At 60.8% G+C, this 56,370-nt stretch carries 54 protein-coding genes (2 of these 54 running past the window's edge); 19 read left to right on the top strand and 35 right to left on the bottom strand.

Annotated features, from left to right (window positions below):
- Both HX803_RS08450 and HX803_RS08445 read left to right on the top strand, forming a co-directional pair.
- Positions 1–871, top strand: partial view of a C-terminal binding protein gene (locus HX803_RS08450; RefSeq protein ID WP_178919994.1) — the 3' portion only. It extends 86 nt beyond the left edge of the window; the window shows 871 of its 957 coding nt (coding positions 87–957); its start codon lies beyond the left edge, outside the window; the stop codon is at positions 869–871.
- A gap of 483 nt (positions 872–1,354) precedes the next feature.
- Positions 1,355–2,116: an SDR family NAD(P)-dependent oxidoreductase gene (locus HX803_RS08445; RefSeq protein ID WP_178919993.1), complete on the top strand. Its 762-nt coding sequence runs from the start codon at positions 1,355–1,357 to the stop codon at positions 2,114–2,116.
- 3 nt (positions 2,117–2,119) lie between these two features.
- Here the strand turns inward: HX803_RS08445 and HX803_RS08440 are convergent, their stop codons facing one another.
- Together HX803_RS08440 and lgt are read right to left on the bottom strand one after the other, a co-directional pair.
- Positions 2,120–2,953, bottom strand: coding sequence for a thymidylate synthase (locus tag HX803_RS08440; protein WP_176996808.1), 834 nt, complete (start codon positions 2,951–2,953; stop codon positions 2,120–2,122).
- 51 nt (positions 2,954–3,004) lie between these two features.
- Complete coding sequence (gene lgt, locus HX803_RS08435) at positions 3,005–3,817, bottom strand: prolipoprotein diacylglyceryl transferase (RefSeq protein WP_176996809.1); 813 nt, start codon at positions 3,815–3,817, stop codon at positions 3,005–3,007.
- A 214-nt stretch (positions 3,818–4,031) separates the two neighbouring features.
- Between lgt and HX803_RS08430 the strand changes: the two genes are divergently transcribed.
- Positions 4,032–4,778: an NRDE family protein gene (locus tag HX803_RS08430; protein WP_178919992.1), complete on the top strand. Its 747-nt coding sequence runs from the start codon at positions 4,032–4,034 to the stop codon at positions 4,776–4,778.
- Between the two features lie 99 nt (positions 4,779–4,877).
- On the opposite strand, the gene ptsP is transcribed toward HX803_RS08430, so the two are convergent.
- Both ptsP and HX803_RS08420 read right to left on the bottom strand, forming a co-directional pair.
- Positions 4,878–7,157 carry a phosphoenolpyruvate--protein phosphotransferase gene (gene ptsP, locus HX803_RS08425; RefSeq protein WP_178919991.1) on the bottom strand — a complete coding sequence of 760 codons (2,280 nt, stop codon included), beginning with the start codon at positions 7,155–7,157 and terminating at the stop codon, positions 4,878–4,880.
- Positions 7,158–7,179: 22 nt separating this feature from the next.
- A complete protein-coding gene (locus tag HX803_RS08420; RefSeq protein WP_003176750.1) occupies positions 7,180–7,659 on the bottom strand; it encodes an RNA pyrophosphohydrolase in 480 nt (159 codons plus the stop codon).
- 143 nt (positions 7,660–7,802) lie between these two features.
- Here HX803_RS08420 and HX803_RS08415 point away from each other — a divergent pair, with 143 nt between their 5' ends.
- A complete protein-coding gene (locus HX803_RS08415; protein WP_178919990.1) occupies positions 7,803–8,459 on the top strand; it encodes an HAD family phosphatase in 657 nt (218 codons plus the stop codon).
- 113 nt (positions 8,460–8,572) lie between these two features.
- Here HX803_RS08415 and HX803_RS08410 read toward each other — a convergent pair whose 3' ends face one another.
- Together HX803_RS08410 and ilvA are read right to left on the bottom strand one after the other, a co-directional pair.
- Positions 8,573–8,986 carry a DUF2269 family protein gene (locus tag HX803_RS08410; protein ID WP_178919989.1) on the bottom strand — a complete coding sequence of 138 codons (414 nt, stop codon included), beginning with the start codon at positions 8,984–8,986 and terminating at the stop codon, positions 8,573–8,575.
- A gap of 41 nt (positions 8,987–9,027) precedes the next feature.
- Positions 9,028–10,572, bottom strand: coding sequence for a threonine ammonia-lyase, biosynthetic (gene ilvA, locus HX803_RS08405; protein ID WP_256732832.1), 1,545 nt, complete (start codon positions 10,570–10,572; stop codon positions 9,028–9,030).
- Between the two features lie 108 nt (positions 10,573–10,680).
- Here ilvA and rpiA point away from each other — a divergent pair, with 108 nt between their 5' ends.
- Positions 10,681–11,352: a ribose-5-phosphate isomerase RpiA gene (gene rpiA / locus HX803_RS08400; RefSeq protein WP_017253881.1), complete on the top strand. Its 672-nt coding sequence runs from the start codon at positions 10,681–10,683 to the stop codon at positions 11,350–11,352.
- 122 nt (positions 11,353–11,474) lie between these two features.
- On the opposite strand, the gene HX803_RS08395 is transcribed toward rpiA, so the two are convergent.
- From HX803_RS08395 to HX803_RS08380, 4 genes are all read right to left on the bottom strand, one after another.
- Positions 11,475–12,389: an SdiA-regulated domain-containing protein gene (locus HX803_RS08395; protein ID WP_178919987.1), complete on the bottom strand. Its 915-nt coding sequence runs from the start codon at positions 12,387–12,389 to the stop codon at positions 11,475–11,477.
- 120 nt (positions 12,390–12,509) lie between these two features.
- Positions 12,510–13,433, bottom strand: coding sequence for an SdiA-regulated domain-containing protein (locus tag HX803_RS08390; protein WP_178919986.1), 924 nt, complete (start codon positions 13,431–13,433; stop codon positions 12,510–12,512).
- 234 nt (positions 13,434–13,667) lie between these two features.
- On the bottom strand, positions 13,668–14,333 hold the full coding sequence (locus HX803_RS08385; protein WP_176996819.1) for a fumarylacetoacetate hydrolase family protein: 666 nt from the start codon (positions 14,331–14,333) through the stop codon (positions 13,668–13,670).
- Between the two features lie 22 nt (positions 14,334–14,355).
- Entirely contained in the window at positions 14,356–15,750 is a 1,395-nt protein-coding gene (locus HX803_RS08380) for an FAD-binding oxidoreductase (protein ID WP_176996820.1), read from the bottom strand.
- Between the two features lie 205 nt (positions 15,751–15,955).
- On the opposite strand from HX803_RS08380, the gene serA reads away from it, so the two are divergent.
- On the top strand, positions 15,956–17,185 hold the full coding sequence (gene serA, locus HX803_RS08375; RefSeq protein WP_003195214.1) for a phosphoglycerate dehydrogenase: 1,230 nt from the start codon (positions 15,956–15,958) through the stop codon (positions 17,183–17,185).
- 64 nt (positions 17,186–17,249) lie between these two features.
- On the opposite strand, the gene HX803_RS08370 is transcribed toward serA, so the two are convergent.
- Positions 17,250–17,690 (bottom strand): DUF4399 domain-containing protein, encoded by a 441-nt coding sequence (locus HX803_RS08370; protein WP_176996821.1) that lies wholly within the window; start codon positions 17,688–17,690, stop codon positions 17,250–17,252.
- Positions 17,691–17,826: 136 nt separating this feature from the next.
- On the opposite strand from HX803_RS08370, the gene HX803_RS08365 reads away from it, so the two are divergent.
- Positions 17,827–18,318 carry a transporter substrate-binding domain-containing protein gene (locus HX803_RS08365; protein ID WP_178919985.1) on the top strand — a complete coding sequence of 164 codons (492 nt, stop codon included), beginning with the start codon at positions 17,827–17,829 and terminating at the stop codon, positions 18,316–18,318.
- Between the two features lie 84 nt (positions 18,319–18,402).
- Here HX803_RS08365 and HX803_RS08360 read toward each other — a convergent pair whose 3' ends face one another.
- Complete coding sequence (locus HX803_RS08360) at positions 18,403–18,885, bottom strand: DUF523 domain-containing protein (protein WP_178919984.1); 483 nt, start codon at positions 18,883–18,885, stop codon at positions 18,403–18,405.
- Between the two features lie 2 nt (positions 18,886–18,887).
- Positions 18,888–19,520 carry a 2OG-Fe(II) oxygenase gene (locus HX803_RS08355; RefSeq protein ID WP_176996903.1) on the bottom strand — a complete coding sequence of 211 codons (633 nt, stop codon included), beginning with the start codon at positions 19,518–19,520 and terminating at the stop codon, positions 18,888–18,890.
- A 131-nt stretch (positions 19,521–19,651) separates the two neighbouring features.
- On the opposite strand from HX803_RS08355, the gene HX803_RS08350 reads away from it, so the two are divergent.
- The gene (locus HX803_RS08350; RefSeq protein WP_178919983.1) at positions 19,652–20,404 is read left to right on the top strand and encodes a DUF2059 domain-containing protein; all 753 of its coding nucleotides are present in this window, start codon (positions 19,652–19,654) and stop codon (positions 20,402–20,404) included.
- A 46-nt stretch (positions 20,405–20,450) separates the two neighbouring features.
- On the opposite strand, the gene HX803_RS08345 is transcribed toward HX803_RS08350, so the two are convergent.
- On the bottom strand, positions 20,451–21,392 hold the full coding sequence (locus tag HX803_RS08345) for an alpha/beta hydrolase (protein WP_178919982.1): 942 nt from the start codon (positions 21,390–21,392) through the stop codon (positions 20,451–20,453).
- A gap of 99 nt (positions 21,393–21,491) precedes the next feature.
- Between HX803_RS08345 and HX803_RS08340 the strand changes: the two genes are divergently transcribed.
- On the top strand, positions 21,492–22,067 hold the full coding sequence (locus tag HX803_RS08340) for a DUF6436 domain-containing protein (protein WP_178919981.1): 576 nt from the start codon (positions 21,492–21,494) through the stop codon (positions 22,065–22,067).
- 31 nt (positions 22,068–22,098) lie between these two features.
- Entirely contained in the window at positions 22,099–24,453 is a 2,355-nt protein-coding gene (locus tag HX803_RS08335) for a penicillin acylase family protein (RefSeq protein WP_178919980.1), read from the top strand.
- A gap of 131 nt (positions 24,454–24,584) precedes the next feature.
- Here HX803_RS08335 and HX803_RS08330 read toward each other — a convergent pair whose 3' ends face one another.
- Positions 24,585–25,487, bottom strand: coding sequence for an AraC family transcriptional regulator (locus tag HX803_RS08330; protein WP_178919979.1), 903 nt, complete (start codon positions 25,485–25,487; stop codon positions 24,585–24,587).
- Between the two features lie 99 nt (positions 25,488–25,586).
- Here HX803_RS08330 and HX803_RS08325 point away from each other — a divergent pair, with 99 nt between their 5' ends.
- Positions 25,587–25,940, top strand: coding sequence for a carboxymuconolactone decarboxylase family protein (locus tag HX803_RS08325; RefSeq protein WP_016973032.1), 354 nt, complete (start codon positions 25,587–25,589; stop codon positions 25,938–25,940).
- Here HX803_RS08325 and HX803_RS08320 read toward each other — a convergent pair.
- On the bottom strand, positions 25,918–26,883 hold the full coding sequence (locus tag HX803_RS08320) for a GlxA family transcriptional regulator (RefSeq protein WP_178919978.1): 966 nt from the start codon (positions 26,881–26,883) through the stop codon (positions 25,918–25,920). The genes HX803_RS08325 and HX803_RS08320 overlap by 23 nt on opposite strands.
- A 286-nt stretch (positions 26,884–27,169) precedes the next feature.
- Between HX803_RS08320 and HX803_RS08315 the strand changes: the two genes are divergently transcribed.
- Positions 27,170–27,811 (top strand): HD domain-containing protein, encoded by a 642-nt coding sequence (locus tag HX803_RS08315; protein WP_058426491.1) that lies wholly within the window; start codon positions 27,170–27,172, stop codon positions 27,809–27,811.
- A 139-nt stretch (positions 27,812–27,950) separates the two neighbouring features.
- Here HX803_RS08315 and HX803_RS08310 read toward each other — a convergent pair whose 3' ends face one another.
- From HX803_RS08310 to HX803_RS08275, 8 genes are all read right to left on the bottom strand, one after another.
- Entirely contained in the window at positions 27,951–28,835 is an 885-nt protein-coding gene (locus HX803_RS08310) for an ABC transporter permease subunit (protein WP_178919977.1), read from the bottom strand.
- Positions 28,832–29,752 (bottom strand): ABC transporter permease subunit, encoded by a 921-nt coding sequence (locus HX803_RS08305; RefSeq protein ID WP_176996832.1) that lies wholly within the window; start codon positions 29,750–29,752, stop codon positions 28,832–28,834. Before HX803_RS08305 ends, HX803_RS08310 begins: the two co-directional genes overlap by 4 nt.
- The gene (locus HX803_RS08300; protein WP_176996833.1) at positions 29,749–30,891 is read right to left on the bottom strand and encodes an ABC transporter ATP-binding protein; all 1,143 of its coding nucleotides are present in this window, start codon (positions 30,889–30,891) and stop codon (positions 29,749–29,751) included. The genes HX803_RS08305 and HX803_RS08300 overlap by 4 nt, the downstream gene beginning before the upstream one ends.
- Positions 30,892–30,955: 64 nt before the next feature.
- Positions 30,956–32,050, bottom strand: a complete 1,095-nt coding sequence (locus HX803_RS08295) for a polyamine ABC transporter substrate-binding protein (RefSeq protein WP_176996834.1) — start codon at positions 32,048–32,050, stop codon at positions 30,956–30,958.
- A gap of 151 nt (positions 32,051–32,201) precedes the next feature.
- The gene (locus HX803_RS08290; RefSeq protein ID WP_176996904.1) at positions 32,202–33,296 is read right to left on the bottom strand and encodes a polyamine ABC transporter substrate-binding protein; all 1,095 of its coding nucleotides are present in this window, start codon (positions 33,294–33,296) and stop codon (positions 32,202–32,204) included.
- Between the two features lie 194 nt (positions 33,297–33,490).
- Entirely contained in the window at positions 33,491–34,855 is a 1,365-nt protein-coding gene (locus HX803_RS08285; RefSeq protein ID WP_178919976.1) for an aspartate aminotransferase family protein, read from the bottom strand.
- 58 nt (positions 34,856–34,913) lie between these two features.
- On the bottom strand, positions 34,914–36,272 hold the full coding sequence (locus HX803_RS08280) for a glutamine synthetase family protein (protein ID WP_135310765.1): 1,359 nt from the start codon (positions 36,270–36,272) through the stop codon (positions 34,914–34,916).
- 39 nt (positions 36,273–36,311) lie between these two features.
- Entirely contained in the window at positions 36,312–37,091 is a 780-nt protein-coding gene (locus tag HX803_RS08275) for a gamma-glutamyl-gamma-aminobutyrate hydrolase family protein (protein WP_178919975.1), read from the bottom strand.
- A gap of 278 nt (positions 37,092–37,369) precedes the next feature.
- On the opposite strand from HX803_RS08275, the gene HX803_RS08270 reads away from it, so the two are divergent.
- A complete protein-coding gene (locus HX803_RS08270; protein ID WP_178919974.1) occupies positions 37,370–38,746 on the top strand; it encodes a glutamine synthetase family protein in 1,377 nt (458 codons plus the stop codon).
- Positions 38,747–38,997: 251 nt separating this feature from the next.
- Positions 38,998–39,627: a TetR/AcrR family transcriptional regulator gene (locus HX803_RS08265; protein WP_178919973.1), complete on the top strand. Its 630-nt coding sequence runs from the start codon at positions 38,998–39,000 to the stop codon at positions 39,625–39,627.
- A gap of 136 nt (positions 39,628–39,763) precedes the next feature.
- Here HX803_RS08265 and HX803_RS08260 read toward each other — a convergent pair whose 3' ends face one another.
- The 8 genes from HX803_RS08260 to HX803_RS08225 all read right to left on the bottom strand — a co-directional run bounded on the left by HX803_RS08260 (position 39,764) and on the right by HX803_RS08225 (position 47,085).
- On the bottom strand, positions 39,764–39,979 hold the full coding sequence (locus HX803_RS08260) for a molybdopterin-binding protein (protein WP_003213899.1): 216 nt from the start codon (positions 39,977–39,979) through the stop codon (positions 39,764–39,766).
- Positions 39,980–40,006: 27 nt separating this feature from the next.
- On the bottom strand, positions 40,007–40,813 hold the full coding sequence (gene ssuB / locus HX803_RS08255; protein ID WP_178919972.1) for an aliphatic sulfonates ABC transporter ATP-binding protein: 807 nt from the start codon (positions 40,811–40,813) through the stop codon (positions 40,007–40,009).
- Positions 40,810–41,598 carry an aliphatic sulfonate ABC transporter permease SsuC gene (gene ssuC / locus HX803_RS08250; RefSeq protein WP_176996840.1) on the bottom strand — a complete coding sequence of 263 codons (789 nt, stop codon included), beginning with the start codon at positions 41,596–41,598 and terminating at the stop codon, positions 40,810–40,812. The genes ssuB and ssuC overlap by 4 nt, the downstream gene beginning before the upstream one ends.
- Positions 41,599–41,607: 9 nt before the next feature.
- The gene (gene ssuD / locus HX803_RS08245; protein WP_071485087.1) at positions 41,608–42,756 is read right to left on the bottom strand and encodes an FMNH2-dependent alkanesulfonate monooxygenase; all 1,149 of its coding nucleotides are present in this window, start codon (positions 42,754–42,756) and stop codon (positions 41,608–41,610) included.
- Between the two features lie 25 nt (positions 42,757–42,781).
- Positions 42,782–43,750, bottom strand: a complete 969-nt coding sequence (locus HX803_RS08240) for a sulfonate ABC transporter substrate-binding protein (protein WP_178919971.1) — start codon at positions 43,748–43,750, stop codon at positions 42,782–42,784.
- Between the two features lie 94 nt (positions 43,751–43,844).
- The gene (ssuE, locus tag HX803_RS08235; protein ID WP_176996843.1) at positions 43,845–44,438 is read right to left on the bottom strand and encodes an NADPH-dependent FMN reductase; all 594 of its coding nucleotides are present in this window, start codon (positions 44,436–44,438) and stop codon (positions 43,845–43,847) included.
- Positions 44,439–44,754: 316 nt separating this feature from the next.
- Positions 44,755–45,393, bottom strand: coding sequence for a peroxiredoxin (locus HX803_RS08230; RefSeq protein WP_178919970.1), 639 nt, complete (start codon positions 45,391–45,393; stop codon positions 44,755–44,757).
- 291 nt (positions 45,394–45,684) lie between these two features.
- On the bottom strand, positions 45,685–47,085 hold the full coding sequence (locus HX803_RS08225; RefSeq protein ID WP_178919969.1) for an OprD family porin: 1,401 nt from the start codon (positions 47,083–47,085) through the stop codon (positions 45,685–45,687).
- Between the two features lie 370 nt (positions 47,086–47,455).
- Between HX803_RS08225 and tauA the strand changes: the two genes are divergently transcribed.
- A complete protein-coding gene (gene tauA / locus HX803_RS08220) occupies positions 47,456–48,442 on the top strand; it encodes a taurine ABC transporter substrate-binding protein (RefSeq protein ID WP_178919968.1) in 987 nt (328 codons plus the stop codon).
- A gap of 119 nt (positions 48,443–48,561) precedes the next feature.
- Here the strand turns inward: tauA and argA are convergent, their stop codons facing one another.
- Both argA and argE read right to left on the bottom strand, forming a co-directional pair.
- Positions 48,562–49,863: an amino-acid N-acetyltransferase gene (gene argA / locus HX803_RS08215; protein ID WP_178919967.1), complete on the bottom strand. Its 1,302-nt coding sequence runs from the start codon at positions 49,861–49,863 to the stop codon at positions 48,562–48,564.
- Between the two features lie 135 nt (positions 49,864–49,998).
- Positions 49,999–51,147 (bottom strand): acetylornithine deacetylase, encoded by a 1,149-nt coding sequence (argE, locus tag HX803_RS08210; protein ID WP_178919966.1) that lies wholly within the window; start codon positions 51,145–51,147, stop codon positions 49,999–50,001.
- A 158-nt stretch (positions 51,148–51,305) separates the two neighbouring features.
- Between argE and HX803_RS08205 the strand changes: the two genes are divergently transcribed.
- Positions 51,306–52,673 (top strand): inorganic triphosphatase, encoded by a 1,368-nt coding sequence (locus HX803_RS08205; protein WP_178919965.1) that lies wholly within the window; start codon positions 51,306–51,308, stop codon positions 52,671–52,673.
- Between the two features lie 101 nt (positions 52,674–52,774).
- Here HX803_RS08205 and HX803_RS08200 read toward each other — a convergent pair whose 3' ends face one another.
- On the bottom strand, positions 52,775–53,245 hold the full coding sequence (locus tag HX803_RS08200; RefSeq protein WP_007928270.1) for an Lrp/AsnC family transcriptional regulator: 471 nt from the start codon (positions 53,243–53,245) through the stop codon (positions 52,775–52,777).
- A gap of 127 nt (positions 53,246–53,372) precedes the next feature.
- On the opposite strand from HX803_RS08200, the gene HX803_RS08195 reads away from it, so the two are divergent.
- From HX803_RS08195 to HX803_RS08185, 3 genes are all read left to right on the top strand, one after another.
- Positions 53,373–53,711, top strand: coding sequence for a hypothetical protein (locus HX803_RS08195; protein WP_178919964.1), 339 nt, complete (start codon positions 53,373–53,375; stop codon positions 53,709–53,711).
- A gap of 85 nt (positions 53,712–53,796) precedes the next feature.
- Positions 53,797–55,482 carry a GspE/PulE family protein gene (locus HX803_RS08190; protein WP_178919963.1) on the top strand — a complete coding sequence of 562 codons (1,686 nt, stop codon included), beginning with the start codon at positions 53,797–53,799 and terminating at the stop codon, positions 55,480–55,482.
- A 77-nt stretch (positions 55,483–55,559) separates the two neighbouring features.
- On the top strand, positions 55,560–56,370 hold the 5' portion of the coding sequence (locus tag HX803_RS08185; RefSeq protein WP_065902324.1) for an SPFH domain-containing protein. Its footprint extends 110 nt past the window's final position; the window shows 811 of its 921 coding nt (coding positions 1–811); its start codon is at positions 55,560–55,562; its stop codon lies off the right edge, out of view.

Here is a 56,370-nt window from a genome sequence, read left to right as displayed (position 1 = left end):
TTCCGAGCACCAATGCCGCAGCGAAGACGAAACCCTGGAAGCGGTACGCGGCGCCCATGCGGTGATCAACAACTTCGCGCCGATGACCCATCGCGTGATGGCGGCCATGGCGCCGGGCGCGGTGGTGGTGCGCTACGGCGTCGGCGTGGATAACGTCGACCTCGCGGCGGCCAAGGAACTGGGGATTCGCGTGTGCAACGTGCCGGACTACGGCGTCGAAGAGGTGGCCGACCATGCTGCCGCGATGACCCTGGCCCTGGCGCGCAAGCTCGATCATTACGGCACCGGTATTCGCAACGGCGAGTGGAAGATCGCGCAGATGGTCGACGGTGTGCGCTCCCTGCGTGACACCACGGTTGGCCTTATTGGCTTGGGCCGCATTGCCCGCGCCTTTGCGTCACGCATGACGGCGTTTGGCTGCACGATTGTGGGTTATGACCCGTACGTGACCAACCAGCAGGCGCGGGAGTCGGGGATCGAGCCGATGTCGCGGGCCGAGGTGATTGCTTGCGCCAACGTGCTGTCGCTGCATGTGCCGCTGACGCCCGAGACGCGCCATGTGATCGATGCCGATGCCATCGCGCAGATGCCCAGGGGGGCTATTCTGATCAACTGCTCCCGGGGTGGTTTGATCGATGAAACAGCCCTGGCCCAGGCGCTGGTCAGCGGGCAGTTGTCGGGGGCGGGGTTGGATGTGTTCGAGAAGGAGCCGTTGCCGGCGGATTCGCCGTTGCGCAGTGCGCCGCATTTATTGGTGTCGCCGCATGCGGCGTTTTTTTCTGATGCGTCGGTGGATGCGTTGCAGCGGTTGGCCAGTGAGGAAGCCTTGCGCGGGTTACGCGGAGAAGCGTTGCGCTGTGCGTTGACTTGAGCTGAATCAGGGCAGGCAGCTGGCTCGGATTGGATTAGCTTGGCTCACCGCATTCTAAATGTGGGAGCTGGCTTGCCTGCGATGGCGGTTTGTCTGGGTACATATCCGTTATTGGGATTACGGCCTCTATTGGTTCCGCTCTTACAGCGGGTCACTTTTGAACAGCCGGAATGCCGGCCCAGCCAAAAGTAACCAAAAGGCTCTTGCCCCACCACTCGGCACCTCGCTTAAGCTCGGTGTGCCCGTAATCCGACAGTGATTTGGGGGGCCGCCGCCACGCGCCATCCATGGCGCGGGGCGGCTAAACCGGCATCCCTGCCGGTTTACCCCCCAAATCAATATCGAATTCCGGCCAGCGTGGTTAACGGGGCGCCTAGGATCAAGATCAAGATCAACAGCAGAACAAAAGCAGAGCAAAAGCAGAGCAAAAGCAGAGCAAAAGCGGGTGTTTGGCTGGCTTCCATTTGTGGTGAGGGACGCGGGATGAATTATTCGGAAAAACAGGCGCTGAACGGCAAGCTGGCGTTGGTGACGGGGGCCGGTCAAGGCATTGGGGCGGCGATCGCTGAAGCCTTGGCGGCGACGGGTGCGGAGGTGATTTGCACCGATATCCTGCAGGCTCGGGCCTTGGCGACGGCACAGCAGTTGATCGAAAAAGGCTACGCCGCGCGGGCGCAAGTGCTGGATGTGACGAACAGCGCCGCGATCAATGCGTTGGCGACGTCGCTGCCGCCGCTGGATGTGCTGGTGTGCAACGCTGGCATTGTCACCAACACGCCGGCCGAGGAGATGACTGACGAGGAGTGGGACAAGGTCATCACCGTCAACCTGACCGGCGTGTTTCGTACCTGTCGGGGTTTTGGCCGGCGCATGCTGGAGGCCGGGCGCGGCTCGGTGATCAATATCGGGTCGATGTCGGGGCAGGTGGTCAACGTGCCGCAGCCGCAATGCCACTACAACGCGTCAAAGGCGGGTGTGCATCAACTGACTAAGTCATTGGCGGTGGAGTGGGCAACGCGCGGGGTGCGGGTGAACGCGGTGGCGCCGACGTATATCGAAACACCGCTGCTGCATGGGCTGGAAAGCCAGCCGGGGTTGATCCAGCGCTGGCTGGACATGACCCCCGCCGGGCGCATGGGGCAGCCTCATGAGGTCGCGTCGCTGGTGCAGTTCCTGGCTTCCGATGCGTCGAGCCTGCTGACAGGCTCGATCATCAATGCGGATGCGGGCTACACCTGCATCTAGCCATCAGATAGCGACGTCGGCCTTGATGCTTGGGTCGGCGTCGTAGCCCACGATTTCAAAGTCTTCGAACTTGTAGTCGTAGATCGACGCCGGTTTGCGTTTGATCACCAGCTCCGGCAACTTCTTCGGCGTACGCGCCAGTTGGGTGCGGATCTGTTCCATGTGGTTGCTGTAGGCATGGGTGTCGCCGGTGGTGACGATGATCTCGTGAGGGATCAGGTCGCACTGCTGGGCCAGCATGTGGGTAAGCAACGCCAGGGCGGCGGTGTTGTACGGCAGGCCGAGGAAGACGTCAGAGCTGCGGATATACAACTGCATCGACAGGTGGCCGTCGTGCACAAACGCCTGGTACAGCAGGTGGCACGGCGGCAGGGCTTGTTTGCCGTCGAGCGCGTTTTGCTGCGGGCTCTTGGTTTCGTCGGGCAGGTACTCGACGTTCCAGCCGTGGAACAGGATGCGCCGGCTGTTGGGGTTGTTCTTCAACGTGTCGACCATGTAGTCGATCTGGTTGATCGTGCCGCCGTCCTTGGTCGGCCAGGCGGTCCACTGCTCGCCGTACACCGGGCCGAGGTCGCCATCTTCGGTGGCCCATTCGTCCCAGATACGCACACCGTTTTCGTTGAGCCACTTGATGTTGGTGTTGCCGCTCAACATCCAGATCAATTCGTTGGCGATGCTTTTGAAGTGAAGCTTCTTGGTGGTCAGCAGCGGGAAGCCGTCGGCCAAGTTATGCCGATACTGACGGGCAAACACGGCCTTGGTGCCGGTGCCGGTGCGATCGCCCTTGGTCAATCCATTGGTCACGACGTCGTTCAGTAGTTCGAGATATTGCTTCATGTGTGTACCTGTATCAAAGAAGCCGGGGCTCGCAAGCCCCGGCATTCGAATTTAAAGCGCGGCATTCTTCAACGGCTGCGGGCGATTGTACGCCCACCACAGCAGGCCCAGGCCACCCAGGATCATCGGCAGGCTGAGGATCTGCCCCATGGTCACCCAACCCCACGCCAGGTAGCCCAGCTGTGCATCCGGCACGCGGACGAACTCGACGATGAAGCGGAAGATCCCGTAGAACAGCGCGAACATGCCGGACACGGCCATGGTCGGACGCGGCTTGCGCGAGAAGATGTAGAGGATAAGGAACAGCGCCACGCCTTCCAACGCGAATTGGTAAAGCTGCGACGGGTGGCGCGGCAGTTGCGCCGGGTCGCTGAACGGCGGGAACACCATCGCCCACGGCACGTCGCTAGGCTTGCCCCACAGCTCGGCGTTGATGAAGTTGCCGATACGCCCGGCACCCAGGCCGATCGGCACGAACGGCGCGACGAAGTCCATCAGTTGGAAGAACGACTTGCCGTTGCGACGGCCGAACCACCAGGCGGCGATCATCACGCCGATAAACCCGCCGTGGAACGCCATGCCGCCCTTCCACACCTCGAAGATCAGCGTCGGGTTGGCGATGTAGGCCGACAAATCGTAAAACAGCACATACCCCAGGCGTCCGCCGACGATCACCCCCATCGACATCCAGAACACCATGTCGGAGAGTTTCTCCTTGGTCCAGGTCGGGTCGAAGCGGTTCAGGCGCCGGGAGGCCAGCACCCAGGCACCACCGATGCCGATCAGGTACATCAACCCGTACCAGTGGATTTTCAGCGGACCGATGGCCAAGGCCACCGGGTCGATCTGCGGGTAAGGCAGCATTGCGACTCCTCGTTAAATCATTTAGTCATGACGCACCGGACCATGCCGGTGTGCGATTAAGCCTGCGTTACAGCCGCTATTTCAAATTAAGAAGTTCACACGCACCGAATCGCTTGGCATGTTAACGGATGGAAGGCACGCGACCCAACTGGATACGATGGAACGCCTCCGCCCGAGTGGGTAGAGTGGCAAGAAACACAAAAGGGATCGCCTGATGTGCCTGATTGTTTTCGCCTGGCGGCCGGGCCACGCCCAGCCGCTGATCGTCGCGGCCAACCGTGATGAGTTCTACGCCCGCCCCAGCCTGCCCCTGGCCCAGTGGCCGGATGCGCCCGAGGTCTATGCCGGCCGCGACCAGGAAGCGGGCGGCACCTGGCTGGGGGTGAACGCCGACGGGCGTTTTGCTGCCCTGACCAACATCCGCAACCCGCACCAGCCGCCGGCACGCAAGTCCCGGGGGGAGCTGGTGGCGCGTTTTCTCAGCGGTTCGCTGCCCATTGATGAGTATTTGGCCGACGTTAACGGACGTTCCATTGAATATGCCGGGTTCAACCTGCTGGTGGGCACGCGGGATGAGCTGTGGCATTACAACGCCAATGACTCCGAGCCCACACGGTTGAAGGCCGGGGTTTATGGGCTGTCGAATGCGGGGCTGGATACGCCGTGGCCCAAGTTGCTCAAGGCCAAGGCGGCGTTGAACGCCGTGCTGGATGATCCGCAGCCGGAGGCTTTGCTGGATATTTTGAGTGACCCGCAGACGGCGCCGTTTGCTAACTTGCCGGATACCGGGGTGGGGTTGGCGACGGAAAGTCTGTTGTCGAGCGTGTTTATTGCCAGCCCCAGTTATGGGACGCGGGCCAGTACGGCGTTGATTGTGAATGCTGACGGGACGCGGCGGATGGTGGAGCACAGTTTCGGGCCGCATGGCGGGCGGCTTGGCGAGGTGGAACTGCATATTTGACAGCGCTTGGACCGGCCTCATCGCAGGCAAGCCAGCTCCCACAGTTCGAATGCATTTCAACTGTGGGAGCTGGCTTGCCTGCGATGGCCGCGCCTCGGTCTAAAGGGTTTTCGCAGAAGCCGGGTTGATCATGCGCGTCAGCCCCAGGTTTTTCAGCGCCAACTGCAGCGAGCTGTGGATAACTTGCGGGTTGTCGATGGTCATCAACTCCTCCAGCAGCTCCTTGGCCATGCCCAGTTCAACCTGGCGCAGCATCCACTTCACCTTCGGCAAGTTGGTGGCGTTCATCGACAGGCTGTCAAAGCCCATCGCCATCAACAGCACCGCCGCCGCCGGGTCACCGGCCATTTCACCGCAGATACTCACCGGCTTGCCTTCGGCATGGGCGTCGCGCACCACATGTTGCAGGGCTTGCAGCACCGCCGGGTGCAGGTAGTCATAGAGGTCGGCCACCCGTGGATTGTTGCGGTCCACGGCCAGCAGGTATTGGGTCAAGTCGTTGGAGCCCACCGACAGGAAGTCCACCTGCCGCGCCAGTTCCTTGGCCTGGTACACCGCTGCCGGGATTTCGATCATCACGCCAATCGGCGGCATCGGTACGTCGGCGCCTTCGTCGCGCACTTCGCCCCAGGCGCGGTGGATCAGGTGCAGCGCCTCTTCCAGCTCATGGGTGCCGGAGATCATCGGCAACAGGATGCGCAGGTTGTTCAGGCCTTCGCTGGCCTTGAGCATGGCGCGGGTCTGGACGAGGAAGATTTCAGGGTGGTCGAGGGTGACACGAATGCCGCGCCAGCCGAGGAAGGGGTTGTCTTCCTTGATCGGGAAATACGACAGTGACTTGTCGCCGCCGATGTCCAGGCTGCGCATGGTCACCGGCAACGGGTGGAAGGCCTGCAGTTGCTCGCGATAAATCGCCAGTTGCTCCTTCTCACTCGGGAAACGCTGGTTGATCATGAACGGCACTTCGGTGCGGTACAGGCCCACTCCTTCGGCGCCGCGCTGTTGCGCGCGAGCCACGTCGGCCAGCAGGCCGGTGTTGACCAACAGCGGCACACGGTGGCCGTCGAGGGTCACGCACGGCAGTTCGCGCAAGGAATCCAGGCCCAGGGCCAGTTGTTTCTCTTCCTCGACCACTTCGCCGTATTGCTTGCGCAGCACGTCGCTGGGGTTGGTGAACACTTCGCCGCGATGGCCATCGACGATCATGTCGATGCCGTCAACCTTGGCATACGGCAGGTCGACCAGGCCCATCACCGTCGGAATGCCCATGGCGCGTGCCAGGATCGCGACGTGGGAGTTGCCCGAACCGAGTACCGAGACCAGGCCTACCAGCTTGCCTTCCGGCACTTCGCCGAGCTGGGTGGCCGTCAGTTCTTCACTGACCAGAATGGTGTTGTCGGGGAACACCATGTTGGTGCTCCGGTCTTCCTGCAGGTAGGCCAGCAGTCGGCGACCCAGGTCGCGCACGTCCGAGGCCCGCTCGCGCAGGTAGTCGTCGTCCATCATTTCAAAGCGGTTGACGTGATCGGTGACCACCTGGCGCAGCGCGCCCTGGGCCCACTGGCCGGTCTTGATCACAGTCTTGACTTCATTCCCCAGGGACGCGTCGTCGAGCATCATCTGGTACACGTCGAACAGCGCGCGCTCTTCGGGGCGCAGTTGAGTGGCCAGCTTGTTCGACAGGTTGCGCATGTCGGCGCGCACACCTTCCAGGGCCGTCTTGAACAGTTTGATTTCGGCGTCGATGTCGGTGACGGTCTTGTCCGGCACCACGTCCAGGTCCGCGGGTGGCAACATGACCACCGCCGTACCGACAGCAGCGCCCGGCGATCCCGGCACGCCGACGAACTTGGCTTCCTGGATGCCCTTGCCTTCACGGCCCAGGCCGCGAATCGAGCCGGTAGCCTCGGCGTGGGCGATAACCCCGGCGAGTTGCGCGCTCATGGTCACGAGGAAGGCTTCTTCACCTTCGTCGAACTGGCGGCGTTCTTTCTGCTGGATGACCAACACGCCGACGACGCGGCGGTGGTGAATGATCGGTGCGCCGAGGAACGAGGCGTAGCGCTCTTCGCCGGTTTCGGCAAAGTAGCGATAACGCGGGTGATCAGCCGCGTTTTCAAGGTTCAGGGGTTCTTCACGCGTCCCCACCAGGCCCACCAGACCTTCATTGGGCGCCATGCTGACCTTGCCGATGGAGCGCTTGTTCAAGCCCTCGGTGGCCATCAGGACAAAACGGTTGGTCTCGGGGTCCAGCAGGTAAACCGAGCAGACCTGGCTGCCCATGGCTTCCTTGACGCGCAACACAATAATCCCCAACGCCGCCTTGAGATCCTTGGCGGAGTTAACTTCCTGGACGATCTTGCGCAGCGTATTGAGCATGGCTCGGGGTCGAACTCCGTCGTCAGTCGCGCGCTAAAAGGCGCGGGGCAAGCTCTTTGAGAGCGCGACGATAAACTTCGCGCTTGAATGTCACCACCTGGCCCAACGGGTACCAATAGCTGACCCAGCGCCAGCCATCGAACTCCGGTTTACCGGTCAAATCCATCCGCACCCGCTGCTCGTTGGAGATCAGGCGCAGGAGAAACCATTTCTGCTTCTGGCCGATGCACAGCGGCTGGCTGTGGGTACGCACCAGGCGTTGCGGCAAACGATAGCGCAACCAGCCTCGGGTGCAGGCCAGAATTTGCACATCTTCGCGCTCCAGGCCGACTTCTTCATTCAACTCACGGTACAAGGCGTCTTCAGGGGTTTCGTCGGGGTTGATTCCGCCTTGAGGAAACTGCCAGGCATCTTGGTTGATTCGGCGAGCCCATAGCACCTGTCCGGCATCATTCGTAAGAATAATCCCGACATTAGGACGGAAACCATCGGGGTCGATCACGGCAACAACCTCGCAAACGCATGTCGCCGCATTGTTCCACAAAGGTTGATCAAGCGGCAACGAGGCTTCTTACCTTATGTGCACTCTTGTGAAAAGACCGTATTCTGGACGCCTTTTTACAGACTTTTCAGCGAGTAACTGCAATGCGCCTGGCTTTATTCGACTTGGACAACACCCTCCTCGGCGGTGACAGCGATCACGCCTGGGGCGATTACCTCTGTGAACGCGGGATTCTCGACCCGGTGGCCTACAAGGCCCGCAACGACGAGTTCTACCAGGATTACCTGGCCGGCAAGCTGGACAATGCCGCCTACCTGAACTTCAGCCTGGAGATCCTCGGGCGCACCGAGATGGCCCAACTTGACGAGTGGCACAACGATTTCATGCGCGATTGCATCGACGCGCTGATGCTGCCCCTGGCTGCAGAGCTGCTGGCCAAGCACCGCGCCGCCGGCGACAAGCTGGTGATCATCACCGCCACCAACCGCTTCGTCACCGCACCGATTGCCGCACGCCTGGGCGTGGATACCCTGATCGCCACCGAGTGCGAGATGGAAAACGGCCGCTACACCGGGCGCAGCACCGACGTGCCGTGCTTCCGCGAAGGCAAGGTGACACGCCTGAACCGTTGGCTGGAAGAGACTGGGTATAGCCTGGAAGACAGCTACTTCTATAGCGATTCGATGAATGACCTGCCGTTGCTGGAGCAGGTGACCCATGCGGTGGCGGTGGATCCGGACCCGAATCTGCGGGCTGAGGCTGAAAAACGCGGGTGGCCGGTGATTACGCTGCGTAGCTGAGGGCCCCATCGCAGGCAAGCCAGCTCCCACATTTTGACCGCATGCTCATGTTGGTACTCGGTCGAGTGTGGGAGCGGGCTTGCTCGCGAATGCAGACGACTCGGTCTCAAGCCTTAAACCGGCTTGGCACCCATCAGCCCGGCAATCGCCACAAACCCCACCAGGCTGACCACCGCCAGCACCAGCGTGAAGTTCAGGCTACCGCCCTCGCCTTTACGCAGGCGGTTGAGCCGCGCCACCAGCCAGAACCAGGCCAGCGCCGCCACGGTATAGAGGATGCTGGAACCCAGGATCCAGGTCTGCCCCAACGGCCAGCCGATCAGGTGCACCAGCCACCAGCCGGTAAACGGCATGCTGACCACGCACACGCCCATCAACAGCCACACGAACGCCCACGGCCGCTGTACGGTCGCCGCCGCGCCGGCACTGCGTTTGCGCCAGGCCAGCAGCGCCAGGCCGAGGCCGCTGAGCAGCAGCAACGCCGTGGCCGCGATGTGAATAACTTTCAGGGTGGTCAGGGTTTCCATGTCTCGTCTTCCTTATAGGCCGCCCCAATCAGCGTAGTCGCTCAACCGAGGAACAGTGTGTAGGCCGGGTTATCGCTTTCATCCCAGTACGGGTAGCCGATGGCCTCCAGGGCTGCCGGTACTAGGTGACGCTCGTCCGCCGGCACTTGCAGGCCGGCGACCACACGGCCGTCGGCTGCGCCGTGGTTGCGATAGTGGAACATCGAGATGTTCCAGCGCCCGCCCAATTTGTTAAGAAAGTTGAACAAGGCGCCCGGGCGCTCGGGGAATTCGAAACGCAACACCACTTCATCGCTGACTTTGGCCGCGTGCCCACCGACCATATGACGAATGTGCAGCTTGGCCAGTTCGTTTTCGGTCAGGTCCAGCACCGGGAAACCCTGGCTGGTCAGGCTGGCGATCAGCGCGCTGCGCGGGTCGTTTTCCGGGTGGGTCTGCACGCCAACAAAGATGTGCGCCTCGCTGCCGGAGTGGTAGCGGTAGTTGAATTCGGTGATCTGGCGCTTGCCCACGGCTTCGCAGAACGCCTTGAAGCTGCCCGGCTTCTCGGGAATGGTCACGGCGATGATGGCTTCGCGGCCCTCACCCAGCTCGGCCCGCTCGGCCACGTGGCGCAGGCGGTCGAAATTGACGTTGGCGCCGGAGTCGATGGCCACCAGGGTTTGCCCGGTCACGCCGCGGGTTTCGACGTACTTCTTGATCCCGGCCACGCCCAGGGCGCCTGCAGGCTCGGTGATGGAGCGGGTGTCGTCGTAGATGTCCTTGATTGCCGCACAGATTTCATCGGTGCTCACGGTGATCACTTCATCGACATAGTCCTTGCAGATGTCGAAGGTGTGCTGGCCAATCTGCGCCACCGCCACGCCGTCGGCGAAAATGCCGACGGTCGGCAATACCACGCGCTCACCGGCTGCCATCGCAGCTTGCAGGCAGTTGGAGTCGTCGGGCTCGACGCCAATGATCTTGATGTCCGGGCGCAGGTATTTCACGTACGCCGCAATACCGGCGATCAGCCCGCCGCCGCCCACCGGTACGAAAATCGCGTCCAGCGGCCCCGGGTGCTGGCGCAGGATTTCCATCGCCACGGTGCCCTGCCCGGCAATGGTGTGCGGATCATCGTAGGGGTGAATGTAGACGTAGCCTTTTTCGTCGACCAGTTTCAGCGAGTAGGCCAGGGCTTCCGGGAAGGAATCACCGTGCAGCACCACTTTGCCGCCACGGGAGCGCACACCTTCGACCTTGATCTCCGGGGTGGTCTTGGGCATCACGATGGTGGCTTTGACCCCCAGTACCTTGGCCGCCAGGGCCAGGCCCTGGGCATGGTTGCCCGCCGAGGCCGTGACCACGCCGCGCGCGCGCTCTTCGCTGCTCAGTTGGGTCAGCTTGTTGTAGGCGCCGCGAATCTTGAACGAGAACACCGGCTGCAAGTCTTCGCGCTTGAGCCAGACCGTGTTGCCCAGCCGCTCGGAGAGCTGGCGAGCGGTCTGCAGCGGGGTTTCTACGGCAACGTCGTAGACGCGCGAGGTGAGGATCTTTTTGACGTACTGTTCAAGCATCGGCGGGCTTCTACTTTCACGGTTTGGCAGGGCCAAGGAGTCTAACCCGGCTTTTGGCCGGGCGACCACACGAATCCCGAGGTTTTGTTGGGTTATACTCGCCGCCCTCGATAACTCCCCGCCCGTTCCGGAGCCCGCATGACCCAGGATCAACTCAAACAGGCAGTGGCCCAGGCCGCCGTCGATTTAATCCTTCCTAAACTCGACGACAAGAGCATCGTCGGTGTCGGCACCGGCTCCACCGCCAACTGCTTCATCGATGCACTGGCCCAGCACAAGGGCGCCTTCGACGGCGCCGTGGCCAGCTCCGAAGCCACCGCTGCACGCCTCAAGGGTCACGGTATTCCGGTGTACGAGCTCAACACCGTGAGCGACCTGGAGTTCTACGTCGACGGCGCCGATGAAAGCGACGCGCACCTGAACCTGATCAAAGGCGGCGGCGCAGCCCTGACCCGCGAGAAGATCGTCGCGGCCGTGGCCAAGACGTTCATCTGCATCGCCGACGCCAGCAAGCTGGTGCCGGTACTCGGTGCATTCCCGCTGCCGGTGGAAGTGATCCCGATGGCCCGCAGCCACGTGGCCCGCGAACTGGTGAAACTGGGCGGCGACCCGGTGTACCGCGAAGGCGTGTTGACCGATAACGGCAACATTATCCTCGACGTGTTCAATATGCAGATCACCAACCCCGTGGAGCTGGAGACCCAGATCAACGCGATCGTGGGTGTGGTGACCAATGGCTTGTTCGCGGCGCGCCCTGCCGACGTGCTGCTGCTGGGGACTTCCGAAGGCGTAAAAACCCTCAAGGCCTAAGCAAATCCGCTGTGCTTTATGTGGGAGCTGGCTTGCCTGCGATAGCATCACCCCGGTGCTACTGAAAGACCGAGGTGCCTGCATCGCAGGCAAGCCAGCTCCCACAGTTGGCCGGCGGCGTTTCAGGGATTGGGTTTCTTGAAGACGTAGAACAGGTTCGGCTCACTGGTCAGGTACAGGGTGCCATCGTCGTCCATCGCGATCCCTTCCGCTTGCGGCACACGCTTTTTCAGGCCGTGGCGCCCAGCCAGCAAAGACAGGCTGCTCAACGGGCGACCGTCAATATCCAGTTCCAACACCAGGAACGACTCATCCGACAGCGCCAGCAAGTGGCCGCTGCGCTCGTCGTACTGCAGGCTCGACAGGTCCCGCACAAACAGCCCGGCGTCGCGCCTGGGGTTGTTGATCACGTGGACTGAGTAGGTTTTTTCCGGCTTGAAATGGGGAAACCCGTGCACCTCGTAGATCAGCATCGGGTCGCGCTCCTTGGCGACAAACAGCCGCTTGCCCACCGAGTCATACGCCAGGCCTTCAAAGCCCTTGTTGCCCCCAATATGCACACCCAGGGTCATTTGCTCTGCATCGGCGGCGTCGAGGAACTGGGTGTCGTCGTCCACATGCACCTTGATCAAGCGCTGCTGGCGCTCGTCGCTGATCACATAAATGTTGTCGCTGATGAACTCCACCGCCTCGGCATCGCCAAAACCCACCAACGCAATACGCCGCAGGATCTTGCCCTCCAGGGACAGCTCGATCAGCTCGGCATTTTTATTGGTGACGGTAAACAGGCTCTTGCGCACCGGGTCGTAGGTGAGCGCCGAGACATCATTATCGAGGCCCTCGATCACCCGCGCTTCGACCGCGACGCGGTAATCCGCCAGGCCGATGGAACGCTCATTGGCAGGCTGACGCCAGGCCTGCCAGTTGAACCATGCACGCTCGAACAAGCGAAAGTGCTGCGCAAAGGCCCCGGCGCTGATCAGGGCAATCAGCACCAGCATGAATAGAAGGGGTTTGGGGCGGGCAAATCGACGCATCGGACGGGCTCAAAGTCAAAAGTGGCGAAGGAATATCACGCCCGTCTGAATTTAAACTTAAACGCTGCGGAGTGTCTGGCGAATGCCGCTAATAGAGACTTATCCGACGTAATCGTCGGATTACTTCTGCTTTTCGAAGCGGTAGAACAAGTTGGGCTCACTGACCATGTACAGGGTGCCGTCTTCATCCATGGTCACGCCTTCGGCGCGGGGGATGGTGTTCTTGAGGCCGTTGAAACCGCCGAGCAAGGTCATGAAACTGACTTGCTCGCCCTTTTCATCCAGTTCCAGCAGCAAGTGGGAGTCGGCCGACAGTGCCAGCAAGTGGCCCGTGCGCGGGTCGACGGCCAGGGCAGAGAGATTGCGCATGTCCAGCTCGGTCGTGGCGACTTTTTGCTTGTCGCCGGTCAGCGTGCTGCCATCGCTTTTCCAGGTGAACAGCGCGGGCGGGCGCTCTTCACCGAGCACAATGTGCTGGTTACGCTTGTCCCAGGTGACGCCTTCAAAAGCTTTGTTCTGGTCCTTGGAAGGGCCCAGGTCGTAGCTTTTGAAGTCAGCGATGTTCAGTTGCTGGGTGCTGGCGTCGACCTTGACCACCGTCAGGGTGTGCATGCGCTCATCGACGATGGCCATCTGGCCGTTTTCCATCACCGTGACGCCTTCCGGGTTGTTCCAGCCATTGAGCGGCATCTTGCGCAGCACATCGCCTTGCAGGCTCAACTCAACAAGAAAAGGGTTCTTGCCCATGACGGAAAACAGGGTTTTGGTCTGCGGGTTATAGGACACATCCGAAGCTTCGTCCTTCTCCATGCCGGGCAGCAACTTGCCATCGATGACCGCGTGGTAGTCCGGCAGCCACACACTTTCCTGGCGCTCTGCCTGGGTTTCGAAGCGCTCCATCACCCACAACACGCCGCGATCGTCCCAATGCATCGCCCACGAAACGCCATAGACGATGGCCCCCGCCAGGAACAGCCAGGAATACCAACGCAGGGCAAAACGGGAGCGGGGCTGGGGTGTGGCGGAAGGCAGAGGCACGGCCATTGAGCGCTTTTCCAGAAAGTCAGCTTAAGGTGATAGCACAGGATCAACGGGCCCGCGTGCTGAAGGCTGAGGATTATCCGGATGACGTGTGAAAAAAATGCAAAGAACGATGCTTGGGGATGAACACAAACCCCTGTGGGAGCTGGCTTGCCTGCGATGCGGGCAGCTCGGTCTGTCAGTTACACCGAGGTGATGCTATCGCCGGCAAGCCGGCTCCTACGAAGGGAGAGGGGTTTAGCGAACGTGGCTTTCGAAGCGGCTGACGCCTGGCAGTTCCAGCACCAGCTCGTCGCCGACATTCAGCGGGCCCACGCCCACCGGGGTGCCGGTGAGGATCACGTCGCCGGCCTGCAGCGAGAAGCAACCGGCCATGTACTGGATCATCGGGATGATCGGGTTGAGCATGATCGCGCTGTTGCCGTCCTGGCGAACCTCACCGTTGATGGTCAGGCGGATGCCGATATCGGTCACGTCCGGGAAGGTGCTGCCCACCACGAAGGGTGCAATCACCGCCGCGCCGTCAAAGGACTTGGCGATTTCCCACGGCAGGCCCTTGGCTTTCAGCTCGGCCTGCTTGTCGCGCAGGGTCAGGTCCAGGGCCGGGGCGAAACCGGAGATGGCGTCCAGCACTTCTTCACGGCTCGGCTTGGTCGACAACGGCTTGCCGATCAATACCGCGATTTCCGCCTCGTAGTGCACCGAACCGCGCTCGGTCGGGATGGCGAAGCCACCTTCCAGCGCGACCACGCAACTGCCAGGCTTGATGAACAGCAGCGGCTCGGTCGGTACCGGGTTGTCCAGTTCCTTGGCATGTTCGGCGTAGTTACGCCCGATGCACACCACTTTACCCAGGGGAAAGTGGATGTTGGTGCCGTCGACATACTTGTGCTGGTAGCTCATGGAACGACTCCTTCAGGGGCGATTAAACAGCGAAGATCTTGCCAGGGTTCATGATCCCGTTCGGGTCGAACACGGCTTTCACAGCTTTCATGTACTCGATTTCCACCGGCGAACGGCTGTAGGTCAGGTAATCACGCTTGGTCATGCCCACGCCGTGCTCAGCGGAGATCGAGCCGTTGTACTTCTCGACGGTTTCGAACACCCACTTGTTCACGGTGGCGCACTTGGCGAAGAACTCATCCTTGCTCAGGTTTTCCGGCTTGAGGATGTTCAGGTGCAGGTTGCCGTCGCCAATGTGGCCGAACCAGACGATTTCGAAATCCGGGTAGTGTTCGCCGACGATCGCGTCGATTTCCTGCAAGAACGCCGGGACTTTGGAGACAGTGACCGAAATATCGTTCTTGTACGGGGTCCAGTGGGAAATGGTCTCGGAGATGTACTCGCGCAGTTTCCACAGGTTGTGCAGTTGGGTTTCGCTCTGGCTCATCACGCCGTCGAGCACCCAGCCTTGCTCCACGCAGTGTTCGAAGGTTTCCAGCGCGTGGTTGGCGACTTCTTCGGTAGTGGCTTCGAATTCCAGCAGGGCGTAGAACGGGCATTCGGTCTCGAACGGCGCTGGCACGTCACCACGGCCGAGGACCTTGGCCAGGGCCTTGTCGGAGAAGAATTCAAAAGCGGTCAGGTCCAGCTTGCTCTGGAACGCGTGCAATACCGGCATGATCGAGTCGAAGTCGGTGGTACCCAGCACCATGGCAGTGAGGTTTTTCGGTGCACGGTCCAGGCGCATGGTGGCTTCCACCACGAAGCCCAGGGTGCCTTCGGCGCCGATGAACAGCTGGCGCATGTCATAGCCGGTGGCGTTCTTGATCAGGTCGCGGTTCAGCTCCAGCACATCACCCTTGCCGGTGACGACCTTCATGCCAGCCACCCAGTTGCGGGTCATGCCGTAGCGAATAACCTTGATCCCGCCGGCATTGGTGCCGATATTGCCGCCAATCTGGCTCGAACCGGACGACGCGAAGTCCACCGGGTAGTACAAGCCTTTTTCTTCGGCGACGTTCTGCAACTGCTTGGTGACCACGCCCGGCTGGCACACGGCGGTGCGGTCGGTGAGGTTCACGTCGAGAATCTGGTTCATGTAGTCGAACGACACGACCACTTCGCCATTGGCCGCCACAGCGGCTGCCGACAGGCCGGTACGCCCACCAGATGGCACCAGCGCCACCTTGTGTTCATTGGCCCAACGGACGATGGCCTGCACCTGCTCGATGGTCTTGGGGAAGACGATGGCCGTGGGTGCGGGGGCGAAATGCTTGGTCCAATCCTTGCCGTAAGCCTCCAGGGAGTCTGCATCGGTCAGCACTTTGCCAGGCTCAACCAGGGTCTTTAGCTCATCAATCAGGGCAGGATGGGTCATCGACAGAACTCTCGAACAATTCATGGTCATCCTGAGAACGCTTCACGTCGCAGGAATGAGTGTTTAGCGGGGCGCGTATGCTAGCATACCGCCCCCGCAGGACAGAGCCCAAGGGCGTTTCTGCGGTGACGGCTTTCCTGCCGTCCGGGTCAGCTTAAGCGATCCGATTCCCTGCCATTTTTCTCCGGGATACAGGTTTACGCAGATGAGCAAGACTTCTCTCGATAAGAGCAAGATCAAGTTCCTTCTTCTGGAAGGCGTCCACCCATCGGCTGTCGACGTTCTGAAAGCCGCCGGGTACACCAGCATTGAGTACATCACCAGTTCTCTGCCGGAAGCCCAGTTAAAGGAAAAGATCGCCGACGCGCACTTTATCGGCATTCGCTCCCGCACTCAGCTGACCGAAGAGATCTTCGATCACGCCAAGAAACTCGTGGCGGTTGGCTGTTTCTGCATCGGCACCAACCAGGTCGACCTCAACGCAGCGCGCGAGCGCGGCATCGCGGTGTTCAACGCACCGTACTCCAACACCCGTTCCGTTGCGGAGCTGGTGCTGGCCGAGGCCATCCTGCTGCTGCGCGGCATCCCTGAGAAGAACGCTTCCTGCCACCGTGGCGGCTGGATCAAGAGCGCGGCCAACTCCTTTGAAATCCGTGGCAAGAAGCTGGGTATCGTCGGTTACGGTTCGATCGGTACTCAACTGTCGGTCCTGGCCGAGGGCCTGGGCATGCAGGTGTTCTTCTACGACACCCTGACCAAGCTGCCATTGGGCAACGCCACCCAAGTGGCCAGCCTGACCGAACTGCTGGGCATGTCCGACATCGTCACCCTGCACGTTCCGGAAACCGCTGAGACCCAGTGGATGATCGGCGAGAAGGAAATCCGCGCCATCAAGAAAGGCGGCATCCTGATCAACGCAGCACGTGGCACCGTGGTCGAGCTGGACGCCCTGGCCGACGCGATCAAGGACAAGCACCTGATCGGCGCCGCCATCGACGTGTTCCCGGTGGAGCCACGCTCCAACGACGACATCTTCGAAAGCCCGCTGCGCGGCCTGGACAACGTGATCCTGACCCCGCACATCGGCGGCTCCACCGCTGAAGCCCAGGCCAACATCGGCCTGGAAGTGTCGGAGAAGCTGGTCAAGTACAGCGACAACGGTACTTCCGTATCGTCCGTGAACTTCCCGGAAGTGGCCCTGCCGGCTCACCCTGGCAAGCACCGCCTGCTGCACATCCACCAGAACATTCCTGGCGTGATGATGGAGATCAACAAGGTCTTCGCGGAAAACGGCATCAACATCTCTGGTCAGTTCCTGCAGACCAACGAGAAGGTTGGCTACGTGGTAATCGACGTCGACGCCGAGTACTCGGACCTGGCGCAAGAGAAGCTGCAGCACATCAACGGCACGATTCGTAGCCGCGTGTTGTTCTAAGGTTTCACCTGCACCATAAAAAAGGGAGCCCTCAGGGGCTCCCTTTTTTTCATCTGAACAAATCTTACTTAACGTTAACCGTGATCACTTTGGACGCTACAGTCGGGTTGAACTGCATGTGCAGTTTGTCGCCCGCCACCAGTTGCAAGGTGTGCTTGCCTGGGGTGAGGGTCAGTTCTGTTTCGGTCTGGGCCTTGCCGTAGTGGATCACGGTGTCGGTGGCCGGGATTGGCACGCTGGCGTCAGGCAGTTCTTTCTGGTCGACCAGCAAGTGGTGGTGGCCGGTGCCTGGGGTCTGGTCAGTGGCCGGAGCCAGTTTCAAGCCTTCCATGCCGAATTTGACGGTGAAGGTCTTGTCGACGGTGGCGCCGTCTTTTGGCGAAACGATAAACACCTTGGCGCCTTCAGGTGGAGCACTGCGCGGGATACCGTCGGCGGCGGTGGCCAACATTGAAGCACCCAGCAGCAGGCTGGCAATCGTTGCTCGGGACAAAAGGGCTTTCATTCGCTTCTCCAGTTTTTCCAGGAAATCTGTTGGGTTATGACAACTTCGCGGCAAATTGCTGTCCAAGGCACTCAACACACCATAGCAAAGCGATGCTGAACGGCGCCTCGCACAGATGAATACTTTAGGAGTGACCATGCGCCTTTCGCCTGGCCTTGTACTTTTGCTTTCCTTCCTGAGCCCTCTGGCTCATGCCGAGTTGATCGACGATGTGTTCGATCGCGGCGAACTGCGTATCGCCCTCGAAGCCAACACCCCACCCTTTAACTTCAAGGACGGCGACAAACTCACCGGCTTTGAAGTGGAGCTGGGTGAACAACTGGCCAAGGAAATGGACGTGCGCCCCTCATTCATCACCACCGACGACAGCGACCTGCTACCCGGCGTGGAAACCGGCAAGTACGACGTGGCCATCAACCATATCGCTATGACTGCCGAGCTGCGGGATCGGTTCGATTTCAGTGAGGCTTATAAGGAAACACCTGAACTGGCGATTCCATTCCATAAAGGCAACCCGGCCTTCAAAAATAGCCTGGACAAGGCGCTGCAGCACATCAAGGCCGATGGCCGCTTGAAGGCGCTGACGCAAAAGTGGTTTGAAACCGAGCCCGTCGCCAAGACCCAATAACACGCTGTAGGAGCCGGCTTGCCGGCGATAGCGGCCTCAAGTTGTTCGCAAACCTTAAGGGCCTCATCGCCGGCAAGCCGGCGCCTACAGGTTGTTGAGTGCCTGGGCGGCTTGGGGGAGTTCCAACTCGCTGAAGACGTGCACGCCATGGCGCTTGAGCAGCGCCGCCGTCACCCCCTCGCCGCTCACCTTCACCCCCGAGAATGTGCCGTCATAGGTCAGCAGGTTGCCGCACGACGGGCTATTGGCCTTGAGAATGGCGATACGGATATTGTGTTGCTGCACCAGCGCCAGGGCCTGGCGGGCACCGTCGAGAAACGCCTCGCTGAAATCCTCGCCATCGGCGGTCAGCACCCGGGCACGGCCTTCCCACACATCCAGCCCTTGCCCGCCCGGGATTTCGGCCGCAGGCCTGGGGGTGGGCAACCCACCCGCCACTTCCGGACAGATCGCGACCACCCGCCCCTCGGCCTGCCATGCGGCCAACTGATCGAACGGCCCGCTGCCAGCGCCGTCGTAGCGCACCTTGTGCCCGAGCAGGCAACGGCTGACGAGGATCTTTTCCATGGTTAAAACGGCTCGTTGCCACGCCGACGGAACCAGCCCGTGAGGGACAGCCGCTCACGCGTCGCCGGCAAGACTTCGTGGGGCACCTCGCCCGACAAGAACACCACCAGGCAACCGCCGTTGGGGTCTACGTCGTACTCTGCGCCGTCCTTGAGGTACATGCGCAACTGGCCGCCGTGTTCGGGCAGCCAGGCATCATTCAAATAGACCACTGCCGACACCATGCGCCGGTCATCGTCGCGAAAGCGGTCCACATGTTTTAGGTAGAACGCTCCTGGCGGGTACATCGCAAAGTGGCTTTCGAAATCCTCAAGGCCCAGGAACAGGTCGCGATTCATCGCCTGGCGCAGGCCGTCCATCAAGCCCATGTAGGTGCCGCAGACAGCAGCATCACCCTCTTCCAGCCACTGGATATGGTCACCGCGAATCCCCTCGCGGATCTCCTGGGCCGGGCCGCGCCCGACCGCAGCCGGTGCCAACTCACCTTCGGCTTTACGTTTACGGCACTCAGCCGCCAATTCCAGGGTCAGAGCCTGGGGCAGGAAGCCGTCCTGCCGGGACCAGCCTTTTTCGGCGAGGTCGTCGACAATACGTTGCAACAGCGAGTGATCGAGGGGAATTTGCATGGCGCGCATAGTATCCATACGCCTGTGAATCCGACAGAGCCGCCGAGCGTCTGAATACACTTTAGTCAGGTGACCTATAGGATTTCTCGACAAATCCTACGCCCGACACGGACAATAGTGGCCGACTGACAGGAGTCCATATGCGTCGTTTGTTTTTTTCCGTGCTGATGTTCTGCGTTTTGCCCGCTTGGGCAGACGGCCATGACCAGTTGTACAAGGTCGCCGGCTGGGCCGAACAACGTGCGCATTTCAATGACGCCCTGAGTGCCGCCCAGCAACGCTATCGCAATAGTCTGCCGCCAGCGGTGTACCAGGCACTGGTGGACAACAGCAATAAACGCTTCGCCGCCCAGGCCGTGGACCAGCGCGCCGAGGCGCAACTGCGCAAGAACCTGGCGGACCCCAAGCCCGCCCTGGCGTTTTTCCAGTCGCCCCTGGGCCGCAAGATTGTCGCCGCCGAGCTGCTCGCCACCCGCCGTGACCAACTGGCAAAGAACGCCCAAGGCCTGCCGAAAATTGAAGCCGACGCCACCCGTAGCCTGATCATCGGCCACCTGGCCCAGGCGCTGCCGGCACGCGAAGCGGGCGCCGAGGTCAGCCTGGCGATTGCCGGTGTGGCCGCCGACAGCCTGAGCCAGATGATCCCCGGCCTGCTGGGGGGCGGTCAGGCCCAAGGCATGCTGAACGGTCAGCGCGAGCGGTTGATGCAGCAGATCGGCAATGACCTGAACAACACGCTGCTGTACGTCTATCGGGATTTGTCCGACCCGGAGCTGGAAGAGTTCGCCACGTTTGCCGAGTCGCCGGAAGGCAAGGCGTATTACCAGGCAGCGTTGGCGGCCATTCGCGCCGGCCTGGCGGTCGGCCAAAGCACCTCAAGCCTGTCGCAATAACCCGCCTTGTAGGCGCTGGCTTGCCGGCTCCTACACAGGGGCGGCGTTATTTCAGGTGGGCTGTTAGATACCGGAAGTACTCTTCACGAATCTCGGGAATCTCATTGGCCAGGTGATGCCTGCCACGCGGCAGCATCAGCACCTCAGGCTGGTTGAACTTGCCCCGCAGCACCTGCAGGTTGTGCTGCCAGTCCACCGTCATGTCCTCCTCCCCCTGGATAATCACCAGCCGCCGTGGGCTGCGCGGTGCGGCTTCGATGCGCTTGATCCAGCGGGCGAGCGCGCCCACCCAGGCGGTGGGCAGTTGGCGCGGCTGCAGCGGGTCGGCTTCCAGGAACGGCTTGAACGCGGGGTCGTTGGTGTTCTCGCTGAACCGCCGCGCAATGCCTTTTACAAACGGGCGCAGCAGGTAATAGCTGACCTGCGACCAGCCCCACGCACGCGGCCGTACCAGCGGTGACAGCAGGAAGGTCTTGCCCTGGGCCGGGCTGTCGACGCCATGGTTGAGCAGGTGATCCACCACCACCGCCCCGCCGGTGCTTTGCCCGAACAGGTGCCAGGGTTGGGGCAATTGCAGGGCCGATGCCTGGGCAAACAGCGCCTGGACCACGTCCTGATACACCGAAAAATCATTGATGCTGGCCCGCGCGCCACTGGACAGGCCATGGCCCGGCAGGTCGCAGGCGATCACCACGAAGCCCTGGTCCAACGCCCAGTCCACCACGTTGCGGTACAGCCCCATATGGTCGTAGAAACCGTGGAACAGGAACATCGTCGCCACCGGCGCCTTTGGCCACCAGACCTGCGCCACCACCTCGAAACCGTCGACCTCGAAGCGCCCCAGGCGGCTCACCGCAGGCACCGTGCGCTTGGCCAGGTCGAGCCCGTAGAAACGCTGGTAGACCCGCGCCTCGGCACTCAGCGGTTGCGCATCCACCAGGGGGCGCAAGCTGTCGCGCAGATGATCGGGGTCAAAGGTGACGGGCATAAAGGGTTCCAGACTGACGGCGAAGATGAATATCGAGCTGCGATATTCATCTGTCAGGACAAGCATGGCAAGCTACGCGACCTTCGAGGATTGATCTGAATGCGACAGCCTTACCGTACCGCCTTGTTCGCCAGCCTGATCCTGATCATCTGCGCCGGCGTGCTGTGGGCGGCCTACGACTGGTTCCAGGGCCGCTACCTGCGGGCCTTCAGCGAGCACACGGCGGTGTTTTCCGGTGATGCCCTGCGCCTGCCCGCCGAGCTGAGCGGCCCGGGTCCGATTCGCCTGGTGCATTTCTGGGACCCGGCCTGCCCGTGCAATGTCGGCAACCAGCAACACCTGGGCGAGCTGATCGAGCAATACGCGCCCCACGGCGTCCAGTTCTATGCCCTGCAAAAAGCCGGCAGCCACGGCAAGCTGCCCGACAACCTGCGCCAGATGAAAACCCTCACCGTCCTGTCCGGCGCCGACCAGGTGCCCGCCAGCCCCGCCGTGGGTATCTGGGACCGCAGCGGCAAGCTCGCGTATTTCGGGCCCTACAGCGAAGGGCTGACGTGCAATTCCAGCAACAGTTTTATCGAGCCGATCCTCAAAGCCCTTGAAGCCGGACGCGAGGTGAATGCCACGCACACCCTGGCGGTGGGCTGCTATTGTTCGTGGCCTAAGGATCTGTAGCCGTTACCCTCACTCTTGGTAAGGAATGTTCATGAAGCGCGTCTTGCAGGTTTTCGCGGTTCTGGTGGTGCTGCTCGCCTTCGCGGGCGGTTGGTACGTGTACAGCAAGCAACCCACCCGCCAGGGCACGGTCACGCTGGCCGGCCTGCAAGGCTCGGTTACGGTGCGCTACGACGACCGGGGCGTGCCGCATATCCGCGCCGAGAACGAGACCGACCTGTACCGTGCCCTGGGCTATGTGCACGCCCAGGACCGCCTGTTCCAGATGGAAATCATGCGGCGCCTGGCGCGGGGCGAACTGGCTGAAGTACTCGGCCCCAAGCTGCTGGACACCGACAAGCTGTTTCGCAGCCTGCGCATTCGCGAACGCGCCTTGAGTTACGTGGAACAGCTGGACCACGACTCGCCTGCGTGGAAGGCACTGCAAGCCTACCTGGACGGGATCAACCAGTATCAGGACAGCCACGCCAGCCCCATGGAGTTCGACGTGCTGGGCATCCCCAAGCGGCCGTTTACCGCTGAAGACACCATCAGCGTCGCCGGCTACATGGCCTACAGCTTTGCCGCCGCGTTTCGCACCGAACCCCTGCTGACTTACGTACGCGACCAACTGGGCAGCGACTACCTGAAAGTCTTCGACCTGGACTGGCAACCCAAGGGCGCGCTGAACCTGGCTGCCAGCGACTGGCAAAACCTCGGCGCCCTGGCCTCCCTCAGCGAGCAGGCCCTGGCCGAAAATGGCTTGCCGCAGTTCGAAGGCAGCAACGCCTGGGCCATCAGCGGCAGCCGCACCAAGAGCGGCAAGCCGTTGCTGGCGGGCGACCCGCACATTCGCTTTTCGGTGCCGTCGGTGTGGTACGAGGCGCAACTGTCGGCGCCGGGGTTTGAGTTGTACGGCTATCACAACGCGCTGGTGCCGGTGGCGTTCCTGGGGCACAACCTGGACTTCGGTTGGAGCCTGACCATGTTCCAGAACGATGACCTCGACCTGATCGCCGAGAAGGTCAACCCGGACAACCCCAACCAGGTCTGGTACCACGACCAATGGGTGAACATGACCACCAGCGAGCAGCAGATTGCCGTGAAAGGCCAGGCGCCGGTGACCATCACCCTACGCCAGTCGCCCCACGGCCCGATCGTCAATGACGTGCTGGGTGAGAACGCCGGCAAGACGCCGATTGCCATGTGGTGGGCCTTCCTCGATACCCAAAACCCGATCCTCGAAGGGTTCTACCAGCTCAACCGTGCCGACACCCTGGCCAAGGCCCGGGCGGCAGCGGCCAAGGTGTCCGCGCCGGGCCTGAACATCGTGTGGGCGAACGCCAAGGGCGATATCGGCTGGTGGGCGGCGGCGCAGTTGCCGATCCGCCCGGCCGGTGCCAATGCCGGGTTCATCCTCGACGGCAGCACCGCCCAGGCCGACAAGCTGGGCTTCTACCCCTTCAGCGCCAACCCCCAGGAAGAAAACCCGGCGCGCGGCTATGTGGTGTCGGCCAATGCCCAGCCGGTCTCGCCCACGGGCATGGAGATTCCGGGCTATTACAACCTGCCCGATCGTGGCCAACAGTTGAACGCGCAGTTGAGCGACAAGAGCGTGAAGTGGGACGTGAACAACAGCCAGGCACTGCAGCTAGGCACCACCACCGCCTACGGCCCTCGGTTGCTGGCGCCGCTGTTGCCGGTATTGCGCGACGTGGTCAAGGACCCGGCGCAGCTCAAGCTGGTGGAGCAACTGGCCGCCTGGAAAGGCGACTACCCGCTGGACTCCACCAGTGCCACGCTGTTCAACCAGTTCCTGTTCAACCTCACCGACGCCGCCTTCCACCCCAAGCTGGGCGACGCCCTGTTCAAGACCCTGCTCGGCACCCGCGTGATCGACGCCGCCCTGCCACGCCTGGCAGCCACGCCGGATTCGCCGTGGTGGGATGGCAAGCGCGCCGACACCGTCAAGCTCGCCTGGGACAACAGCCTGGCGCACCTCAAAGCCACCTTCGGCGATGACCCCAGCCAATGGCAATGGGGCAAGGCGCACACCCTGACCCACGGCCACCCGCTGGGCACGCAGAAGCCATTGGACAAGGTGTTCAACGTCGGCCCGTTCCCTGCGCCGGGCACCCACGAAGTACCCAACAACCAATCCGCCATGATCGGCCCGGCGCCGTGGCCCGTGACCTACGGCCCGTCGACCCGCCGCCTGATCGACTTCGCCGACCCGGCCCACGCCCTCACCATCAACCCGGTGGGGCAAAGCGGCGTGCCGTTTGATGCGCATTATGGGGATCAGGCGGAGACGTACATCGAGGGCGGGTATGAGCAGGCGCATTTCAGTGACGAGGAAGTGACGGCGAATACGCGCGGCACCCTGAAATTGCTGCCCGCCCGATAGCAACTTGAAATAGGGTCAAAATGTGGGAGCGGGCTTGCTCGCGAATACGGTGGAGCAGTCGATATTTCTGGTGACTGATACCCCGCATTCGCGAGCAAGCCCGCTCCCACATTTGATTTGTGTTGTGGCGACTATCGTGCCCGCAACCGCCCCGGCGCCTCGCCGTAGGTCTCCTTGAATTTCTTGCTGAACGCCGCCTGGGACTGGTAACCCACCTGGGCGGCGATATCCAGCAGGCTCAGGCGCGATTGGCGCAGCAGGTTGTACGCCAGCTCCATGCGCAACTGTGTCAACAACAGCCACGGCGAGACACCCGCGACTTTCACAAAAGCCCGCATGAAGGTCGCCCGCGACATCGTTGCCACCGCCGCCAGATTGTCGATGGTCCATTCGTGCCCAGGCTCGGCCAACATTGCTTGCCAGGCCTTGCTCAGGCGTTTGTCAGCCAACAGCGCGAACGTGCCGGCGACCGGCGCCTGGCGGTTCAGCCAGGTGCGCAGGATGAGGGTGAAGAGCGCCGATGACAGCGCATCGATAAAAGTCCGTGCGCCCAGCTGCTGCCCGTCCGCTTCACTGCGCATCAGGGCGATCAACGCCGCCAGTTGCCCATCGCCCTGCCACTCGCGGCTGGACACCACCAGGTATTCCGGCAGCGCACCGAACAGCAACGACTGGCGGTTGTAGTGAAAGGAGCCACACAGCATATCGATGTCCGGCTGGTTGCCGCCCAGGCGATGCACCTTGAGCAGCCCGCCGTCGATCACCTGTGGCGGCTTCGGCGCAGTCCGTGCGCCCTGGCTGCGCAGCAAGTGGGTGGCGCCACCGGGCATCAACAGAATATCCCCGGGTTCCAGGGTCACCTGCTGGCCGCCCGACAACTCGGCCCGGCAGGTGCCGCTGAGCACGATGTGGTATGGCGCCACGCCAAATGCTTCCGGCGCGTGGTCCATGGCCCAGTCGCCCTGGAACTGGCACCGCAGGTCCAGGCTGCCGCGCAGGTTGGCCAGCGCGATAAGGGTGTCGATCGAATTCATTTGCGAACATCGGTCAAAAAGATGAGCGGATTGAACAATAACGCCAACCCCGAACGGCACACACTGGCTTCACACCCAACCCGTTCAGGAGTTACCGCAATGTTCAATAACTGGTCCGACTTGCTGCCTACCGTGAAGAAAGCCTTTGGCGCGCTGGGCAAGAGCAATCCGAAGATGGTCAAAGCCTACATGGCGCTGGGCGAAGCTGCCGAGGAAAACAACGTCCTCGACGCCAAGACCCGTGAGCTGATCTCCATCGCCGTGGCCATCACCACCCGCTGCGACGGTTGCATCGGTGTGCATGCGGATGCGGCAATCAAGGCCGGCGCCACCCGCGAAGAAGTCGCTGCGACCCTGGCGACCGCCATCTCGCTGAACGCCGGCGCTGCGTACATCTACTCCCTGCGCGCCCTGGAAGCCTACGACACCCTCAAACCGGCGCCGCAAAGTTGAGCCGAAACTGTTGCGGCGTCACGCCCAGCCGGCGGTTGAACACACTGCGCATGTGCTGGGCGTCGCGAAAGCCGCACTGATAGGCCACGGTCTTGAGCGGTGCGGGGCTGCTTTCGAGCATCACCCGCGCCGCATCCACCCTCGCCCGCTCGACGAACTCGGCCGGCGTTATCCGCGCTTCCCGGGCGAACACCCGGGAGAAGTTGCGCGCACTCATGTTGGCCGCCTTGGCTAAGTCCGCAATGGTCAGGTCTCCCGTCAGGTTCGCCAGCACGTACAACTGCACCAGTGCCACCGCCGAGGTGGTTTCGGCGTGAGGCGTAAGGAACGGGCTGAACTGCGACTGCCCGCCCGAACGCTGGGTGAACACCACCAGGCGCTTAGCCACGCTCAGCGCGACTTCCGGGCCGTGGTCCTGGGCCAGCAAATACAGCGACAAGTCGATGCCCGCCGTGACCCCCGCCGAGGTGTAGAGGTTGCCGTCCTGCACATACAGGCGATCGGCCTCGACCTGGGCCGTGGGGCACAGGCGCGCCAGGTCAGCGGCGTCGTTCCAGTGGGTGGTCACAGTCTTGCCGTCGAGCAGCCCGGCGCGGGCGAGCATGAAGGCGCCGTTGCAGATCGAGCCGAAGCGTTGCGCTCGGGCGGTGGCGCCGCGCAGCCAATCATCGAATTCGGCACCGAAATCTTCGAACGGCAATTGCGGGCCGCCCGCCACCAGCAATAGGTCGTAGGCCTGCAGGGCTTCGCTGTAGTGCCGGTGGGCCTGCAACGACAAACCATTGGACGCGGCCAGGCTGCCGTGGCCGAAGCCGATCACTTCCAGCCGGTAGTGATCCTGGGGCGGCAAAAAGCGGTTGGCTTCGCAGAACACATCCAGGGGGCCGGTCACGTCCAGTGACTGGACGCCGGGGAAGATCAGGATGCCGACGGTTTTGCCCATGAACAACACACCTTATCTAGCTGGATAAACACAAATCCCCTGTGGGAGCGGGCTTGCTCGCGAATGCGATTTTTCAGTCACCACAGGTATTAACTGACATACCGCATTCGCGAGCAAGCCCGCTCCCACATTTGATCTGCTCAAGCCTCAAGAGATGATTAAGGCTGGCGCGATATGACGGCAGGTTGGCCGGGATCGCGCCCTCGCGGCGATAGCCCCTTCGCGGGCGCGCGACCAGACTGGACTCATCGGCGCCACCCCCGGCGCTTTCTTGAGGAGAACGACCATGAGCACCACCATCGCCGGCATCCAGATCCCGGACAGCGCCCTGGCCAAGGCCACCACCGAATACATCCGCGACGTCGAATCGGACCTGCTGTACCACCACTCCCGCCGTGTATTCCTGTTCGGCGCCTTGAGCGGTGAGCGCAAACAACTGGCCTACAACCCGGAGCTGCTGTACGTCGGCGCGATGTTCCACGACCTGGGCCTGGTCGAAGGCCATCGCAGTGACAACGAGCGTTTCGAAGTGGACGGCGCCAACGCCGCGGCGGCGTTCCTCAAGCCTTACGGGCTGAGCGATGACGATATCGAACAGGTGTGGTTGTCCATCGCCCTGCACACCACACCGGGGGTGCCGCAGCATTTGCGCCCCACCGTGGCACTGGTGACGGCGGGCGTGGAAATGGACGTGCTGGGCATGGACTACGCGGCATTTTCCAGCGTGCAGCGCGAAGCGGTGGTGCATGCGCATCCACGGGGTGAAGGGTTCAAGGAGTGCATCATCTGCGCATTCGCCGACGGCTTGCGCCATCGCCCGCAGACCACGTTTGGTAACGTGAAGACGGATGTGCTGGTGGATCAGGAGCCAGGGTTCAAGCCGATGAACTTTGTGGAGGTGATTCGCAAGTCGCCGTGGGTTGCCTGAAACACAACCCTATAACACCACAAAACCACTGTGGGAGCTGGCTTGCCTGCGATAGCGATGTATCAGTAAACCAATCAATCACTGATAGATTGCTATCGCAGGCAAGCCAGCTCCCACATTTTTTACCGCGTTGTGCCAGTTAGACCGGTGCAGGCGCGCGGCGCTTGTCAGGCTGTTGCCAGCCGTCCGCCGCCGCTTCTTCAATGGCTTGCTGAATGGCTTTCTTGCGGTGTTCTTCGGCACGACGGCTGAAGAACCACACCAGGAAGGTCACCAGCGACACCGCCAGCAGGATGAGGCTGGCCACGGCGTTGATCTCGGGTTTAACCCCCAGGCGCACCGCCGAGAACACTTCCATCGGCAAGGTGGTCGAGCCCGGGCCCGACACGAAGCTGGCCAGTACCAGGTCATCGAGGGACAGCGCGAACGACATCATGCCGCCCGCCGCCAACGATGGCGCGATCATCGGGATGGTGATCAGGAAGAACACCTTCCACGGCCGCGCACCCAGGTCCATCGCCGCTTCTTCGATCGACAGGTCCAGCTCACGCAAGCGCGCCGACACCACCACCGCCACATACGCCGCGCAGAACGTAGTGTGGGCGATCCAGATAGTCACGATGCCACGTTCCTGGGGCCAACCGATCATCTGCGCCATGGCCACGAACAGCAGCAACAGCGACAGACCGGTGATCACTTCCGGCATCACCAACGGCGCCGTCACCAGGCCGCCGAACAGCGTGCGGCCCTTGAAGTGGCTGATACGCGTCAGCACGAAGGCCGCCAATGTACCCAGCGCCACCGCAGCCACCGCCGTGTAGCAGGCGATTTCCAGGGAGCGGGCCACCGAGCCCATCAACTGGGTGTTGTCCAGCAGGCCCACGTACCACTTCACCGACCAACCGCCCCACACGGTCACCAGCTTGGATTCGTTGAACGAGTAGATCACCAGGATCAGCATTGGCAGGTAGATGAACAACAACCCCGCCACCAGCATGAAGCTTGAGAAACTGACGCGCTTCATATCTTGCCCTCCATCTCTTTGGCTTGGCTGCGGTTGAACAGGATGATCGGCACGATCAGGATCGCCAGCATCACCACCGCCAGGGCAGACGCCACCGGCCAGTCACGGTTGTTGAAGAATTCTTGCCACAGCACTTTACCGATCATCAGGGTTTCCGGGCCGCCGAGCAGCTCGGGAATCACGAACTCACCCACGACCGGGATGAACACCAGCATGCAGCCGGCGATGATGCCGTTCTTGGACAGCGGCACGGTGATTTTCCAGAAGCTGTTGAAGGTGCTCGAACCCAGGTCGGATGCGGCTTCCAGCAGACTCTGGTCGTGTTTCACCAGGTTGGCGTACAGCGGCAGGATCATGAACGGCAGGTACGAATAGACCACGCCGATATACACCGCGATGTTGGTGTTGAGGATCTGCAGCGGCTCGTTGATCAGCCCCATGGACATCAGGAAACCGTTGAGCAAACCGTTGTTGCTGAGGATGCCCATCCACGCATACACACGGATCAGGATCGCGGTCCAGGTCGGCATCATGATCAGCAGCACCAGCACGGTCTGCATCTCTTTGCGCGCACTGGCAATGGCGTAGGCCATCGGATAGCCGATCAGCAGGCACAGCAGCGTGCTGAAAAACGCCATCTTCAGCGAGCCCAGGTAGGCGGCGATGTACAACTCGTCGTCGCCCAGCATCGCGTAGTTGGCCAGGTTGAGCACCAACTGCAGCTTCTGCTCAACGAAGGTGTAGATCTCGGTGTAAGGCGGGATCGCGACGTCGGCTTCGGCAAAGCTGATCTTCAAGACGATGAAGAACGGCAGCATGAAGAACAGGAATAGCCAGAGGAAAGGGATCCCGATGACCACATGCCGGCCACCGGGTGTTATTCGTTGCAGCTGGCGCTTGAGCTTCTTCATGTTCATGAGCGAAGTACCACGCCGCTGTCGTCTTCCCACCACACGTACACCTGGTCACCCCAGGTTGGGCGTTGGCCACGGCGCTCGGCGTTGGCCACGAACGACTGCACCAGCTTGCCGCTGGGCAGTTCCACGTAGAACACCGAGTGGCCACCCAGGTAGGCAATGTCGTGCACCTTGCCGCTGGACCAGTTGTGCTCGCAGGTCGGCATTTCGGTGGTCACCAGCAGCTTTTCAGGGCGGATGGCGTAAGTCACCGACTTGTCTTCCACGGCGGTGGCGATGCCATAGCCCACGTAGATGTCGCGGTCCAGGTCCGGGCACTTGAGCACCGCGTGGCCTTCGGCGTCGTCCACCACCTGGGTGTCGAAGATGTTGACGTTGCCGATGAACTCGCACACCAGGCGGCTGGTGGGGGTTTCGTAGATGTCGATCGGGCTGCCGATCTGGGCGATCCAGCCCAGGTGCATGATCGCGATGCGCTCGGCCATGGTCATGGCCTCTTCCTGGTCGTGGGTCACCATCACGCAGGTCACGCCCACGCGCTCGATGATCTCCACCAGCTCCAGCTGCATCTGCGAACGCAGCTTCTTGTCCAGCGCGCCCATGGGCTCATCGAGCAGCAGCAGTTTCGGGCGTTTGGCCAGGGAACGCGCCAGGGCCACACGCTGACGCTGGCCACCGGACAACTGGTGCGGCTTGCGCTTGGCGAACTGGCTCATCTGCACCAGCTTGAGCATCTCGGCCACACGGGCGTCGATCTCGGCCTTGGGGATCTTGTCCTGTTGCAGGCCGAAGGCGATGTTTTGCGCCACGGTCATGTGCGGGAACAGGGCATAGGACTGGAACATCATGTTGATCGGCCGCTCGTAGGGCGGCATGTCGGTGATGTCCACACCGTCGAGGTAGATGCGACCTTCCGTTGGGCGCTCGAAGCCTGCGAGCATGCGCAGCAAGGTGGATTTGCCCGAACCCGAACCGCCGAGCAAGGCGAAGATCTCGCCTTTCTTGATTTCCAGGGACACATCGTCCACGGCAATCGTCTCGTCGAACTTCTTCGTGACCCGGTCGATTTTGACCAACACCTTTTTCGGTGTCTGGTCGCCCTCGAGGGCTTTCTTATAGGCGCCGGAGGCAACTGCCATTTACGAAACTCCCAACAAAAAATTCTGTGCGCCCGAGGCGGGCGAACCTTGGATAGTTTGAGCCTTACTTGCCCGTCTTGACCTTGGTCCAGCTACGGGTCATTAAACGTTGCACTTTCGGGGGTAACTCGAAGTTGACGAATGTCCGATCGAGAACCGCCTGCGGTGGGTAAACCGCTGCGTCGGTGCGTATCGATTGCTCCATCAGTTTGTCCGCCCCAGGGTTAGGGTTGGCGTAACCGACTTGATCACTGACCTGAGCGATCACCTCAGGTTTCAGCAAATAGTTGATGAAGGCGTGGGCCTCTTTGACGTTGGCTGCGTCCGCGGGGATCGCCAGCACGTCAAACCACAGGTTGCCGCCCTCTTTCGGAATCACGTAGGCGATGTTCACGCCTTTGCCCGCCTCAGCCGCACGGGCCTTGGCCTGGAACACATCACCGGAAAACCCTGCTGCCACGCAAATGTTGCCGTTGGCCAGGTCCGAGATGTATTTGGACGAATGGAAGTAGGTCACGTAGGGCCGCACTTTGAGCAGCTTCTCTTCGGCCTTCTTGTAGTCTTCGGGGTTGGTGCTGTTGGGGTTCAGGCCCATGTAGTTGAGCACTGCCGGCAGCATTTCATCGGCCGAGTCCATGAACGACACGCCGCAACTGGCCAGCTTCTTCATGTTCTCCGGCTCGAACAGCACGGCCCAGGAGTCGATATGGTCGACGCCCAGCACTTCCTTCACTTTATCGACGTTGTAACCAATGCCGTTGGTGCCCCACAGGTACGGCACGGCGTATTGATTACCCGGGTCGTTCTTTTCCAGGCGCTTGAGCAGCACCGGGTCCAGGTTGGAATAATTGGTCAGCAATGAACGGTCGAGCTTCTGGAACGCCCCGGCCTTGATCTGCTTGCCGAGGAAGTGGTTGGACGGCACGACCACGTCGTAACCGGTACGACCGGCCAGCAACTTGCCTTCCAGGGTTTCGTTGGAATCAAACACGTCATACACAGGCTTGATGCCGGTGGCCTTTTCGAAGTTGGCCAGGGTGTCGGGGCCAATGTAGTCCGACCAGTTATAAATATGCACAGTCGGTGCGGCCTGCACGCTCAACGCCAGCGTGATACCTGCGCCCACCAGCAAGGCTTTGCGAAATAAAGAAATTGGCAAGTGGAGGTCCTCTTAAATAGTTGGGCCCAAAGTTGTTGCCCGGCAACAAAACCGGCGCGCAACTTACCCTCGATAAACCGATCCGGCAAAACTTTCTGTCATTTAATGTGTAAGAAGGGCAGTCAACCTGCCCCTCCTACTGTTTTAAGGCTTACTTGCCCGATTTGATCTTGGTCCAGCTGCGTGTCATTTCACGCTGGGTTGCAGCCGGCAAGTCAGCAATGGCGTAGAGCTTGGCTTGCACGTCAGCTGGCGGGTAGATGCCCGGGTCGCTGGTGATGTCCTTGTCCACCAGTGCAGTGGCTTTCTCGTTACCGTTCGGGAAACGTACGCTGTTGGTGATCCCGGCCATCACTTTAGGCTCGAGCAGGTAGTTCATGAACTTGTAGGCGGCGTCGACGTTTTCGGCATCTTTAGGGATGGCGACCATGTCATAGAAGCTGCCAGCGCCTTCTTTCGGAATGTCGTAGGCCACCTTGACCTTGCCACCGGCTTCAGCCGCGCGGGACTTGGCTTGCTGCACGTCACCCGAGTAACCCACGGCCACGCAGATGTTGCCGTTGGCGAGGTCCGAGATGTACTTGGACGAGTGGAAGTAGCCGATCGATGGGCGCAGCTTGAGGAACAGGTCCTCGGCTTGCTTGAGGTCAGCCTTCTTCTGGGTGTCGGTCGGCAGGCCCAGGTAATGCAGCGCGACTGGCAGCATTTCGGTTGGCGAGTCGAGGAAGCTCACGCCGCAGCTTTTGAGCTTGGCGAGGTTTTCCGGCTTGAGGATCACATCCCACGAGTCGATCTTGTCGATACCCAGTGCGGCCTTGACCTTCTCCGGGTTGTAACCGATGCCGATCGAACCCCACATGTACGGGAAGGCGTGCTTGTTGTCCGGGTCGCTGACCGACACGGCTTTGAGCAGGGATTTGTTCAGGTTGTCGTAGTTGGACAGTTTGGACTTGTCCAGCTCCTGGTAGACACCGGCCTTGATCTGCTTGGCGAGGAAGTTGTTCGACGGTACGACGATGTCATAACCGGACTTGCCTGCCAGCAACTTGGCTTCCAGGGTTTCGTTGCTGTCAAAAACGTCGTACACCACCTTGATGCCCGACTCTTTTTCAAAGTTGGCGATGGTGTCCGGTGCAATGTAGTCGGACCAGTTGTACACGTGCAGCACTTTATTGTCTGCCTGGGCCGCGCCCGCCATTGCGCCCATCAGGGACAAGGCGAGGAGGGTCTTGCCAGCGTTCTTCAAACCTAATGCCTTCATTTGGTGATGCTCCAATTTTTTCTTTTTTGGGCCACGTTCTTCATCGTTATGCGGCCCGTCTAAGGGCAACAAAACAGGGCGACAGTCTGGCAAGTTCCGAGGCCGGCTTTCAACCAAAGCCTCATTTATAACTGCTCAGCACGCAGCGCCCGAAAGCCGCTGCGCACTGAGCCTAGCACTTAGCCCTGCAATGCCGCCAAAGTCAGGTCCAGGCAGTGGCGAGCCTTGGTCACCAGCTCGTCGATTTCAGCCTTGCTGATCACCAGCGACGGCGAAATGATCATGGTGTCGCCCACGGCGCGCATGATCAGGCCATTCTCGAAGCAGAACGTGCGGCAGATCATGCCCACACCTTTGCCTTCGTAGCGTTTGCGCGTGGCTTTGTCCTGCACCAGCTCAATCGCACCGAGCATGCCCACACCGCGCACTTCACCCACCAACGGGTGATCAGCCAGTTCCCTCAGACGTTTCTGCAAATACGGTGCCGTTTCTTCGTGGACACGGCTGACGATTTTTTCATCACGCAGGATGCGGATGTTTTCCAGGGCGACCGCGGCGGCCACCGGGTGACCGGAGTAGGTAAAGCCGTGGTTGAAATCACCGCCTTCGTTGAGCACGGCAACGATGTCGTCGCGTACGATCAGGCCACCCATGGGGATGTAGCCCGAGGTCAGGCCCTTGGCAATGGTCATCATGTGGGGCTTGAGGTCGTAGAAGTCGCTACCGAACCACTCACCGGTACGGCCGAAACCGCAGATCACTTCGTCGGCGACAAACAGGATGTCGTACTTGGCAAGGATTTCCTTGATGCGCGGCCAGTAGGTGTCTGGCGGTACGATCACACCGCCGGCGCCCTGGATCGGCTCGGCAATGAAGGCACCGACGTTGTCCACGCCGATTTCCAGGATCTTCTCTTCCAGCTGGTTGGCGGCCCAGATCCCGAACTCTTCCGGGCTCATGTCGCCGCCTTCGCCATACCAGTACGGCTGGGCGATGTGAGTGATGCCCGGGATCGGCAAGTCGCCCTGTTCATGCATGTAGGTCATGCCGCCCAGGCTGGCGCCGGCCACGGTGGAGCCGTGGTAGCCATTCTTGCGGCTGATGATGGTTTTCTTGTTCGGCTGGCCCTTGATCGCCCAGTAGTGGCGGACCATACGCAGCATGGTGTCGTTGCCTTCCGAGCCGGAACCGGTGAAGAACACGTGGTTCATGCCGGCCGGTGCGACGTCGGAAATAACCTTGGCCAGTTCCAGCACAGGCGGGTGGGCGGTCTGGAAGAACAGGTTGTAGTACGGCAGTTCTTTCATCTGCTTGGCGGCAGCATCAGCCAGTTCGTCACGACCGTAACCGATCGCCACGCACCACAAGCCAGCCATGCCATCGAGGATCTTGTTGCCTTCGCTGTCCCACAGGTAAACGCCGTGGGCTTTGGTGATGATCCGTGGGCCCTTCTCTTTCAATTGCTTGAAATCGCTGAACGGCGCCAAGTGATGATCGCTGCTCAAGGCTTGCCATTCACGGGTTTGCGGGTTGTTGCTGGACATACCAATCTCCTAGATGTTTCAGGTGAGGGCGAGCCGTTCCCACGGCCCGCCCGGCGCATCAGACGGCAAAGAGCAGGAATTCCCGCTCCCATGAGCTGATCACGCGCTTGAAGTTTTCATGCTCGGCCCGCTTGACCGCGACGTAGCCGGTGATGAATTTCTGACCCAGGTATTTCTCGATGGTCTTGCTGTTTTCCATGCGTTCCAGGGCGTCTTCGATGGTCAACGGCAGGCGCAGGTTGCGGCGCTCGTAACCACGGCCGACCACCGGCGCGCTCGGGTTATGGCCTTCGACCATGCCGATGAAGCCACACAGCAGGCTGGCGGCAATCGCCAGGTACGGGTTGGCGTCGGCGCCCGGCAGGCGGTTTTCCACGCGGCGGTTCTGCGGGCCGGCATCCGGTACGCGCAGGCCCACGGTGCGGTTTTCTTCGCCCCATTCCACGTTCACGGGCGCCGAGGTGTCCGGCAGAAAGCGGCGGAACGAGTTCACGTTGGGGGCAAACAACGGCAGCAATTCAGGGATGAATTTCTGCAGGCCGCCAATGTGGTTGAGGAACAGCTGGCTCATGGTCCCGTCTTCATTGGAGAAGACGTTCTTGCCAGTGGCGATGTCGATGATGCTCTGGTGCAGGTGCATCGCGCTGCCGGGCTCGCCGGTCATCGGCTTGGCCATGAAGGTGGCAGCCACGTCGTGCTTGAGCGCGGCTTCGCGCATGGTGCGCTTGAACACCAGGATCTGGTCGGCCAGGGACAGGGCATCGCCGTGACGGAAGTTGATTTCCATCTGTGCCGTGCCGTCCTCGTGGATCAGGGTGTCGAGGTCCAGCTCCTGCAGTTCGCACCAGTCGTAGACGTCTTCGAACAGCGGGTCGAATTCGTTGGCCGCTTCTATAGAGAAGGACTGGCGACCGGTCTCCGGGCGCCCGGAACGGCCGATCGGCGGTTGCAGCGGGAAGTCCGGGTCTTCGCAGCGCTTGGTCAGGTAGAACTCCATCTCCGGCGCCACGATAGGCTGCCAGCCTTTGTCGGCATAGAGCTTGAGGACTTTCTTGAGCACGTTGCGCGGCGACAGCTCGATCGGGTTGCCTTGCTTGTCGTAGGTGTCGTGGATCACCTGGGCGGTCGGCTCGATGGCCCAAGGCACCAGGTACACGGCGTTCTGGTCGGGGCGGCAGATCATGTCGATGTCGGCCGGGTCGAGCAGTTCGTAATAGATGTCGTCTTCAACATAGTCGCCGGTCACGGTCTGCAACAGAACGCTCTCGGGCAGGCGCATGCCTTTCTCGGCGATGAACTTGTTGGTCGGCGAGATCTTGCCCCGGGTGATGCCCGTGAGGTCGCCAATCATGCATTCGACTTCTGTGATCTTGTGGTCTTTCAACCAATCGGTGAGCTGGTCGAGGTTGTTACTCATAAATGCCTCTGGGCTGGGTTTCCTGACATCCATTAAAGGTCAGGCGTTGGTTGACGCAGCATCCGCGTCGCGTTGCATCGCCCGCTTTCGACAGGCGGTGCCAAATGCCTGGAAGATCGCTAGGTAGTGCGGGTTAGAGCTTACCTGCCATTCGGGGTGCCATTGCACTCCTAAAGCAAAAGCCTTGCCCTGTTTCACCGAAAAAGCTTCGATCAGGCCGTCCGGCGCCGTCGCTTCGACCAGAAGCCCAGGCGCTAGGCGGTCAACGCCCTGCCCGTGGATCGAGTTGACCTCAATCGTCTGTGGCAACCCCAGGCTTGCCAATACCCCATTCGGGGAGATCGCCACGGCGTGCGCCGGGCCGTACTGGACGTCCAGCGGCTGCGTGTCGTCTTCGCGGTGATCCATCATGCCCGGCACTTCATGAACCTTCTGGTGCAGGCTGCCGCCAAACGCCACGTTCATCTCCTGGAAGCCCCGGCAGATACCCAGTACCGGAACGCCTGCCGCAATCGCGGCGCGCAGCAACGGCAATGTGGTCTGGTCGCGTGCAGAATCATGAGCAGTCCCAGGCGCACTGGCCGGACCGTCGTAGTGAAAGGGTTCGATATTGGAGGGAGAGCCGGTAAAGAGGATGCCATCCAGGCCGTCAAGAATATTGGCCGGGTCGAGCAGATGCCCAAGGGACGGAATGATCAATGGCAAGCCCTTGGCAGCGGTGGCCACTGCACGGACGTATTTGTCGCCACTGATGTGATAAGCATGCAGACCGACCTGTTTGGAGCAGGCGGTGACGCCGATTAACGGCAGGCGAGACATGAAGCACCCCGGTATTATTGCTGTTATGGGTTTGAATCGAGCTTAGCCTTGTTCATTTTTTTACACAACACCCCCGTAAAAAATACAACACGGCCCGCTCAAGCCTGCTAGTCCCAAGCCGTCCAAACCCAAAAAACCGCCCCAAAAAGCCCCAAAAAAGCCTTCGAGGCGCTTTTTTAGGGCAAAAAAGGCCTCGCTTGACTTCGGCATGCCGTTCGGGTTGACTGAAACCAGAAAAGATCAATGATTGATATTTTTAACAACAAAGGTGTTGCATCATGTCGGTACCCCCGCGTGCCGTTCAGCTTAACGAAGCGAACGCGTTCCTTAAGGATCATCCTGAGGTTCTGTACGTAGACCTTCTAATTGCGGATATGAATGGTGTGGTGCGCGGCAAGCGCATCGAACGCACCAGCCTCCACAAGGTTTACGAGAAGGGCATTAACCTGCCTGCCTCTTTATTTGCCCTGGATATCAACGGCTCGACGGTGGAAAGCACCGGCCTGGGCCTGGACATCGGTGATGCTGACCGAATCTGTTATCCGATCCCCGACACCCTGTGCAATGAACCCTGGCAAAAGCGCCCTACCGCGCAACTGCTGATGACCATGCACGAACTTGAAGGTGAACCTTTCTTCGCCGATCCACGCGAAGTGCTCCGCCAAGTTGTAACCAAATTCGACGACCTCGGTCTGACCATCTGCGCCGCCTTCGAACTCGAGTTCTACCTGATCGACCAGGAGAACGTGAACGGCCGCCCACAACCGCCCCGCTCGCCGATTTCCGGCAAACGCCCGCACTCGACACAGGTCTACCTGATCGACGACCTCGACGAATACGTCGACTGCCTCCAGGACATCCTGGAAGGTGCCAAGGAGCAAGGCATCCCGGCCGACGCCATCGTCAAGGAAAGTGCCCCGGCGCAGTTCGAAGTGAACCTGCACCACGTGGCCGACCCGATCAAGGCCTGCGACTACGCCGTACTGCTCAAGCGCCTGATCAAGAACATCGCCTACGACCATGAGATGGACACCACCTTCATGGCCAAGCCTTACCCAGGCCAGGCAGGCAACGGTTTGCACGTGCACATTTCGATCCTGGACAAGGAAGGCAAGAACATCTTTGCCAGCGAGGATCCCGAGCAGAACGCCGCATTGCGTCACGCGATCGGCGGTGTGCTCGAGACCCTACCCGCCCAAATGGCGTTCCTGTGCCCCAACGTCAACTCCTACCGTCGTTTCGGCGCACAGTTCTACGTGCCGAACTCGCCGTGCTGGGGCCTGGACAACCGTACCGTGGCGATTCGCGTACCGACCGGCTCGTCCGACGCGGTGCGTATCGAACACCGTGTGGCCGGCGCCGACGCCAACCCTTACCTGCTGATGGCTTCGGTCTTGGCAGGCGTGCACCACGGCCTGACCAACAAGATCGAGCCCAACGCACCGGTGGAAGGCAACAGCTACGAGCAGAACGAGCAGAGCCTGCCGAACAACCTGCGCGATGCCTTGCGCGAGTTGGACGACAGCGAGGTGATGGCCAAGTACATCGATCCTAAGTACATCGATATCTTCGTCGCCTGTAAGGAAAGTGAGCTGGAAGAGTTTGAACACTCCATCTCCGACCTTGAGTACAACTGGTACCTGCATACCGTCTAAACGGCGGCTGCATTAAAAGAACGCCGCAGGCTATTGGCCTGCGGCGTTTTTTTATGGCCGTTGTGGCGAGGGAGCTTGCTCCCGCTGGGCTGCGAAGCGGCCCCAATAAAGCTACCCGGTTCTTTCAGGCAGTACTGGGGCGCTGATTTTGGGCCTGCTGCGCAGTCCAGCGGGAGCAAGCTCCCTCGCCACAAGGTATGGATCATCCAGTGGCTCTGCGTACAATGCCCGCTGCCTTGTAGGAGACTTCCATGACCACCCGCCCCGCCACCCCTCGCAAACCCCGCGCCCGCAGCCAGGCCCGGATCGACGCGATTCTCGACGCCGCCCGCACCTTGCTGGCCGCCGAAGGCGTGGCCGGCTTGTCGATCTACAGCGTGGCCGAGCGGGCGCAGATTCCACCGTCGTCGGTGTACCACTTCTTCGCCAGCGTGCCGGCCCTTCTCGAAGCGCTGACGGCCGATGTGCACGCGGCCTTCCGGGCCGCCATCCAGGCACCCATCGACCATGAATCACTCAAGCACTGGCGCGACCTGTCCTATATCGTCGAACACCGCATGCTCACCATCTATGAGCAGGACGCCGCCGCTCGCCAGCTGATCCTGGCGCAGCACGGGCTGACGGAAGTGACCCAGGCGGACCGTCAGCATGACCTGGAGTTGGGCGACCTGATGCTCGCCGTGTTCAACCGTCACTTTGAAGTGCCGACCTTGCCAAACGATGTGGATGTGTTTGCACTGGCGCTGGAACTGAGCGACCGCGTGTACGCGCGTTCGGTGCATCAGCATGGACTGATCACACCGCGCATGGCGGAGGAAGGGATGCGGGTGTTTGATGCGTATGTGGGGCTCTACCTGCCAGCCTATTTGCCCAAGCGTTGAGCCTTGTGGTGGCTGGGCGTGCCCCTTCGCAGGCAAGCCAGCTCCCACATTTGAATGCATTTCAAAGTTGAAACTCGGTCAAATGTGGGAGCGGGCTTGCTCGCGAAAGCGGCCTTAAGAGCACCGCAAATCTCGATCACAACTTGGCGATCGACACCTCGGTGGATTTAACGAAGGCAATCACTTCACTGCCAATCACCAATTCCAGCTCTTTGACCGAGCGAGTGGTGATCACCGACGTCACGATGCCGGACGCAGTCTGCACGTCGATTTCCGACAGCACGTCGCCTTCGACGATTTCCTTGATGGTGCCTTTGAACTGGTTACGCACGTTGATGGCTTTAATAGTCATGGTGTTCTTCCTTCAGGGACGAGTGAGTTATTGAGCCCAACGCAATTGCGTAGGCAGCGGTGAAACAGGTTCGGGTTCCGGCGGCGAGCCCGGCAACGACAGCACGCGGTTGAGCACTTCGGCTTCCAGCGCAGCCAGGCGGTGTGAGCCCCGGGCACGTGGGCGCGGCAGGTCGACGATCAGGTCGAGGCCGATCTCGCCGTCTTCGATCAGGATCACGCGGTCGGCAATTGCCACGGCTTCGCTGACGTCGTGGGTTACCAGCAACACGGTGAAACCGTGTTTCTGCCAGAGGTTTTCGATCAGTTGCTGCATCTCGATGCGGGTCAGGGCATCCAGGGCGCCCAACGGCTCATCGAGCAGCAGCAGGCGCGGCTGGTGGATCAGGGCACGAGCCAGGGCCACACGCTGCTTCTGGCCACCGGACAAGGCCGCTGGCCACTCATTGGCGCGCTCGGCCAGGCCCACGGCTTCCAAGGCTTCCAACGCCTGGGGGCGCCAGTTGCCCTTGAGACCGAGGCCCACGTTGTCGATGATCTTTTTCCACGGCAGCAAGCGCGCTTCCTGGAACATCAACCGCGTGTCTTCAATCGCTTCGCTCAAGGGCGCGGAGCCGGCCAGCAGCTCGCCGCCGCTGGCTTTATCCAAGCCGGCCAGCAGGCGTAGCAAGGTACTTTTGCCGCAACCACTGCGGCCGACCACAGCCACGAACTGACCAGCTGGGATGTGCAGGTCGATCTCTTTGAGCACTTCCCGCGTGCCAAAGGCCTTGCGCAACCTGCGCACCGCCAGCGGGATACCTTTCAACAGGCGTGGAGGTTGTTGAGCGGTCATGCCGCACCTCCTTTATTCACTTGATAAGCCGGGTGCCAACGCAGCCACACACGCTCCAGGCCACGCGCTGCCAGGTCGGCCAGCTTGCCGAGGATGGCGTACATCACGATGGCGAGTACCACCACGTCGGTCTGCAGGAATTCACGGGCGTTCATTGCCAGGTAACCGATGCCGGAGCTGGCCGAGATGGTTTCCGCCACGATCAGCGTCAGCCACATGAAGCCCAGGGCAAAGCGCACGCCCACCAGGATCGACGGCAACGCGCCCGGCAGGATCACCTGGCGAAACAGGCTGAAACCGGACAAGCCGTAGCTGCGCGACATTTCCACCAGCGCCGGGTCGACGTTGCGGATGCCGTGGTAGGTGTTCAGGTAGATCGGGAACAGCGTGCCGAGGGCGACCAGGAAAATCTTCGCGGTCTCGTCAATGCCGAACCACAGGATCACCAGCGGGATCAGCGCCAGGTGCGGCACGTTGCGGATCATCTGCACCGAGCTGTCCAGCAGGCGCTCGCCCCACTTCGACAAACCGGTGATAAAGCCCAGGGCCAGACCGATGCTGCCACCGATCACAAACCCCAGGCCCGCGCGCCAGCCGCTGATCGCCAGGTGCGTCCAGATTTCGCCGCTGCGTACCAGGTTGATCCCGGCTTCGATCACGGCGCTGGGCGCCGGCAGAATACGCGTCGACAACCAACCGGCCGACACCGACAACTGCCAGATCGCCAACAACAGGATCGGCAGCACCCAAGGGGCCACGCGATGGCTCAATTTTTCAAAGTTCATGGCGGCGCCTCAACTCTGTGACGCAGCTTTGGGAAGGATGTCGTTGGCGACCATCTCGCCGAACGGGCTGACGTAACCGGCGCTTTTCGGCAACTCGGGACGTTCGATGTCCAGGTGCGGGAACAGCAGTTCGGCCACCCGATACGATTCTTCCAGGTGGGGATAACCGGAGAAGATAAAGGTGTCGATACCCAGGGCTGCGTATTCCTTGACCCGCGCCGCAACGGTCGGCCCATCGCCCACCAGCGCCGTGCCGGCACCACCGCGTACCAGGCCAACACCTGCCCACAGGTTGGGGCTGACTTCGAGGTTGTCGCGGTTGCCACCATGCAAGGCCGCCATGCGTTGCTGGCCGACGGAATCGAAGCGCGCCAGGGAGGCCTGGGCACGGGCGATGGTGTCGTCGTCCAGATGGGAGATCAGTTTGTCGGCGGCTTTCCACGCCTCGTCGTTGGTTTCACGCACGATCACGTGCAGGCGAATACCAAAGCGCACGGTACGCCCCAGCTTGGCGGCCTTGGCGCGCACCTGCTCGATTTTCTCCGCGACCGCAGCGGGCGGCTCGCCCCAGGTCAGCACCATTTCCACTTGCTCGGCAGCCAGGTCCTGGGCGGCTTCGGAAGAACCGCCGAAGTACAGCGGCGGACGCGGTTGCTGGATCGGTGGGTAGAGTAATTTTGCGCCTTTGACGCTGATGTGCTGGCCGTCGTAATCCACGGTTTCGCCTTCCAGTACACGACGCCAGATGCGGGTGAACTCCACCGAGGCCTGGTAACGCTCTTCGTGGCTGAGGAACAAGCCATCACCGGCCAATTCTTCCGGATCACCGCCGGTGACCAGGTTGAACAGCGCACGGCCACCGGACAGGCGGTCCAGGGTTGCGGCCTGGCGCGCAGCCACCGTCGGGGAAATGATCCCGGGGCGCAGGGCAACGAGGAATTTCAGACGCTGGGTCACCGGAATCAGCGAGGCGGCCACCAGCCACGAGTCTTCGCAGGAGCGACCGGTGGGGATCAACACCCCGCCGAAGCCCAGGCGATCAGCGGCTTGGGCCACTTGCTGCAGGTAACCGTGGTCGACGGCGCGAGCGCCTTCGGCGGTGCCAAGGTAATGGCCGTCGCCGTGGGTAGGCAGAAACCAGAAAATATTGAGGCTCATGGAGTTGTCTCCTGAAGAAGTCGGATTACGGCGCTTTGGCAACGGCGGCGGGTGGCGTCCAGATGACGTCCTTGATGTTCAAGGGCTTGGGGATCAGTTTGAGTTGGTAGAAGCTGTCGGCGATTTTCTGCTGGGCGGCGACCACTTCCGGGGTCAGGAACAGCGCGCCGTAGCCCTGGCGTTTCACCGAGGTCAGGGTGATGTCAGCCGGCAGGCCAAGCAGCGGGGCAACTTGTTCAGTGACTTCCTGCGGGTTGGACTTGGACCATTCGCCCACCGCGCGCACTTCTTCCACCAGTGCCTTGATCACTTCCGGGTGTTTTTCGGCGTAGGGTTTGGTGGCCAGGTAGAACTGGTGGTTGTCGGCAATGCCGGTGCCGTCACGCAGGGTGCGGGCTTGCAGTTGTTTCTCGGCAGCAGCCTGGTACGGGTCCCAGATCACCCAGGCGTCCACGCTGCCACGTTCAAACGCGGCACGGGCATCGGCGGGCGGCAGGAATACGGTCTGCACGTCGGTGTATTTGAGGCCGGCGTCTTCCAGCGCACGTACCAGCAGGTAGTGCACGTTGGAGCCTTTGTTGAGCACGACTTTCTTGCCCTTGAGCTCGGCCACGGATTTGATCGGCGAATCTTTCGGTACCAGGATCGCTTCGCTGGTCGGTGCTGGCGGTTCGTAGGCGACGTAGAGCAGGTCGGCACCGGCGGCCTGGGCGAATACCGGTGGGGTCTCGCCGGTGACGCCGAAGTCGATGGAGCCGACGTTCAGGCCTTCGAGCAATTGCGGGCCGCCAGGGAACTCGGTCCACTGCACGTTCACGCCTTGGGCAGCCAGGCGCTTTTCCAGCGAGCCCTTGGCCTTGAGCAGCACCAGGGTGCCGTATTTCTGATAACCGATCCGCAGGGTTTCGGCGGCGTGGGCTTGAACAATGGCGCCGAAGGACACAGCCGCAGCAAACAGTGCGACCAGACCACGACGCAAGATGACAGTGCGCATGGCGCTCTCTCCAAATAGTGCGTTTAGGGGGTTGGCTGCACCTGCTTGGCCGTTGGCGGCTGAGTAAGGTGAGTACTACAAAATCCGGTAAGGCTCAGATGCTCCAGCGAGCACTCAACAAACGTTCATTCAACACATGAGGGTCCAGCGGTTTCGGGCGACGGGCCATGGCGCTGTAGAAAGTTTCCAGGGCCTCGTGCAAGCGGTGTTCAAGCACCGGCACCAGTTGCGCCTGCGCACTGCCTTCGCCATAGGCGATCTGGCTGTCTTCGGCAAAGATACCGTGGAGCAATTCCTGGGCCTTGAGCGCCGACAACACCGGCTTCAGGGCGTAGTCCACCGCCAGCATGTGGGCGATGCTGCCGCCCGTGGCCATCGGCAGAACGATCTTGTGGGCCAGGGCGCGCTCAGGCAGCAGGTCCAGCACAGTTTTCAGTGCGCCGGAGAACGAGGCCTTGTACACCGGCGTGGCAATCACCAAGCCATCGGCATTGGCGACTTGCTGCAACAGGTCGATGACCTTGGGGCTGTCGAAGCGCGCGTGCAGCAAGTCTTCGGCCGGGAAGTCCCGTATCTGATAACTCACCACTTCCACGCCTTTCTGCTGTAGCCACTGACGGGTTTTATCCAGCAAGACCCCGGAGCGGGAACGCTGGCTGGGACTGCCTCCAAGTGTTACGACCAGCATGCAGGTATTCCTTGAGCAAGTGTCGGCGGTTCGCTGTGTGGCGATGTCGCCAAGATGGAACAGACCTTATCAGCACATTTATATATCTATAAATCTTATTTTTTCATTTGTTTATTCTTAAAGTGCATATGCAATTCAGGCCTCTCCAGGCGAAAAAAAAGGCCGTCGAAACGGCCTGAAAACCCCTGCTATGTGATTCGGTTTACAACGCAATGCGGTGGTGGATGTACCACCGCCATCGCGGGCAAGCCCGGCTCCCACAGGGGAATGCGGTCAACTGTGGGAGCCGGGCTTGCCCGCGATGGCGGCCTGAGCCTTAACGGTTGGGTTGTGGGGTGAGCCGCAGGTACGGCTTCACCGCGCGGTAACCCTTTGGAAAGCGTTTCTTGATCTCTTCCTCATCCTTGAGCGACGGCACGATCACCACTTCATCACCGTCCTGCCAGTTGGCGGGCGTTGCGACCTTGTGGTTGTCGGTCAGCTGCAACGAGTCGATGACCCGCAGGATTTCGTGGAAGTTGCGACCGGTGCTGGCCGGGTAGGTGATGGTCAGGCGGATCTTCTTGTTCGGGTCGATCACGAACAAGGAACGCACGGTGAGGGTGTCGCTGGCATTCGGGTGGATCAGGTCGTACAGGTCCGATACTTTGCGATCGGCATCAGCCAGAATCGGGAAGTTGACGACGGTGTGCTGGGTTTCGTTGATGTCTTCGATCCACTTGTGGTGCGAGTCCACCGGGTCGACCGACAGGGCGATGGCCTTGACGCCACGCTTGGCAAATTCGTCCTTGAGCTTGGCGGTAAAGCCCAGCTCTGTGGTGCACACCGGAGTGAAGTCCGCCGGGTGGGAGAACAGCACACCCCAGCTATCGCCCAGCCATTCGTGGAAACGAATCTTGCCGGCGCTGGAATCCTGTTCAAAGTCGGGGGCGATGTCGCCCAGTCTTAGGCTCATGGTGTGGCTCCTGGTGAGTGCTTATGGAGCCCACTGTGCATGTATTGCGGATTATTTAAAAAGAATAAATATCGATTTATCTAGACGATATAGGAATATTAAAAATCTGTTCATTGGACGTGGGTGCAAGCAAGGAGCAACATCGTTTTCAAGGTTCGAGAAGGCCTTGAGACGCTGTACAAGAGGGGATTCGGGAAGGGCTTGCGGGGGTTGAGCCCGACCTGAAAGCAAGACACCTTGCCCGGCATTGCGCCGGGCAAGGTTTTGCACACTTGGAATTGACTCAGACGACTAGAACAGTGGCAGCGAGTAGCTCACGATCAGACGGTTTTCGTCTTGGTTACGCTGGCCAGGAATGTCGTTGCGCCACATAGCGTTTTTCCAGGCTACACCAACGTTTTTCAGTGGGCCTTCTGGCACGACGTAGGCAACAGTGATGTCACGTTCCCACTCGTTCGCGCCATTGGCATTTGTAGCCCGTTGCGGTGTACCGGTGTTGCCGCGGGTGTCGATATTGTCACCACGCAGGTAAACCACGCCGGCGGTCAAGCCAGGCACGCCAACCTTGGCGAAGTCGTAAGCGTAGCGAGCTTGCCAGGTACGTTCACCGGCACGGGCGAACTTGGCGATCTGCATGTCAGTAGTCAGATAGGCCGAGGAACCGTCGCCTTGGTTCAACCAAGGGAAGTCGCTGTTGCCGTTGCTGACCTGGTAACCGCCACCGAAGGTGTGACCTGCAACGGTGTACAGGAACAAGCCGCTGTACAGGTTGTTGTCGACTTTACCTTTAGTGATGGTAGCGCCAGCGGCGTTAGTACCGTAGTCACCGGTGGTGTAGTAGTTCGCATCGTGGCCGTTGGCACCATCGTCGCGGCTATTGAAGTAGCGCAAGTCGGTTTTCAACACGCCAGGACCGATTGCCCAGTTATGCAGCAGGCCCAGGAAGTGCTGCTTGTAGAACTGATCCAGATTGCCGTAGTAGTACTGGGCAGTCAGATCCTTGGTGATTTTGTAGTCACCGCCGGCGTAGTAGAACTTGTTGCTGTCGCGACCTGTGGCACTACGACCGTTGGCACCGGCAATCGACAGGTTCTCGACGTTGCTGGAGTTACGACCCTTGGCCTTTTCGATCTGACCGGCAACCAGCGTTAGGTCCTTGATGTCGTTAGTGGTGATCTGGCCACCCTGGAAGGTCTGCGGCAGCAGGCGACCGTCGTTGGACACAATAACGGGCAACTTAGGCATCAGGGTGCCCAGTTTCAGTTCGGTCTGGGAGATCTTGGCTTTTGCAGTCAGGCCCAGGCTGGAAAAGTCGTTAACAGCTTTGCCGTTGGACTCGCTTGGGAAGACAGTGCCGCCGTAGGAACCGTAGCTGGTGCCGCCGCGTTTGGTCGCGCCGTTAGTACCACCGCCCGAATCCAGGCGCACGCCCAGCAGGCCGATTGCATCAAGACCGAAACCCACAGTACCTTGGGTATAGCCCGAGGTGAAACGCAGGTCGAAGGCTTGGCCCCATTCTTCTTGCTTGCTCTGTGCACCGGCCGCTTTGGTAGCGTCGTCACGGTTGTCAGTGTTGATGTAGAAGTTACGCAGACCCAGTGTGGCCTTGCTGTCTTCGATGAAACCGGCAGCGCCTGCTTGCTGGGCAATTGCGCCCAAAGCTACAGCCAAAGCCAAGGTGGACTTCTTCATGTACCGCTCCTCTCATTTCTAATTTTTGTATTTCTAAGGTCTCGGGTCTGACGCCCTTGATCCACAGATGCGCGATTAGCGCCAGATAGTGACTACCAAGTCAATCGTAACCTTGTGTGTCTACTACCTTCGTCTAACCGCAGTTAATTTGGTCCCTGCAGGGTAATGAGTTTTTCATACACCCAAAAAGAATTGTTTCATTCTTTTTCATACGATCCAGGAATAAGGCTTTCCATGAAGCGGACAAGTCCGGGGGAACGAACCGCTCCATAAGCTAATTCCTAAAGGGTATTTACCAGACTTTTTTTAGATCGATTAGTGTGGCCGTACTGTTGCATACGTCACCCACGATCAAAAAGGCGACGCCATCATGGCCAAACGCACATCCTCCCGTCAATTTGTTACAGTTTTTGTGTCACTAATACTTTCTTTTGGTGTCAAAGCGGCCGATTTAACCATCGGCTACCAAACCGGTATTGACCCCAGCAAAGTCCCTCAGGCCGACGGCCTCTATGAGAAGGCCATCGGCGAGAAAATCGCCTGGCGCCGGTTCAACAGTGGGCCTGAAGTCGTGACGGCCATCGCGTCCGGCGACGTCCAGATCGGCAATCTGGGTTCCAGCCCGCTCGCAGCGGCGGCTTCACGCCATCTACCGATCGTGGCGTTCATCGTATCGGCGCAGATCAATGCTTCTGAAGCCTTGGTAGTGCGCAACGGCAGCGGCATCGACACACCGCAGGACCTGGTCGGCAAAACCATCGCCACGCCTTTTGTCTCAACCTCTCATTACAGCCTGCTCGGCGCGTTGAAGCACTGGGGCCTGGACACTAAAAAAGTCAAAGTCGTGAACCTGCAACCAGCCGAAATCGCCGCCGCGTGGAAACGGGGCGATATTGACGGCGCCTTCGTGTGGTCGCCCGCCCTGGGCGAGATCCGCAAGACCGGCAAAACCCTGACAGACGCGGCCCAGGTGGGCCTGTGGGGCGCGCCCACCTTTGAAGTGTGGGTGGCCCGCAAGGATTTCGCCGAAAAACATCCTGACGTAGTGGCCAAGTTTGCCAAGGTCACCCTCGACTCATTCGCCGATTACGCCGCCCATAAAAACAGCTGGACAGTCGACTCCGAGCCCGTGCAGAAAATCGCTAAATTGACAGGCTCGAACGCCGCCGACATTCCTGAGTTGCTGGCCGGCACCACATTCCCCGACGCCCAGGCGCAGCAAACCGACGCGCTGCTTAAAGGCGGCACGGCGAAGGCGATTGGGGAAACAGCGAAGTTCTTGAAGGAACAGGGGAAGGTTGAGACGGTGCTGCCGGACTATTCGGCGTTCGTCACTGACAAATTCGCTCGAGATTAAACGCAATCCAATGTGAGAGCTGGCTTGCCTGCAATTGCATCACCTCGGATCAACTGAAAGACCGAGGTGCTTGTATCGCAGGCAAGCCAGCTCCCACAAAAACCTGCCCCTGCTATTAGTTACAGCGCCTTTTCGAAAATCTTCGAGTTACGCTGGTAGTTGTACAGCGACGCCCGCGCTGACGGCAGGCGGTCCACGCTGCTCGGTTCAAAACCGCGCTCACGGAACCAGTGGGCGGTACGGGTGGTGAGGACAAACAAGGTCTTCAAACCCTGCGCCCGCGCCCGGGTCTCGATGCGTTCCAGCAACACATCACCCCGCGCACCATGACGGTACTCCGGGTTGACCGCCAGGCACGCCAGCTCGCCCGCGTCCGAATCCGCGATCTGGTACAGCGCCGCGCAGGCGATGATCATGCCCTCGCGCTCCACCACGCTGAACTGTTCGATCTCACGCTCCAACACTTCCCGCGAGCGGCGCACCAGGATGCCCTGCTCTTCCAGCGGGCTGATCAGGTCGAGCAACCCACCGACGTCTTCAATCGCCGCTTCGCGCACCTGCTCGAATTGTTCCTGGGCCACCAGCGTACCGCCGCCGTCCCGGGTAAATAGCTCGGTGAGCAAGGCGCCGTCTTCGGCGTAGCTCACGATGTGGCTGCGCCCAACCCCGCCCCGGCATGCCTCTGCGGCTGCATCGAGCAATTCGGCCTGATAGTTACTTTTGCCCAGGCGCTGCAGATGCGCTGGCACTTGTTGCGGGCGCAGTTCGCGCACCAGGCGGCCATGCTCATCGATCAGGCCCAGATCGGCGCCGAACAGCAGCAGTTTGTCGGCGCCCAGGTCGATGGCGGCGCGCGTGGCGACGTCTTCGCAAGCCAGGTTGAATATTTCGCCAGTGGGCGAGTAACCCAGGGGCGACAACAGCACGATGGAGCGCTCGTCCAGCAGGCGGTTGATGCCCTTGCGGTCGACCCGGCGCACTTCGCCGGTGTGGTGGTAGTCCACCCCTTCGAGCACACCGATTGGCCGTGCGGTCACCAGGTTGCCGCTGGCTACCCGCAGGCGCGAGCCCTGCATCGGCGAGGAAGCCATGTCCATGGACAGGCGCGCTTCAATGGCAATGCGCAAGTGGCCGACTGCGTCGATCACACACTCCAGCGTTGCAGCATCGGTGATGCGCAAGCCTTCGTGGTAAGCCGGGGTGAGGCCACGCGCTTCAAGACGGGTTTCGATCTGTGGGCGTGAACCATGGACCAGCACCAGCCGCACGCCCAGGCTGTGGAGCAGCACCAGGTCGTGGACGATATTGCCGAAGTTGGGGTGTTCCACACCGTCGCCCGGGAGCATGACCACAAAGGTGCAGTCGCGGTGGGCATTGATGTAGGGCGAAGCGTGACGAAGCCAATTTACGTAGTCGGGCATAACACCTGGGCCTGTAATAAAAAGCAGCCGAAAAAGGATGAATCATGAAAGCGCACAGCGGGCTGATGGTTATCGTCGGAACAGGCTTGGCGACACGCTCGCTCTCCTTCTATGTACGAATGGGCAGGGGTTAAATTACGCAGGTTTCAGGCAGTAGTGTTCGATCAGTTCCCGCAATAGACGCACTGTAGGCGTCAAGCGTGACATTTCGAGGTACTCGCCCGGCTGATGGGCGCAGGCGATATCGCCGGGGCCCAGCACCAGGGTTTCACACCCGAGGCGCTGAAGATAAGGCGCTTCGGTGCCGAACGCTACTGCTTCGGCACGATGACCGGTCAAACGTTCGGCCACCCGCACCAGTTCGGCGTCTTCGGGTTGTTCGAACGGCGGCACTTCGGGGAACAACGGCGCGTAATCGATCTTGACCTGATGACGCTCGGCCAGGGGTTGCAGCTTCTGCCGGATTGCATCGCGCAGCACCTGGGGGTCCATGCCCGGCAGGGGGCGCAGGTCGAATTCCAGGGAACACTGGCCGCAGATGCGGTTGGGATTGTCGCCACCGTGGATGCAGCCAAAGTTCATGGTCGGCTGGGGCACACTGAATTGCGGGTTGCGGTACTCGCGTTGCCAGGCCAGGCGCAGGCCGCGCAGTTCGCCAATGGCGTCGTGCATAGCCTCAAGTGCGCTGTGGCCCAGGCTCGGATCCGACGAATGGCCACTTTGGCCCAGGATGTCGATACGTTCCATCATCACACCTTTGTGCAGGCGGATCGGCTTGAGGCCGGTGGGCTCGCCAATCACAGCCGCACGCCCCAGTGGCCGACCGGCTTCGGCCAGCGCACGGGCGCCGGACATGGAGCTTTCTTCATCACAGGTAGCGAGGATCAACAGCGGCTGCTTGAACGGTTGGTCCAGCAGCGGCAACACCGCTTCGATGGCCAGGGCGAAAAAGCCCTTCATGTCGCAACTGCCCAGCCCTACCCAGCGGCCGTCAACTTCCGTCAGCTTGAGCGGGTCGGTCTTCCACAATGCGGCGTCATACGGAACCGTATCGCTGTGACCTGCCAACACCAACCCGCCCGGGCCACTGCCGAAGCTGGCGAGCAGGTTGAATTTGCCGGGGCTGACTTGCTGGATGTCGATGGCAAACCCCAGGTCCCCCAGCCAACCGGCGAGCAAATCGATCACCGGGCGGTTGGTCTGGTCGAGAGACGCCTGGGTGCAACTGACCGACGGCGCAGCAATCAGCGCGGCGAACTGCTCTTTCATGGACGGTAATGGCATGCGCGGTCTCTCAACTTCCCGGATGAGCCCCACTATAGAGCCATCTGCACGACACAATAAACCGTTGCGGCGCGTTGCCGGGCTCAGTCCTGTACACTGCACAACCTTGGCAGCCACTCTTTTCCCCGGCTGCGCTCCCGATCCTGGATGTTCCGGCCATGCAAAAAGAAACCGAAATCAAGCTCCGCGTCAGCCGCGAGACCCTCGCCGCGCTGCGTGAGCACCCGCTCCTGAAAAAACGCAACAAAAGTGGCTGGGAACGCCGTGAGTTGATGAACCAGTATTTCGACACCCCCGAGCGCGACCTGGCCCAGGCCAAAGTCGCCCTGCGCCTGCGCAAGGACGGTGACGACATCATCCAGACCCTCAAGACCCGTGGCCAGAGCGTCGCCGGCTTGTCGGAACGCAACGAGTACAACTGGGACCTGCCCAAAGCCAAGCTCGACGTGAAGAAGCTCGACGGCGAATGCTGGCCCGAGCAACTGGCCGACCTGGACAAAAAGACCCTCAAGCCAATCTTCACCACCGACTTCGTGCGTGAGCGCGCGGAAATCGCCTGGGGCCGCGGCAAGGCCAAGGTGGTCATCGAAGCTGCCCTGGACCTGGGCCACGTGGTGGTCGGCAAGCAGAAAGAAGAAATCTGCGAACTGGAACTGGAACTGCGCGAAGGCGAACCGGCTGCCCTGCTGGAACTGGCCGCCGAGCTGGCCGCCACCCTGGCCCTGATGCCATGTGACATCAGCAAGGCCGAGCGCGGCTATCGCCTGTACGACGCCAGCAGCTATTCCCTGAGCCTGCCGGCGCCTGAACTGCACGCCGAAATGCCTTTGGACGACGCGTTTGCCGCCATCCTCTGGCACCTGCTCGGCAGCAGCCAGCGCCTGGCCGAGCAATACCGCTTCAATGGCCACTGGCGCCTGCTGAAGGACTGGGTCGACAACCTCGGCGAACTGCGTGCCCTGATCGGCAGCCTCGGCCAGGCCGCCCCTCGCCAATCCACCAGCGAACTGCGCAGCGCACTGGATGCCCTGCTGGAAGACTGGCGCCCGCTGGTGCAAGCCGGTGACGACGACGAAGACATCCGCAAAGCCGCGCCCGAGCAATTCATCGAAGAACTGGACGATGTGCGTTGGGGCCTGTTCTCACTGAATGCGTCCCGCTGGTTGCTGGCCCGTGCTTGGACCGCCGACCGCAACGTGCGCGGCAATCGCCAGGGCGCGGCACAAATCACCAACTGGTTGCCACGCCTGCTGGCTGACGACGCCGTCGCCCTGCAACTGCCGCGTTACCAGCAGCAGCCGGAAGACCTGGCCGAACAACTGCCGCGTATCGAACGCATCCAGGCCTGGCTGCACCATGCGCGCCATGTGGTGGACATTCCAGAGCTGGACCGTTTGTACGGCGAGCTGAACAAGTTGGCGCAACTGGCCAACCAACTGATCACCGATGAGTCGCTGGATGCGCGGATGCATCAGGCGATTGCGGTGTATCAGAACCGGGCGTGGAAGACTTTGTTGCGTCTGTAAGGACGCCATCGCGGGCGAGCCCGCTCCCACCTTGACCGTGTTCCAACTCTGGAATGCAGTCAAATGTGGGAGCGGGCTTGCCCGCGAAGAGGCCCTCACTGTCAGCGCAACACTGGCAGGCTAGTGGTGGACTTGATCTCCGACAACGCCACAATCGAATTGACCTCCTGAATCCCCGGCACCATCGACAGCTTCTCGAAGAAGAATCGCTCGTACGCCTCAATGTCCGCCGTCACGATGCGCAGCAAAAAATCCACCGCCCCCATCAGCACATAACACTCCAGCACTTCCGGAAAACCGCGAATCGCCTCAGTGAACTCAGTGAAGTTGGACCGACCGTGGGCGTTGAGTTTGACCTCGGCGAAGATCTGCGTGTTGAGGCCGATCTTCTTGCGATCCAGCAAGGTGACCTGGCCACGGATCACCCCCTCTTCCTTGAGCCGCTGGATACGGCGCCAGCATGGCGATTGAGACAAGCCCACCTGCTCGGCGATCTGCGCACTGGACAGCGAGGCGTCCTCTTGCAACAGGGCCAGGATGCGACGGTCGTAGGCGTCCAACTCGCTGTGCATAAAAATACCTTTTATTTAACATATGATGAATTGGATGATTCAAACATCCGCCAATATGGCCGATCTTAGATAAGAAATCTCCCACGCCAAATGCAAAAATTTCTCCAATCGAATCTGGAGAGTCAGCATGTACGCCGTCGAAACCATCCACCCCGCCACCCGCGTCGATGCGTGGGCCGTCAACAGCGCGCATTGCCAGGCGCATTACCGCATCGTCGCCGAAGCTGAGCCGGACGTGCTGTGCCGCGTGCTCAACTACTTTGCGCTGCAGTTTCTGACACCCAGCCAGGTCCAGGTGAACCGCGAGGACGACCTACTGAGCGTGGATATCGTGATGAATGGCCTGAGTTGGCACCGGGCCCAGGTGATCGGTGAAAAGATTCGAAACGTGATCAGCGTGTGCAGTCTGGAACTGTGGGCAGCTGATTCCGTGGAGCCTCAAGAGCGGGTGGCCGTCGCGCTGTAAAGGCCTGCAATACAAGCCGGGAGGCGCCGAGTCAGGGGCTGACTAGCCTGGGGTTTACGCCCCAAGCCAGCCCAGGAAACCTGCAATGCCCGTTGATCAACCTTTGGAACTGCATCGACTGTTACCCGCCCTGGTCGACAGCGGCGTGATAACACCCGAAACCGCCCGGCAGTTGTCTGCGCAACCCGCCAGCAATGCGTTGCATCCCTTGGCGTGCATTGCCGCCCAGGGGCCTTGCCTGGAAACCCTGACGCAATGGCTTGCCCGGCATGTCGGGCAGCCTTATCTGCGCATCGACCCGTTGAAGATCGACGTGGCGACCGTGGTGCCGTTGATGTCCCACGCCTTTGCCCAACGCCATGGCATTCTCGCGGTGGCCGTGGATGCGCATACCGTCACCATCGCCAGCGCCCAACCCGGCATCACCGGCTGGGAAGCCGGCCTGGCACAGGTGCTCAAACGCTCGATCAAACGCGTGGTCGCCAACCCCCAGGACATCCAGCGCTGCATCGGCGAGTTTTACCGCTTGGCCAAGTCGGTCAGTGGCGCCGACCAGAAGACCGCTGCGCCCGGCGCTGCCGAACTGCTCAACCTTGGTGCCCTCGACAAGGAGCCGGATGCCAATGACGCGCACATCGTCAATATCGTCGACTGGCTGCTGCAGTACGCCTTCGCCCAGCGAGCCAGCGATATCCACATCGAGCCGTGCCGCGACCAGGGCCGCGTGCGTTTTCGCATCGACGGGCTGTTGCACGACGTCTACCAGTTCCCACCCCAGGTCACCATGGCCGTGGTCAGCCGCCTCAAAAGCCTGGGCCGGATGAATGTGGCAGAGAAGCGCAAACCCCAGGATGGGCGAGTCAAGACCAAGAGCCCCACGGGCACCGAGGTGGAGCTGCGCCTGTCCACCTTGCCCACGGCGTTCGGCGAAAAACTGGTGATGCGCATTTTCGACCCGCAGGTCCTGCTCAAGGGCTTTGACCAACTGGGGTTGTCTGCCGATGATCAGCAACGCTGGCACGCCATGACACGCCAGGCCAATGGCATCATCCTCGTCACCGGGCCAACGGGGTCGGGCAAGACCAGCACGCTCTACACCACACTCAGGCAACTGGCGACCCGGGAGGTCAACCTGTGCACGGTGGAAGACCCGATCGAAATGGTCGAGCCCGCCTTCAACCAGATGCAGGTGCAGCACAACATCGACCTGACCTTCGCCAGCGGCATTCGCGCGCTGCTGCGACAAGACCCGGACATCATCATGATCGGTGAGATTCGTGATCAGGAAACGGCAGAAATGGCGATCCAGGCCGCACTGACCGGGCACCTGGTGCTATCAACCCTGCACACCAACGATGCCCCCAGCGCCATCAGTCGCTTGCAGGAACTGGGCATTGCTCATTATTTGATCAAAGCTACGCTGATAGGCGTAATGGCGCAGCGGCTGGTGAGGGTCTTGTGCCCTCACTGCAAACGCGCCGTGAAAGACACTGAAGTCCATGAAGCGGTCGGGTGCATGGAGTGTCGTGACAGCGGCTACCGGGGTCGAGCCGGTCTCTATGAAATCATGGTGGTGGACGAAGCGCTCAAGGCGCTCATCACGCCCGGCGCCGACATACAGGCGCTGCGCCAGGCGGCGCTTGAACAAGGCATGTGCAGCCTGCGCATGGCCGGTATCGACAAGATGAGGGCCGGCCTCACCACCCTGGCTGAAGTATTGCGCGTAACACCTGGGGATTCAGAAACAAATCCTTTGATTGTCGGGGCATGAAACCGTTCTTATCCGTGACGAGACCGTTACAATCGGCCGAACGTCGTTTCACTGACACTTTCAGATAGGGAATCGTTATGCAGATCGGAACCGTACTGCTTCTTTTCGTGGGCCTGGCCGTGGCCATCCTGTTCATGGGCTTCAAGGTGGTGCCTCAGGGCTACCAGTGGACCGTCGAACGTTTCGGCCGCTATACCAACACCCTCAAGCCCGGTCTCAACATCATCATCCCGGTCATGGACCGCATCGGTCGCAAGATCAACGTGATGGAGAGCGTGCTGGATATTCCGCCCCAGGAAGTGATCACCGCCGACAACGCCACCGTCCAGATCGATGCGGTGTGCTTCTTCCAAGTGGTCAACACCGCCCAGGCCGCCTACGAGGTCAATAACCTCGAACATGCCATCCGTAACCTGCTGCAAACCAACATCCGTACCGTGCTGGGCTCCATGGAGCTGGACGCCATGCTCAGCCAACGCGACGGTATCAACGAAAAACTGCTGAAAACCGTGGACGAAGCCACCGCGCCGTGGGGCATCAAGATCACCCGTATCGAGATCAAGGATATCAGTCCGCCCGCCGACCTGATGGCCGCCATGTCCGGCCAGATGAAAGCCGAACGGATCAAGCGTGCACAAATCCTTGAAGCCGAAGGCCTGCGCGCCTCGGCGATCCTGACCGCCGAAGGCAAGAAGCAGGCACAGATCCTTGAGGCCGAAGGTAGCCGACAGGCGGCCTTCCTTGAATCCGAAGCCCGTGAACGCCAGGCTGAAGCGGAAGCCCGCGCGACGCAGGTGGTATCGGAGGCCATCGCGTCGGGCAACGTGCAGGCGGTCAACTACTTCGTGGCGCAGAAATACATCGACGCCTTGGGCAAACTGGCGTCGG

It is taken from the genome of Pseudomonas sp. P7548, assembly GCF_013386585.1.
Lineage (GTDB): Bacteria > Pseudomonadota > Gammaproteobacteria > Pseudomonadales > Pseudomonadaceae > Aquipseudomonas.
Note: the sequence above shows the minus strand (reverse complement) of the source record. Positions and strands in the feature narration are given on the sequence as shown.

Coding starts and splice junctions, on each gene's coding strand:
- rpiA (WP_017253881.1), top strand. CDS start 10,681: ATGACCCAGGATCAACTCAAACAGGCAGTGGCCCAGGCCGCCGTCGAT.
- HX803_RS08345 (WP_178919982.1), bottom strand. CDS start 21,392: ATGCCCGTCACCTTTGACCCCGATCATCTGCGCGACAGCTTGCGCCCC.
- HX803_RS08200 (WP_007928270.1), bottom strand. CDS start 53,245: ATGCACAGCGAGTTGGACGCCTACGACCGTCGCATCCTGGCCCTGTTG.
- HX803_RS08355 (WP_176996903.1), bottom strand. CDS start 19,520: ATGCGCGCCATGCAAATTCCCCTCGATCACTCGCTGTTGCAACGTATT.
- ssuD (WP_071485087.1), bottom strand. CDS start 42,756: ATGAGCCTCAATATTTTCTGGTTTCTGCCTACCCACGGCGACGGCCAT.
- HX803_RS08445 (WP_178919993.1), top strand. CDS start 1,355: ATGAATTATTCGGAAAAACAGGCGCTGAACGGCAAGCTGGCGTTGGTG.
- HX803_RS08205 (WP_178919965.1), top strand. CDS start 51,306: ATGCAAAAAGAAACCGAAATCAAGCTCCGCGTCAGCCGCGAGACCCTC.
- lgt (WP_176996809.1), bottom strand. CDS start 3,817: ATGCTGCCTTACCCGCAGATCGACCCGGTGGCCTTGGCCATCGGTCCG.
- HX803_RS08330 (WP_178919979.1), bottom strand. CDS start 25,487: ATGAATTCGATCGACACCCTTATCGCGCTGGCCAACCTGCGCGGCAGC.
- ssuE (WP_176996843.1), bottom strand. CDS start 44,438: ATGCTGGTCGTAACACTTGGAGGCAGTCCCAGCCAGCGTTCCCGCTCC.
- HX803_RS08350 (WP_178919983.1), top strand. CDS start 19,652: ATGCGTCGTTTGTTTTTTTCCGTGCTGATGTTCTGCGTTTTGCCCGCT.
- argA (WP_178919967.1), bottom strand. CDS start 49,863: ATGCCCGACTACGTAAATTGGCTTCGTCACGCTTCGCCCTACATCAAT.
- HX803_RS08340 (WP_178919981.1), top strand. CDS start 21,492: ATGCGACAGCCTTACCGTACCGCCTTGTTCGCCAGCCTGATCCTGATC.
- ptsP (WP_178919991.1), bottom strand. CDS start 7,157: ATGCTCAATACGCTGCGCAAGATCGTCCAGGAAGTTAACTCCGCCAAG.
- HX803_RS08270 (WP_178919974.1), top strand. CDS start 37,370: ATGTCGGTACCCCCGCGTGCCGTTCAGCTTAACGAAGCGAACGCGTTC.
- tauA (WP_178919968.1), top strand. CDS start 47,456: ATGGCCAAACGCACATCCTCCCGTCAATTTGTTACAGTTTTTGTGTCA.
- HX803_RS08280 (WP_135310765.1), bottom strand. CDS start 36,272: ATGAGTAACAACCTCGACCAGCTCACCGATTGGTTGAAAGACCACAAG.
- HX803_RS08380 (WP_176996820.1), bottom strand. CDS start 15,750: ATGACCCATCCTGCCCTGATTGATGAGCTAAAGACCCTGGTTGAGCCT.
- HX803_RS08275 (WP_178919975.1), bottom strand. CDS start 37,091: ATGTCTCGCCTGCCGTTAATCGGCGTCACCGCCTGCTCCAAACAGGTC.
- HX803_RS08310 (WP_178919977.1), bottom strand. CDS start 28,835: ATGAAGCGCGTCAGTTTCTCAAGCTTCATGCTGGTGGCGGGGTTGTTG.
- HX803_RS08415 (WP_178919990.1), top strand. CDS start 7,803: ATGCGCCTGGCTTTATTCGACTTGGACAACACCCTCCTCGGCGGTGAC.
- HX803_RS08315 (WP_058426491.1), top strand. CDS start 27,170: ATGAGCACCACCATCGCCGGCATCCAGATCCCGGACAGCGCCCTGGCC.
- HX803_RS08265 (WP_178919973.1), top strand. CDS start 38,998: ATGACCACCCGCCCCGCCACCCCTCGCAAACCCCGCGCCCGCAGCCAG.
- HX803_RS08325 (WP_016973032.1), top strand. CDS start 25,587: ATGTTCAATAACTGGTCCGACTTGCTGCCTACCGTGAAGAAAGCCTTT.
- HX803_RS08385 (WP_176996819.1), bottom strand. CDS start 14,333: ATGAGCTACCAGCACAAGTATGTCGACGGCACCAACATCCACTTTCCC.
- HX803_RS08190 (WP_178919963.1), top strand. CDS start 53,797: ATGCCCGTTGATCAACCTTTGGAACTGCATCGACTGTTACCCGCCCTG.
- HX803_RS08300 (WP_176996833.1), bottom strand. CDS start 30,891: ATGGCAGTTGCCTCCGGCGCCTATAAGAAAGCCCTCGAGGGCGACCAG.
- HX803_RS08440 (WP_176996808.1), bottom strand. CDS start 2,953: ATGAAGCAATATCTCGAACTACTGAACGACGTCGTGACCAATGGATTG.
- HX803_RS08260 (WP_003213899.1), bottom strand. CDS start 39,979: ATGACTATTAAAGCCATCAACGTGCGTAACCAGTTCAAAGGCACCATC.
- HX803_RS08370 (WP_176996821.1), bottom strand. CDS start 17,690: ATGAAAGCCCTTTTGTCCCGAGCAACGATTGCCAGCCTGCTGCTGGGT.
- serA (WP_003195214.1), top strand. CDS start 15,956: ATGAGCAAGACTTCTCTCGATAAGAGCAAGATCAAGTTCCTTCTTCTG.
- HX803_RS08230 (WP_178919970.1), bottom strand. CDS start 45,393: ATGAGCCTAAGACTGGGCGACATCGCCCCCGACTTTGAACAGGATTCC.
- HX803_RS08240 (WP_178919971.1), bottom strand. CDS start 43,750: ATGCGCACTGTCATCTTGCGTCGTGGTCTGGTCGCACTGTTTGCTGCG.
- HX803_RS08335 (WP_178919980.1), top strand. CDS start 22,099: ATGAAGCGCGTCTTGCAGGTTTTCGCGGTTCTGGTGGTGCTGCTCGCC.
- HX803_RS08365 (WP_178919985.1), top strand. CDS start 17,827: ATGCGCCTTTCGCCTGGCCTTGTACTTTTGCTTTCCTTCCTGAGCCCT.
- argE (WP_178919966.1), bottom strand. CDS start 51,147: ATGCCATTACCGTCCATGAAAGAGCAGTTCGCCGCGCTGATTGCTGCG.
- HX803_RS08285 (WP_178919976.1), bottom strand. CDS start 34,855: ATGTCCAGCAACAACCCGCAAACCCGTGAATGGCAAGCCTTGAGCAGC.
- HX803_RS08305 (WP_176996832.1), bottom strand. CDS start 29,752: ATGAACATGAAGAAGCTCAAGCGCCAGCTGCAACGAATAACACCCGGT.
- HX803_RS08320 (WP_178919978.1), bottom strand. CDS start 26,883: ATGGGCAAAACCGTCGGCATCCTGATCTTCCCCGGCGTCCAGTCACTG.
- HX803_RS08390 (WP_178919986.1), bottom strand. CDS start 13,433: ATGGCCGTGCCTCTGCCTTCCGCCACACCCCAGCCCCGCTCCCGTTTT.
- HX803_RS08360 (WP_178919984.1), bottom strand. CDS start 18,885: ATGGAAAAGATCCTCGTCAGCCGTTGCCTGCTCGGGCACAAGGTGCGC.
- HX803_RS08410 (WP_178919989.1), bottom strand. CDS start 8,986: ATGGAAACCCTGACCACCCTGAAAGTTATTCACATCGCGGCCACGGCG.
- HX803_RS08225 (WP_178919969.1), bottom strand. CDS start 47,085: ATGAAGAAGTCCACCTTGGCTTTGGCTGTAGCTTTGGGCGCAATTGCC.
- HX803_RS08395 (WP_178919987.1), bottom strand. CDS start 12,389: ATGCGTCGATTTGCCCGCCCCAAACCCCTTCTATTCATGCTGGTGCTG.
- ssuC (WP_176996840.1), bottom strand. CDS start 41,598: ATGAACTTTGAAAAATTGAGCCATCGCGTGGCCCCTTGGGTGCTGCCG.
- ssuB (WP_178919972.1), bottom strand. CDS start 40,813: ATGACCGCTCAACAACCTCCACGCCTGTTGAAAGGTATCCCGCTGGCG.
- HX803_RS08430 (WP_178919992.1), top strand. CDS start 4,032: ATGTGCCTGATTGTTTTCGCCTGGCGGCCGGGCCACGCCCAGCCGCTG.
- HX803_RS08195 (WP_178919964.1), top strand. CDS start 53,373: ATGTACGCCGTCGAAACCATCCACCCCGCCACCCGCGTCGATGCGTGG.